The sequence below is a fragment of the Aureibacillus halotolerans genome, assembly GCF_004363045.1.
Taxonomy (GTDB): domain Bacteria; phylum Bacillota; class Bacilli; order Bacillales; family DSM-28697; genus Aureibacillus; species Aureibacillus halotolerans.
Window position 1 is genome coordinate 1 of record NZ_SNYJ01000019.1, and the last position, 57,671, is coordinate 57,671.

Here is a 57,671-nt window from a genome sequence, read left to right on the forward strand (position 1 = left end):
GAATCTCGTATTTTTTGTTCATTTGCTAGCCCTCCCATATTTTTCTTATAGAATGAGCGTAGAACTAAAATTAAATTAGGTCAAGGTACTAGTTACTTCATTTATTTATTGAATTCATTAACTGGAAGAAGTATTCAGGTTGATGAGTCTTGTTTAGGTTATACCATGAATGTAATGCATCTGGTGTAAATACATCTATTTTTTTTAGTACTTCCATTGCAAATTCCAGAGGAGCTATTCCTGATGCAGTAACTAAATTCGCATCAGAAACCGCAGATCCCAACTCATAGAATTTTTCTCCTTTGTAGTTAGGACATACCGCTTTAGTATATTCTAAGTTATTACTTGTATGCTTTCTAGTATCTAAGTATCCCATACTCGCGAGGCCCTCAATTGCACCACAAATTGCAGCAACAATGGTGCCAAGCTTTAAAGCCTGGCCAATCCTTTCCAAGAGAGGTTGATGAATCTTTTCACTCCAAGTCGTCCCTCCTGGTAAAATGAAAAGATCTTTATTCTCAAGAGTACATTCATCAAGAGAAATATCTGGTTTTATGCTTAGTCCTCCCATAGTAGTAATCGTTTCTTTATTAGCTCCTACTGTAATGACTTTTAAAGGGGCTACATCTTTTTTGAAATATCTTCCTGAGTTTAGTTCGGCGATTAAATATCCATATTCCCAGTCCGACATTGTATTAAATACATATAGAAAAACTTTTTTTGTTTGCATCCAATAACACTCCAATCACAATTGATAGAGCGATTATAATATGACTTCCCTGACAGTTACCGTCAGGGAAGTTAGTATACTTGATGAACTTTTATCATTTTCAATTGCTGTTACTGCAACAGGGAACGAGACAAACATTAAATAAGATCATGGATTTACATAAAAAAAGAATCTCGGCAGCGAATAAGTTGCCGAGATTCTTCATTAGTATAACGTTTTTTGTGAATCCTGAGTAAAAGGCGTTGCTTCTTCTAATTTTCCATCTCTGAGTTTACTAGCCCAAGCAGGATCAGCTAAGAGTGCTCGTCCCACCGCAACTAAATCAAACTCGCCGTTTTTAAATTTTTGAACAATCTTCTCAATATTCTCGGTGACAGTTATTTCATTCTCAGCACCATTTTCCTCTCTAAACGCATGGTTTAGACCCAATGAACCAACTGTTATTGTGGGTTTACCCGTTACCTTCTTTGTCCATGCTGCTAAGTTAAGCGTGTCGGATTCCTTCGGAAATTCTGGTTCCCAGAAACGTCTCGTAGATGCATGAAATACATCGACACCCGCCTCTACCAACGGTTCTAGTAACTGCTTCAGCTCCTCAGAGTTCCGCACCAGCTTCGCTCCGAAATCGGTTCCTTTCCATTGTGAAAAACGGAAAACAATCATAAATTCCGGTCCAACAGTGTCGCGGCAAGCTTTCACAACTTCTTGTGCAAAGGTTGTTCTCTCTACTAAATCTCCACCATAACGATCGGTTCGTTTATTGGTTCGCTCCCAGAAAAACTGATCAATTAAGTACCCGTGCGCTCCGTGGATCTCAATTCCATCAAAGCCAACCTCTTTTGCATCCTTAGCGGCTTCGGCATAGGCTTGAATAAGTTGCTGTATTTCTTTATTTGTTAAAGGTTCTGTTATCTTATTCCCATAGGCATCTAAACCTGAAGGACTTACAGGTAATGCACTCTCGTTTGGTCCTTCCCCAATCTTCCTTGCTCCTCCAACATGCCATATCTGAGGAATGATCACGCCACCTGCTTGATGAACCTCATCCACAACTCGCTTCCAACCAGCAAGTGATCGTTCACCATGAAATTCAGGAATATCTTTATGACTTACAGCAGAAGGATGATTAATAGCTGTGCCTTCTGTAATAATTAAACCGACTCCGTTTTCTGCTCTACGACGATAATAAGCGGCCACATTAGCATCAGGTACACCATCTGGCGAAAACGCCCTAGTCATTGGTGCCATTGCAATCCTGCTAGGTAGTAATTTATGACCAAGCTTAATTGGCTTAAATAATTCATCTTGAACCTGTTGATTAATCAAAGTGTATTCCTCCCGTAAAACGAAATGCATTCTGGTTTGATCCAGTGATCACAATATACTCTTAAGTGAAATAAAGTGTCCAATTGTTTGCTTGTGAATGAAAGAGATTATGATGGATGAAATATAAAAGAGTTGAAGGGCATTCTCTGGTCCGCCCGTTCTACTTTCCTCAATTCATAGTCTATTGTTCTCAATTTTCGCTCAAATAAAGGGTTTGGCCTTGTTACGCCGTAAACTATTGTATAGTGAAAATCCGTGAATCGCCTGATTTTACATAGGCATAGGAAGGAGAATGATGTGCTGATGGAACCTCGTTTGAATATTTCACTGAGGGAGCAATCTTTTTATATGAACTATGCACAAAGACGAACGTCAGATGAACCGATGAAAGCCTATCACTTACACCAAGAATATGAGATTTTTTATCTACTTGCAGGAGGATGTACGTACGATTGTCGCGAGGAAGTTTTTTCGGTAGAAGAGAACCAATTGGTGTTTATCCCGAAGAACATGGTGCATAAAACGAGTAAGCAAACGGGGCAAGCCTATGAGCGTTTAGTGATTAACTTCCAAGAAGATCTGGTCACTGGTCAGGAGAAAGACCTGTTATCCAGTCTCTTTCAGGATCATCCATTACGAATGAGCGTGCCGATCGAACGCCAAGTGCAGTTTCATTCTATTTTTCAACAGCTTTTTGACGAATACCAAAACAAGGATTGGTGTCATGATATTTACACACGAGCCTTGCTCGTACAGTTGCTTGTTGAGAGTGAACGGTTGTTACACACCCAAACAGAGCGAAGTGTGATCAAAACCGCAGAGAACAAGAAAAGACAGCTGGAGCTGGTCTCTCGTATGATTCAATTCATTAATGCAAACTTTGCCCAAGCACTTTCGCTTTCTTCGCTGGCATTGCGTTTTCACATGAACGAGCAGTCGTTGAGTCGGTTGTTTAAGCAGGTGACGGGCTGCGGTGTGGTGGAATATGTGAACGCTGTACGGATTAATGAAGCGAAGCGTCTGCTCATTGAAACGAATTTAAAAATTAATCGCATTGCGCTGCAAATTGGCTTTACAAACCATGTACATCTTTGGCGTATGTTCAACAGAATCACTGGGAGGTCACCACATGCGTTTCGAATTGAACACAGAACTTCATAGGACAATAATGTAAGCGTTATCATATAAGGGTGTCGAAATAGGTAATCATTCTGTTGATATAATGAGAACCAATGACACGTATACCAATTCTCGTAACAGGAATAAGGGGGGATCGGCTTGAAGGATATTCAGTTGAAGCATAGGTACGGATGGCGAACAAGTGTGGCTGTAGCGATCGCACTTGGCATAAGTGGACTTGCTACAGAGGTGTCTGCGGCGGAGGATCAAAATGCGGGGTTTTCACAGGTATTTGAAGCTGAGGACGCATCATCTGTGGGGACGATTGTAGACAATAAACACCTCGGCTTTACGGGCGAGGGTTTTGTTGATTATAATCCCAACGCACCAGGTGGCTATATTGAGTGGACGGTAAACGTGCCTGCTGAGAAAGAGTATTATCTTGTGTTTCGTTATGCTCATGCAGGCGAGGCAGATCGACCGGCAGAAGTTCATGTAAATGATACGTTGGTCACTGAGCTCCCCTTCCCAACAACGGAAGAATGGGCTGAGTGGGACAAGCAGTCCGTAAAAGTACCACTGAAACAGGGGGACAATGTGGTGCGTTTGACGGCTACTGGTGCAAGTGGTGGCGGCAATATTGATCATTTGCTCGTCACAGAACAATTGGAAAAAGAAGAGGTGCAAGCGCTAGAACTTTTGCCACTGAATGACGTCGTTGATGGCGTGCTACAGAAGCAATTGCGACAAAATGGGCTCCTTGCGGATGAACAAAGCAATGCAGGGGACGAGGTCACGTTGCATGAATTCCTTGCGCTTGTCCAACAAATGTTTGGCGTTGACAACGAACTTCTTATCTCGAGTGGCGGCCTTGAGGTGGATGATGAAAATCCATGGGGAAACATCGTCGAGGAGCTTGCTAAAGAACAACATATTGTGCCCGACTATCTGTGGGAAGAGCTCAATGGCGACGATGTTTTGAACAAACAGCAGATGGCAGTGATTTTAGGCGATGTGTTGGATTTAATTCCAGAAAATAAAGAAGATAAATCTTCTTTCGGAAAGCTTGCCTCTCAAGGCATCATGAATCCTCAAAGTGATGCATACCTTGGGCTTGAAAATGGCATGTCATGGGAGGAGACAAAGGATCGGGTCAGAGAGATTGCTGCCAAAAGCGGAAACATCGCTCCCAATGTGCAAATTTTACGTGCCGAAAAGGTGGCTGAGCATGTATTAGCTGTGACGTTGAACGGGTCTTTTGAAGATGTGAACGTCGAGGATCTCCAAGTATTTAATGGGCAAGATGAAGAGCCTATTGACCTCAAAAAAGCTGCTTTAGGGACAGACCGTTTTGGTCGCTCAGTCTTGTTTTATACACTTCCGGTTGACGAACGCGAAGGCTTTTCTGGAGATCTGGAGTCAGCTGTGGAGCGGGCAGACAATATCCTAAGCTGGCAGATGGACCATGGGGGCTGGTCAAAAAGCACAGACTATAGCAGGCCGTGGGACGGGAAAGAAGACAAATCTGAATGGGTGACGAACGACGGGGTCGCCCTCGGCATGATTGATAATGATGCGACTGTGCAGGAGCTATATGAACTGGCAGAAGTGTATGCGCAAACAGGGGACCCACGCTACAAAGAAGGAATATTGAAGGGGCTTGAATTTTTGTTCGACTTGCAATATGAAACAGGTGGCTTTGCCCAAGTGTACCCACGGCGAGGAAACTATTCGGACATGGTCACTTTCAATGACAATGCAATGGTGCGCGTTCTCGAGTTGTTTGATGACATAACTGAAGAACGGTACCCGTTCAATAATGGTGTCGTCAATGAGCAACAAAGAGAGGCAGTTGCCACGTCAATTGATTTGGCGGTAGATTATATTTTGAACGCCCAAATAGAAGTCAATGGGGTGCTCGCTGCATGGTGTGCGCAGCACGATCCATTCACTTTTGAAGCCGTCGGTGCTAGGTCCTATGAGCTTCCATCCATCTCCGGGTCAGAATCGGTTGGCGTCATTCGTTTTCTTATGTCGAGAGAGCCGACTGATGACATTCAACATGCCATTCAAAGTGCTATAACATGGTTTGAGGAAAACAAGGTTGAAAATACGCGTTATGTCAGTGGTGGCGACGAACACGGGGTGTATTTTGTGGACGATCCCGACGCGTCGACGTGGTATCGGTTTTATGAAATTGGCACAAATCGACCGATTTTCTCTGGCCGTGACGGTGTCATGAAGCACGACATTTATGACATTGAAGCAGAACGAAGAAATGGCTATTCATGGGGTGGAAGTTACGCGACGACACTTTTGGAAGAATTCTATAAAGGAAAAACGACCACCGGCTGGTATGTAGCTGTTGTGGAAACAACGTCTCGGGATGACATGGAGCGAACGTTTGTGGAAGGCGTTGAGAGGCAGATCGTGGATTCGTCGGAGGCATTTCATGTAACGGATGCACAGCTTGTTGTCGATGGTTCTGGAAAAGGAGACTATAGTACGGTTCAAGCTGCAATTGATGCGGTTTCAGATGAGCGCTTCGGAGCGGTTGAGATTCTGATCAAGGAAGGTGTCTATCGTGAAGTAATTGAAGTTCCTGCAGACAAATCCTTCATCACGTTAAGAGGGGAAGGTCCAGATAAGACGCACATTGTCTTTGACAATTATGCGGGTAGAGACAATGGAGTTGGGGGAACGTTGGGCACCTCGGCAAGTGCAACCATGTTTGTACGTGCAGATCACGTGAAGTTGGAGGATATGACGATTGAAAATGACTTTGATGAGACGACGGCAACAGAAGGTCATCAGGCCGTTGCCTTAAACGCTACAGGAGATCAACTGGTGTTTAGAAATGTACATTTTCTCGGAAATCAAGATACACTGCTCGCCAATAAAGGGAGGCAGTATTATGTGGACTGCTACATTGAAGGTGATGTAGATTTCATTTTTGGTGGAGCGCAAGCGGTGTTTGACAATTGTACGATTCACGCCTTGGATCGTGGCTCAACCGACAATAATGGTTACATTACAGCCGCAAGCACACAGGGTGACGAGCCTTTTGGCTTTTTGATTATCAACAGTGAGCTTACGAGTGACGCACCAGATGGGACGGTATATTTAGGCCGTCCATGGCGACCGAGCAGCAATCCGTCGGCAGTGCCGAGCGCCGTGTTTAAAAACAATCTGCTAGGCGCACATATTAAAGAAGAAGGATGGACGGAAATGGGGGGCGTGCAGCCAGAGGACGCCAGGCTTTATGAGTACAACAATACGGGCCCAGGAGCGGTGGTAAATGACAGTCGGCCACAGCTCAGTGAAGAAGAGGCTACTAAATATACGATAGAAAATGTGTTGGATGGGTGGATTCCAGGTGTAGAGTAGTGTAACGAAAAAAATGATTAGACTGGGAAAGAATTTTAATACAAAGCGTTTAGGCTAAGTCATGAAGTCCATAAAAAAAACCGAACGTTTACGAAATGTTACTTTGAATTTCGTAAACGTTCGGTTTTTTTCAATATCATTCGACGTGCGATCGAGGGGGCTAAGGCTAAGCAATCTTGTGTGATGTAGCCCTTATGCCCTTTAGGGTTTAAAGAAAACACGATCGCTTCGTCAAAATACTTCGCTTTCCGCGGGCACGGCTTCAGCTTCCTCGGAAAGCAAGCTTTCCTGCGGGATCTTCAGCTCGCGCTGTTCCCGCAGGAGTCTGCGTATTTTGACTACGCTGATGTAAGTTTCTACGTAAATTTTTTTATTTTGTCCCGGTCTCATATTACTGAGAAAATGGAAAAGCGAGTTGAACCGTGTTGCTTTAGCAAACAAGACGAGTAAGTGCATCGTTTCATGCAAAATTATATCACCTAGTTCAGTATTGATGCAGCGGTGGACTTGTGTTTAGATAACTTGCGCAGTGCAAAAATTACCTTCAACACTGGCTTTACCTGAGTGGAAGCAAGGTGAGATAAATCAATTGACCTCTCCAAAACAACGCCTGATGTATCCAGTAAATAGGAGAGGTGCCGGTGCTCACAATCCTTTATTTCTAAAAGGTCGTCTTCAGTAATGAAGCTGACTACTACCCCTAAATCACTAAAAGAGTCTTTTTTTAAATGTGATCACATCATAAAAAATGAGTGCATCATTAAAAGCAGCCACTAGCGAGACTCCAGCGGGAAAAGCGAGCTAAGCGAGACCCCACAGAGCGCGTTAGCGATCGAGGAGGCTCGCAGTTCGCCCGCGGAAAGCGAGCGTATGGCAGCTTGTATAAAAAGCAACCCAAACAATAAATTGCAGGGTATACCCATTTATATCTAAGCGTGTCTGCCAAATGTTATGTGTGAACGTTGAGTTATTAACTATAGGCATTTATTAGCTATATGATTCTAAGGATTACGAGTACTTCTCTTTCAAAACTTATTTACTTACCCAAAAGTAGTCATTAGCGAGACTCCTGCGTGAAAGCGAGCATACGGATGAGGTATAAAGAAAAAAACCAAACCTTAATATGTTCACATGTTCTTGGATTGTTCATTAAAAGTATAGGAAGACCACTATGATCTTCATTTTTCCCTGTGCTACACTTAACTGGAGGCAAGAACAATGCGCCAAACAAGGAGTATCAACCATGGCGACATCGTCGTGAGGCAGTCCTGCTTCTAAGAGCGCAAAACTGATAAGTCACTACATATATGGAGGCGTAATAAATGAAAAATAGCAAGAAACTCGTCGCTTTCACGATTGGTCTTTTCGTTATCGTGATTGGCGTGGTGCTTTTTTTGAACAACGATAGTGAACAGGTCAATCGTTTGGCAAAACATCCATCCATTGAAGGACAGCCAACTATAGGTGAAACAACAGCTCCAGTGTCCATTGTTGAGTTTGGAGATTATAAATGCCCATCCTGTAAGCAATGGGGAGAAGTCGTTTACCCTAAATTAGTAGAGGACTACATTTCGACTGGAAAGGCAACGTTTTCGTATATTAATGTTCTTTTCCATGGCGAGGAGTCCGTTCGAGCTGCATTGGCATCTGAATCGGTTTATGCACAGGATCCTGAAAATTTCTGGGCGTTCCATAAAGCAGTGTTTGCTGAGCAACCACCTTCTCAGGACCACGACAACGATTGGGTCACTGTCGAGAAACTGAAGGAGATTGCAGCAGAATCTGCCCCAAACGTTGATTTGGAGCAGCTGGCAGCTGATATAACGACCGGGGAAACGCAAGTGGCAGAGCAGGTGAGTATTGATTCTCAGCTTGTAGAGGAATTCGAAGTCCCGTTTACACCAACCATTATTATTGATGGCGTGATGCTTGAGGATCCATTTGATTATGACAAGATTACCTCATTAATTGAAGAAGGGATCAGCACAAGTGAATAAGGCGAAGAAGAGTTCCTTTATTCAAACATATGCTTTGTATGCTGCGTGGATTGTTTCCGTGGTTGCTACACTGGGCAGCCTTTATTTCAGCGAGATTAAAAGCTTTGTCCCATGCGAACTTTGCTGGCTGCAGCGGATTTTTATGTATCCTCTAGCAATCATCTTAGGCATTGCTGCTTTTTATAATGAAGTTCTTTTAAAAAAGTATGTGCTTCCTTTATCTGTTGTTGGGGGACTCATTGCGTTCTATCATTATCTCGTACAGAAGGTTCCAGGCTTTGCGGAAATAAAACCATGCGTGCAAGGGGTGCCGTGTAGTGCTCAATACATTAATTGGTTCGGTTTTGTCACCATCCCTTTTTTAGCATTCATTGCATTTACGCTTATTACGATGTGTATGGTGCTTTTACATCTTCATAGTCGCAAGTAGCTTGGCATTTTCTACAAGAGGTCCGTCATGATAAATTCCAATAGCTTCATTTCATTACAGAACATAATCGACACGAGAAGCCACTGTGCTTCCTGTGTCGATTTTTTAATGCGCTAAGCTCCCATCCTGTTCACGCCATGTTTGCAAAATTAAATCAATCATCGCCTGATGAAGTGGGGAGAGACGCCGCTTGGCATGATAGATGAGAAACATGGACCTCCTGCGTTCCGAAGCAATCTCACGAAAGAGCAGCTGTCCCTTTTTGACCTCTTCCTCGACAGACATTTTTGACACGACGGCAATTCCGATATTCGACAGTACCCCTTTTTTAATCGCCTCTGCGCTTTGGATTTCGACCTCAAAACGACAGATGATACCGGCCTTTTGGCACCACTGATGAAACGTTTTTGTTGATTGCGAGTCTTTTTCTCTTAGCAGGAAGCGTTCATTGACAAGCACACTCGGGTCGTGAAAGGGATAGTCCGCCAACGGATGGGAGGCATTGAGCACAATGCCGATCGGATCTTCTCTGATTGGAATGGCAGCGAGATCTTCGAGATCCTGCTCGTGAGCAACGATCAGCCCAAAATCAAGCTCGTACTGTTGCACAAGCTGACGAATCGTCCTGGCATTGTGCACTTGAATGGTGCAGTCCATTTCGGGAAACTGGGCAAACATTTTCGGCAACGTTTCTGGAATCATATAACTCGCCACGGTATTGCTCGCCCCGATCGTAAGCGCTCCTTGTCTGAGATGTTGCACATCTTGAATGGTCTGCTCGGTTTGCTTTTGCACCTGAAGGATTCGCTCCGCATAGGGCAGTAACAATTTCCCTGTGGAGGAAAGGATTGTCCGTCTCCCATGATACTCGACTAAAGGAAATCCACATTTTTCTTCCATCTTCTTTAAATGAAAGGTGATGGTTGGCTGGCTCAGTCCCAACCTCTTGGCAACCTTCGTCATTTGCCCTTCCTGGTGTATGGATTGAAGGATTTCATAGTGTTGAATCGACAGCAATGGTTGTCCCTCCTATAGATAAACTCTATCCGTTTCTATTATTCTATATAGACTATTTTAATATTGCCTTTAGGACAGGTTAATTTTTCGTTAATGTTTCGTGGATACAATAAGGATGTAAACAATATTTCGGGGGGTTAGGGAATGAAACATTTCATGCGTTTGATGTTTGGTGGGGTATTGCTACTTTTAACGGCTTGTGGAACTGCTAGTGAGGCAAGTTCAGATGGAGAGTTGAATACGATTCGTTTTGTTGATACAGGAGCCGAAGGCATGGAGGAGCTCTCGCGTGAGTTCGGTCCGTTTAAAGATGCGCTTTCAGAGGCTGTGGATAAAGATATTGAATTTTTCTCAATTTCTAATCGAACGGCGGCAGCGACCGCGATGGAATTCGGGCAGGTGGACATGGTCCTTACAGGCCCTGGTGAATACGTGACGATGAAAAATGCAATTGATGTCAAAGGCGTTATCGGCATTACACGACCAGGCTATCGAAGTGTCATTGCGGTGCCTGCAAGCAGTCCCATTAAGACGATTGAAGATATAAAAGGCAAAACGATTGCGATGAAGGATGTTGGGTCCACTTCAGGACATATTGCACCAATGGGCATGTTGATGGATGCCGGCATTGATCCTCTGGAGGATGTGGAGACATTAATGCTTGGAGAAACCTTTGTTGAAGCCTTCAAGTCAGGCGAAACGGACGCTGTGGCATTCTCGTTGTCACGCTACAATGATTTGGTTGCAGAATGGGGAGAAGAAAACGTCCGTGTGTTAGCAGAAAGTGAGGATCTCCCGAATGATTTGTTCGTCGCTAGTCAAGATCTTTCTGCAGAACAGGTGGAGGAGCTTCGCGAGAAAATGATGGAGCACCAGGATGCACTATTAGAAAGCATGCTAATTACTGGAGAGCATGATCATTACGGGGAGAGTGAGTTTGTCCTTGTAGATGACGAAGATTATGAGGGACTGCGCAAAATCTATGAAAAATTAGGCATTGAGATTGATGAGTAAGACGATTGACATGCTACAAATAAGAGACGTCTCCAAGATATTTCCAAGCGGAACAACGGCACTGACGTCAGTTACTGCAGATATTGCCCAGGGAGAAGCCGTCATTCTCCTTGGACATAATGGTTCTGGAAAGTCCACGCTTCTACGTTCGATTGGTAGGCTTGAAACGGTGACGTCGGGAGATATCTTCATAGAGGGACAGTCTGTACAACGCGCAAATGCAAAGGATCTTCGGAAGATACGAAAGCGGATGGGTTTTGTGTTTCAAAAGTTTAATTTGATCCCTACACTGTCAGTGTTTCAAAACGTGTTATTCGGTGCACTGGGACAGCATCCGTTTATTGTGTCAACCTTTCATCCCTTTGCCAATTCAAGCTTACGTGCACAAGCGATGAATTGTTTGGATCGAGTAGGGCTAGGGCATTTGGCGGCATCTCGGGCAGATCAATTGTCTGGTGGTCAGCAGCAAAGAGTTGCGATTGCTCGCATGTTGATGCAAGATCCGTTCATTGTCCTGGCTGACGAACCAATTGCTTCACTCGATCCAAAAGCAGGCATTGAGGTGATGGAGTTGCTAGTTGATGTGGCAAGGGAGAAGAACATTACCTTAATTTGTACACTTCATCAGCTTGATTTAGCACTCTCCTATGGTACACGTTTTATTGGCTTAAAGCAGGGAGAATTGGTGCTTGATGAAATAAAAAACAAACAGTCTGTTCATTCCTTCAAATGGCTGTATGAGGAAAAGAAAAAGGTGGTTGTCTCTCATGTCTAGTCGTCTGTCAAATTCAATACCACCAAGGTTTCGGATGCCGCCTGTGTGGAGTTGGATCGTCATTGTTGGTGCTGTGGGCTTCTTTCTCTCAGGGTTGATCAATGCCAACATTTCTATTGAACGGATTTTATCAGGCACCGTCAATATTGGCACATTTTTAAGCAGAGCATTTCCACCGGATATTAGTCGTTTGGACAGTGTCATCTGGGCGATGCTTGAAACCTTTGAAATTGCTCTTGTCGGTACAGTGTTCGGTGTGCTTCTTAGCCTGCCGATCGCATTATTAATTTCGAACAACACGACGCCGCATCCGCTTATCAGTCGTGTCTTGCGCTTCATCGTTTCTGTGATGCGAACGGTTCCTGATCTCGTCTGGGCATTGTTGTTCGTCATTTCCGTTGGGCTAGGCTCCTTTGCAGGGATTTTAACCATTATGGTCGACACGATCGCCTTTTGTGCACGCTTCTTCTCGGAGCGAATTGAGGAGATTGATAAAGGACCAATGGAGGCGATTAAGTCGACGGGAAGCAATCGTCTTGGTGTCTATGCGGCGTCAGTTTTGCCGATTGGGTTTCCATCGTTTGTGGCAACCAGTCTATTTTCGGTGGAAAAAGCAATTCGATCGGCTGTCGTGCTTGGCCTTGTTGGCGCTGGCGGTATCGGTATCGAGCTTTCGACATCAATGTCACTTATGAAATACGATGAAGCGTTCATGATTATTATCATCATCTTTGTGGTCGTTGTGGCTTTCGAACAGCTGTCTGCGGCCATCAGAAAACGGTTGATTTAGGAGGAACAGGATTGATTTTTCTAGTACGTCACGGTGAAACAGAATGGAATGTAGCAAAACGTTTGCAAGGACAGATGGATCTCCCACTCAATGAAAACGGGGTTGCCCAGGCAAAGCAATTAGGAGCGTATTTTCAAGATAAACAAATCCGTTTTGATCACGTCTATTCGAGTGACTTGAAGCGTGCTTATCAAACAGCAACCGCGGTCACTGAGACGTTGTCTATTGATGCCATTATTCCATATGTCGCTCTTCGCGAACGTTATTATGGAGAGCTAGAAGGCAAACTGATTGACGAGATCATGACCTTTTTGCCTCAGTACAGCATCAACTTTGGCGAGCCCATGTCGCATGGCATGGAGTCGCTTGAAGACATGCAGGATCGTATGGAGAAGACGTTGACAAAGATAGCGATAGAAACAGATGGATCTCCAACCTTGGTGGTTTCACATGGAGGGGCAATTAATGCCTTTTTGCACCGAATTACAAATGGAGAGAGAGGGACAGGAAAAGGCAAGCTCGCCAACGCCTCTTTCACTAAGCTTGATTGGAAAGACAACACCTTTTCCATTGTCGCATACAATGAGCATCTCCATGAAGCGCCTACAGTGTACCAGGAATAGGAGTTAAACGCTGGTCTCGTGCAGGAGCAAGATCAAGAGAGAAAAGCGAGCCCTCACCGGTTCAAAGCGAGCCGAAAAGTTCAAAGAGTGAGCCCCAATTGCAAGAAAGCGAGCCCCAATCAAGTGGAAGCGAGCCTAAGTAGAAAAAGCGAGCCCTCACCGGTTCAAAGCGAGCCGAAAAATCTAAAGAGCGAGCCCAAAGTACAAGAAAGCGAGCCTAAATGAAGTGTGAGCGAGCCCAATTAGAAAAAGTAGCCATGGGATTGAAAGTGATCCTATCCGGAAGTGAATTCAAATTAAAATGAGCTCTAAATAAAACAAAGGGTTGTCCCGTGGCATTCGGGACAGCCCTTTGTTTGCTTATACTCCATACATGTCCCCGATTTGGCCAACACGATAGTATGGGTAATCCATTTTTTCTTGAATGACTCTCGTCACATCTGGCCCGGCCAGGGATTCAATGACATAGAGCCCCAGATCAATAGACGCAGAGACACCCCCGGAAGCGCTATTGACAAAATGAAAGCCCACTAAAAACCTCTCGCACATTTTAATTATAATAGCCTATTTTGGAATTTTATTCTGTTTTATAACAGAGGGATTAGTAGAAAGAACTAGCGAAAACGCCTTCTGCCTTATGATATCGCCACAGAATAAAAGGAATCGCTCCTACCGAGGCAGAAGGTATATAATAAGGTGAGAACGTAATTTAAATCTACATATATAACTAATCTATGAACCTATCGGAGGGATGATTCATGTACAATCATGAGAAATTTATAGACAACTATGCCGACATTTGTGTGCGGAAGGGCGTCAACATTCAGCCTGGACAGGCACTTGTCGTCAATGCGCCGGTTGAGAGCGTTGATTTTGTACGTTTGGTGGCTAAAAAAGCCTATGAAGCAGGGGCGAAGGATGTCCACATTCGTTGGACGGATGATGAACTGACATTTTTGAAGATGAAGCATGCACCAATGGAGGTTCTTCAAACGTTTGAACAATGGCGCTCTGACGAAGTCGTTACAAAGGCAAAGGACGGCGCTGCTTTCTTATCTATCTATGCCACCAATCCAGAACTACTGAAGGATATTGACGCTGATCGCGTTGCTGCCAATAACAAAACAACGGCAGAGGGGCTGATGGAATTTCGTAAATATGTGATGAGCGATCAAGTTGCTTGGTCGGTGGTCTCAGTGCCAACCCGTGAATGGGCGAAAAAGGTCTTTCCGAATGAAGCGGGCGAATGGGGAGCTGTAGACAAGCTTTGGAAAAGCATTTTATTCACAACGCGCGCAGACCAGGACAATCCTGTACAAGCTTGGGAAGATCATACAGCGACGCTTTATAAGGCACGAAATTACTTAAACAAAAAACAATATGCCAAGCTAGTGTACTCTGCGCCAGGGACTGACCTGACGATTGAGTTAGTCAAAAACCATGTCTGGATGGGCGGTGGTCGTGAGTCTGCTTCTGGCACATCATTTATCCCAAACATTCCTACAGAAGAAGTGTTCACAATGCCGAAGCGCGATGGTGTAAATGGAACAGTTCACAGCACAAAACCGTTTAATTATGGTGGCAATTTGGTCGAGGATTTTTCATTGACGTTCAAGGATGGCCAGGTTGTGGATTACAAGGCAGCGACTGGCGAGGACACATTAAAGCTTCTGCTTGATATGGATGAAGGCGCACGCTTTCTAGGTGAAGTTGCCCTAGTGCCTTATTCGTCCCCGATTTCACAATCCGATGTGATCTTTTTCAATACGTTATACGACGAAAATGCCTCTTGCCATCTGGCTTTAGGTGAAGCCTATCCGTCCAACATTGAAAATGGAACTGCCCTTTCTGATGAAGATAAGAAAGCTGCCGGGGTGAATCATAGCATCGTCCACGAGGATTTTATGATTGGTTCAGCAGAGCTCAACATTGATGGCATCTTAGAGGATGGGACTTCAGAGCCCGTATTCCGTAATGGCGACTGGGCGATTCGTTTTGACGATCAGTAAGGTTGTACAGTGAGAAACGGATCTGAACGCCAATAGTGAGGCTCCAGCAGCAAAGAAAACACGACGAGGTCTTTTCGAGTTGAAGATGCGCTAGGGTGCACGGGAATGACGATCGCTGCGTCAACAAACTTCGCTTTCTGTGGGGCACGGCTTCAGCTTCCTCGAAAAAGCAGGCTTTTTCGAGGGGATCTTCAGCTCGCGCTGATCCCACTAGAGTCTACGTATGTTGCCTACGCTGATGTTTGTTTCTGCGTACATTGTTTTAATGTGGCTTGGTCTCGTATAGAGGGTAAAAAGCCGTGTGGCAACCACATAAGGCAAGTAGTTGCATTGTTTCAAGGTAGCTCGCCTGGTGCCTTTTATACGAATTTCGTTTGGTAACAGTTAAAAATGAAACTTCAGCTGATCTTTCTCATTTCATTCGTTCTGTATAATAAACCAAAAACGGCTACTAGTGAGACACCAGCGGCAAAGAAAACACGATGAGGTCCTTTCGAATCGATGTTGCACTTGTACCCGTAGGGTGAAAGCGTATAGCCGTTTGCCTATAGAAAATGGTTTCCAGCAGTTAACTTGTGCGAAAACAAGAACCAAAACTCATCCTGAATAAAATAAGATCTACGTTACCAGTTGGGGCACTAGTTTGAGGAGAGATTTACGTATGGAAATTGAAGTAACGTCAAATTGTGCAGAATGTTTTGGTCTTTGTTGTGTCGCTTTGCCGTTTGCAAAATCTGCAGACTTTGGATTTGATAAGCAAAGCGGAGCACCATGTCCGAACCTTCAGGAGGATTTTTCCTGTGGCATTCATCGAAAGCTAAGGAGCGAAGGTTTTTCCGGCTGTACGGTTTATGAGTGCTTTGGTGCAGGACAGCATGTTGCACAGGGAACATATGAGGGAAAGGACTGGCGACGTTTTCCTGAGTTGGCGGAGGAAATGTTTGCTGTTTTCCCTGTCATGCAGGAGCTTCATGAAATGCTTTATTATCTAGCAGAGGCGAGCTTGAAAAGTGAAATAGCGTCTATGCACGCTTTGATTAATCGCATGTATAAGGAAACGGAAGCATTAACCGATGAAAGTCCGCAGGTGCTGCTTTCTTTGAACGTGGATGCACACCGCGCAAGAGTCAATGAAGTGCTCGTCAAAACGAGTGAGATGTTTCGGGCAAACGCGCCTCGCAAACGTCGACAAAAAGGAAGCAGTGACTACGTAGGTGCGCGGTTACGTAAAGCTGACTTCAAGGGTGCCGATGCTCGCGGTGCATTGTTTATTGCAGCCGATCTTCGCGAAGCCGATTTTTCCTATGCCGACGTCATTGGTGCCGATTTTCGTGATGCGGATGTGCGTGGAACGAACCTTCGCAAAACCCTTTTTCTCACGCAGGCTCAAGTCAATGCAGCAAAGGGAAACAAACATACGCTAATGCCTTCAAACCTAAATTATCCAATACACTGGACATAAGGGAGGATCAACATGAAAAAAGCTCTCGTCATAATTAACCCATCTTCGGGCAAGGAGAAAGCATTGGGCTTAGAAGAAGATGTTGTTTCGGCATTACAGGAAACCCATGAGGAAGTGGCAGTGCGGTATACAGAAAAAGAGGGCGACGCGACAACGTTTGCCAAAGAAGCTTGCGAGGAGAAGCTCGACACCGTGATCGCCTTAGGTGGCGACGGAACGGTGAACGAAGCAATCAATGGTCTCGCTGAGCAGAGCCATTCGCCGACATTTGGCTTTCTGCCTTTAGGCACGGTCAATGATTTCGCCCGTGCGTTGAAGTTGCCAATGGTTCCTAAGAAGGCTATCGAAGTCTTGAAGGCTAATCACACAAAACGCGTCGATATTGGAAAAATTGACGGCCGTTACTTTATGAACGTCCTTGCTGTTGGAGCAATTGCAGAACTGGTGTATGAAGTGACGCCAGAGCAAAAATCTAAATTTGGGCCATTCGCCTATTTTATTGAAGGAGCGAAGGCACTAAAGGAAAAAACGCCATTTAATTTATCGATTACCTACGATGACAACACTTGGAATGGAGAAGCCTACGTTATGCTCGTGGCGCTAACCAACTCGGTCGCGGGATTTGAAACGTTTGCCGAGCAGGCGAAGGTGAACGATGGGTATTTTCATGTGTTTGTTTTAAAGGACTTATCGATTCAATCTATGATGAAGCTAGTGCCTGATTTATTGCGTGGGGAGTTGGAAGGCAATGATCAAATTGACTACTTCCGGGCCGCCTCACTTAAGGTAGAGTCTAGCATGGATCTTGTCGTGAATATTGATGGCGACGAAGGTGTTCCACTGCCTTTTACGGCCGATGTCCTTCATAATGCACTGCATATTCTTGTTTCTTCCGAAGAATAAATGGTCTTGGCTTGGCACCTTACATTGTTTTGTTGGAGGAGAAGCCTGTCGAATTTATAAGAGATTATGTCATGTACGCTGCTGTTTTCGGGATGTTTAGCGTGAGTTGGTTTGGTTGGGCGCAGGAGAATCCTAAAAAAAGCTGGCGGGTGCCTCTAGGCATTGCGTCAGGTCTCGGTTTCATCGTTTGTGGCATTGGCATCTATTTGAGCATTGGCCATTGGGGTGAAGCGACGGCGTTATCAGACCCTGAGGCCTTTACAAACTACGTGACCTTTGTTTGGATTGAGTTTGTTTTAGCCGCAGTAGGCGCCATCGTTTTGTTGGTGAAAAAGCACAAGGAGTACATGGCACCGTGGATTGCTTTTGTCGTAGGCGTTCATTTTATTTGGCTCAAGGCAGTGTTTCAGGACCCGAGTCTTTATGTGCTTGCGGGGCTGCTCATCATCGTGTCCATTGTAGCTATACCCATTTCAAAAAGGATGCAGGTTGCGAGTAGTGCGATTACAGGCATCGGTGCCGGGACGTCGTTGTTTGCTTTTGCTATCCTAGGTCTCCTACGGTTTTTTAATGTGTCTTAAATATGATCACTCAAATGAAAATCCAGCTCTTTTATAGACGCTGGATTTTTCGTGTGTCTGCTAAGCGATTGAATATCTGGCTCAAGTGAGTAGGCTTATTGAAAATGATGAATCTGTACCTTCCCCCAGATGCTTTGCCAATTCTTCTTTACGACCCGCTCCTCATACATTTTGGCCCCATTATCAGTTTCTTCAAAAGAAGGTGTTGGTTTTACTACCATATGTAACACATCTTCAAGTCCCCAAGGCGCTGTTAAAACAACGTTATTATGATTGTCCAATGTAAGCCCTAGTGCAGACGCCGTTTCAGGGAACTTTGAAATCGCATCGACTGAAGAAGAGTACGGCTCGTTGTGATTGACAAGGTGCATTCTTGCTTCGTTTTTAACGGACCAGGGAATTTGAGGATCCATTTCTTTAAGCTTTTGTTCGAGCTGCTTTTCTATGTTTTCATCGAGATTGCTTTGATCAAAGTAAATCACATCAACATCAGCCATTGGTGTCCGTTCAGTAAAACCATGAAGTGTATCCCAAATCTTTGAACGAACAAAACCCGCAACGATCCACCATTCAGGCAGATTTAGTGATTTGGCGCTCAATAAGATGTTCATCATCCATTCATCGTTTTTCACAAGGTGGATGATATTTTGCTCATTATCCAGTCTCAAAACGATCACCCCTCCCGAACGTGTATTCTAATTATAGTGGATTGCCATAGAAATGAAAGGTATTTCATGGATAAAATAATGTAATTCATTTCCTTATGCTTAGAACTTGCTTCTCTAATCATTATTTTCTGGAGTCAACCAAGCGACGTTTAGCTTGGAATGTCTTTGGATACCTCAATTCACTTACTTTTGCTCCTCCATAATAATAGGAAAAATGAACATTGCTTTTTGAATGGAATTAGGATAATTGATACACTTAATTACAGTAGTAAATCTCTTTCTCCTCCTCATTGATAGGGTTTTTGAGCTCCGTCGTGTCTTGGTCCGAGATGTTTTAGCACTGAGTCTTAGGCACCATTTGTAAAAAAAATGAACCAAACATCACATGCTCTTCGTAATACTTAAAAATGACGGGGGTGAATTGTTGAGTATTTTAAAACGTTTCCAAACCATTATGAACAGCAACATTCATGCGTTAATAGACCGATCAGATGATCCAGATAAGATCATTAAAGAGGCGCTAAACAGCTTACGTCAAGACCTTGGAAGTGTTAAATCAGAGACTTCGGCAATAGAGGCGCAGACAAGGCGTGCGCAAAGAGCGTTGAACGAATGCGAAACATCCATTGAAGCGATGCAACGCTATGCCATCAAAGCTGTCGACGAAGGCAACGATGTTCAGGCGCGTCAATTTCTACAAAAGAAAGAGACCTTTGTCTTGGAATTGGATGATTTGCATAAGGTTTACCGGGATGTATTCCAGCGTGCAGAGCAAATGAAACAGATAGAGGAAAAGTTAGCCTCTGACTTGGAAGCTTTAAAATCACGAAAAGCGATGCTAGAGACACCGAACGCAATAGACGAGGAGCTCGAGCGTGCCCTTCTGGAGGTCGAAGCGCTTGCTGAGCTAAGAAACAGTACAGACGTAAGACCGAGCGCTACCAACAATATTGATACAGAATTAGAAAAACTTAAAAAGCAGCGTGCGGAGCATCGTCAATCATAAAGAAATCGGTACAGTAACTGGCGAGGTCGTGCAAGTGAATAGGAGAGGTGAAACTTTTTGGTTATCCATTATAAATGTCCTAGCTGTGGGTCAGACATGGCCTTTGACAGTGGGTCAGGAATGCTTTCCTGTCAAAGTTGTGGGCGGGAAGACAATATCGCAACGTTTTCTGATGAGTATAAGCAAATGTCCTTTTCAGAGGATGAGGCAAAAGAGTACCAATGTGAAAACTGTGGGGCTGTCGTAATTACAGAAGCCGATACGACAGCAACATCGTGCAGTTTCTGTGGAGCAGGCGTTGTCCTTGGCGACCGCTTATCGGGCGCATTGGCACCTAAACAGGTCATTCCGTTTAAGATTAGTAAGGAAGAGGCGCGCGAAGCCTTTAAAAAATGGTGTAAGAACGGATTGCTGACGCCAAAAGGGTTCATGGACGGCAATCGTATTAAAGAAATGACAGGCATGTATGTGCCCTTTTGGCTTTATGATATTAATAGTAAAGCCCAAGTAAACGCAACAGGCAAAAAGGTACGAAAATACACTCGAGGGGATTATATTTACACAGAAACGAAGCATTATGATATTTACCGAGATGTGAATCTTACGTATGCCAATGTTCCTGCGGATGCTTCTGAAAAAATGAGTGATACACTCATGGATAAATTAGAGCCATACCATTATGCAGAGCTAAAGGAATTTAAAACGCCGTACCTCGCAGGCTACCTAGCTGAGAAGTACAATTACGACGACAAGCAGCTGTTCCCACGGATAAAAGAGCGAGTTAGTGACTTCGTGGATGACTATGTGCAATCCACTATCTCGGGGTATTCCTCCGTAAGCTACAGTGGCAAATCAATTTCCTCACGGCAGGAAAAAGCCGACTACGTGCTGTTTCCTGTCTGGATGGTGTATTACGATTTTGACAAACAGCAGCACACGTTTGCGATGAACGGGCAAACAGGCAAGGTCGTAGGCAAGCCGCCTTTAAGCATGCAAAAAATCGCTGCCTGGTTTGGCGGTATTGCGGGCGGAACCTTTGTGCTGATGAAAATCGTTGCGGTCTTGATGGGCGGTGGCTTATGGTAAAGCGCATCTCTTTATCCCATTTTCTCATTGTCTTTCTTATTGGCTTGACGCTTTTACCGTTTGTGCCGCAGCACGGTTTTGCTGCGGAAGAAAAAACCTACATTTATGACAACGCCGGTCTTTTGACGGACGAGGAAAAAGCGAAGCTCGCTGCTTTAGCTGCAGAGAACAGCGAAAAACAGGACACGGATTTTATCGTGCTGACAACGGATGATTCCGAGGTCAATGATATCAAAACGTACATTCAGGATTTTTATGACGAAACGATGCCCGGGAGCAATGCAGCCATCCTTGGGGTGGACATGAACAAAAGAGATTTCTATGTTGCAGGCTTCTACAAAGCAGAGGAGCTTCTAAGCAACGAGCGCGCTGACCTTGTTGTGGAGAAAATCACTCCATATTTGAGCGACAGAGAGTATGCAAAAGCGTTCGAAACCTTTATTGTCACAGCCGAAGATTATATGACGTACCGTGCTGGTGTAAACCCAGACAACATCCTCTTTAAATGGTGGTTTCAAATTGTAGTAGCTCTTGTTGTCGCTGGCGGGATTGTCGGAGTCATGGTATATAATTCCGGAGGGAAAGTGACTGTCCATCAAGGAACTTATTTAGATCAGAATCGCTCAAGCGTGTTGGCGAAAAAGGACACTTATGTACGAACGAGCGTAACTAAAACACGCAAGCCGCAGAACAACAAATCAAGTGGAGGCGGTGGGACCACGAGTGGTGGTCATTCGCACAGCGGAAGCAGAGGTAGCTTTTAAATATCGATTGAATTCGCAACGGAAAATGGGAGGATGGTTTGATGTCATTTTTTAGAAGCCAGTTAGCCAATGTAGTGGAGTGGGAAGAGTTTCGCGATGATATGATTTTTTGGAAATGGAGCAACAATGAAATTAAAAAAGGCAGTCGGCTGATTATTCGACCTGGTCAGGATGCCATTTTCTTAAACAACGGAAAAATTGAGGGCGTGTTTGAAGATGATGGCGAGTACGATATTGAGTCACAGATTGTCCCGTTTCTGTCAACGTTAAAAGGGTTTCGATTTGGATTCAATAGCGGCATGCGGGTCGAAGTGCTTTTCGTTAATACAAAGGAATTTACCGTTCGTTGGGGGACACGAAGCGCCATTAATATTCCGACGCCTCAGCTTCCAGGAGGCATGCCAATCCGTGCGAACGGGACATTTAATTTTAAAGTAACGGATTACGTAGCGCTCATCGATAAAATCGCTGGTGTGAAGGAGCGTTATTTAGTAGAAGACGTCAAGATTCGCATTACAGCCGTGCTTGATCAGCTACTGATGAAATGGATCACACGAGAAGGCAAGGATATGTTTAATCTCCAGGCGAATGCATTTGATATTTCCAAAGGCATTCAAGAAGACCTTGATATGAAGATTCTTGATAACGGCTTAAAGATCACAGGCTTCAATATTGGGAGCTTCAATTATCCGAAGGAAATTCAAGATATGGTGACGAAAACAGCCTCTCACGGCATGATCAGCGACGTAGGGAAATACCAGCAGGTCGAAATGACCGATGGCATCGCCAAAGGAAAAATTCAAAGTGGAGGCGTCATGTCTGACATGACCGGCATGATGATGGGCATGAATGTGGCAAATAAGATGATGGAAAATATGAACCAAAGCGAAGTGAAACAACAGAACCAAAGCCAAGCACAAAACCAAAATCAAGGGCAGGCACAAAATCAAAGCCCGCCGCCTGCACAAAACGCGAACGGAAATAGCGCGATACCAAACTTTTGTCCCAATTGTGGAAACAAAACGACGGGAACGAATTTCTGTCCGAATTGCGGAAATAAGCTTGTGTAAGGCCGTAGCCAAGTGATTACTGCTGATTCATCATAACGTTGATGAGTCGGCAGTTTTTTTCACCTTTGTTTGCCTTAATCTTAAAGCACTTTAAGATATCTTGAGCAAACATTGACCCAACCTTAAACAATTGATCTTTATACTTATTCTTAGGAAAACAAGTATAAGGGAGGCAATGTTTTTGAACAGACAACACATTGGAATGATAGGGTTGGCATGGCTTTTGGTCGTTGCTACTTTTCTAACACCTGATTTCGTGAATGCGAAAAACTGGACTGGGAACGTATCGACGGCTGAAATTATAGTGGATGGTTCTCCACTTACCTACAAGGATGGCACGAAGGTTCATCCAGTTAATGTTGATGGCAGGTTGTATCTGCCATTACGAACAATGGCGAGTTCGCTAGCGATGAACGTGATTTGGGATCAAAAGAACAATACGGTTAACTTGTCGCAAGGAGGAGTGAAAACAGCAGTTGTTAATACGATGCCAAGCCAAGACACCTGGGCAGGCGTGTCGAGCTCAGCGAAAATAACGGTGAATGGCCAACACATTCCACTTATAGACGGAGAAGGCAACTCAGTAGAGCCGATCGCCTTTGACAACAGTCTGTATGTCCCAATACGTGCGGTAACAACATCGTTTGGCGCAAACATTGAGTGGGACTCAGAGCGTCAAAGTGTCAAGGTCCATTCTGTAACTCCGCCAGTGGCAAATTCTCCTGGACCAGCAGGTATTGATGGTCAAGATGGTGAAGATGGTAATGATGGGGAAGATGGCCGAGATGGTCAGGATGGTGACGATGGAAGTGACGGTAAAGACGGCAAGGATGGCAGAGATGGAGAAGATGGCGAACGTGGGCCAAAGGGGGAGCAAGGAGAGCGTGGGCCGAAGGGAGAACAAGGTGAACGTGGCCCCGAAGGCCCAATAGGTCCTCAAGGCCCAGCAGGTCCTCCAGGATCAGGGGATGGAAGTGGTGAACCAGGTCCTCAAGGCCCCGAAGGCCCTCGTGGTCCCGAAGGTCCCCAAGGCCCACAGGGAGAGCAAGGTCCGGCTGGTCCAGCAGGTCCCGAAGGTCCACAGGGAGAGCAAGGCCCAGCAGGTCCCCCGGGAACAGGCGAAGGAATCCCTGGACCTCAGGGACCTAAGGGAGATCCCGGTCCTCAGGGCATCCAAGGTGAACCAGGTCCCCAAGGTCCTCCAGGTACAAGTGAAGGCATTCCAGGACCAAAAGGGGATCCAGGCCCTATAGGTCCGGTCGGCCCCATTGGTCCCCAAGGCATTCAAGGTGAGATCGGTCCCCAAGGTCCAGCCGGCCCAGCAGGTATTCAAGGAGATCCAGGTCCCCAAGGTCCAATTGGTCCAGCGGGGCCAAGCACAGAAATATCCAGCTATGCGTTTGCAACAAACTCAGGGGGAACAATCACGAGTTCTTTGGGGGGCAAACGGGTACCTCTTCCTTCTGGCGTCGTTGCCAAAAACATTACTGCCTCCGAAGGTTTGTTTACTGTATCAGAAGAAGGCGTGTATGAAATCTCTTATCAAATCTATTTGCAATTTTCATCACAAGCGGGAACGCAGATTAATGTAAATGGGAGTGGGTATCCCCCAAGCACCATTCCCGCATTAACGAACAGAGATAATTACTCCGCAACTGTACTAGTAAAGCTTAATGCGGGTGACAGCGTGTCGTTACAATTGTTTGGTGTCTTGGACACTGCAAGGCTCCAATCTCATCATGGCGCTTCGTTGTTAATTAAAAAAATAGATTGATGGTTCAGACGTTCACCTTTTCAAGGGTGGGCGTTTTTGTGTAGTCATAAACAACGTTGTTTTATTCCCGTCAACCCTTTTCCAACGAAATCCTCTTGAATAGCGAACGTGCATTCGTATATACTAAGAAAAAATGTTCTTTTATAGGAGGAATGGAAGATGGAGGCTGGAGACAGAGTGGAGATTATTTATATGGCCGAGAATGGAGCGCTCACAAAACGGATGATTAAAGTGCTATCGCAAACGGATACGCATATAAAGGCACTTTGTTATGCAAAGCGTTCTCAGCGCACATTTAAAAAAGCATCTATTTTGGGGTGTTATAAACGGTATGTACAATGATTTGGAACGCAAGCTACGTATTGTTGTCCGCAATTTGCATCTCTACACAGACGTCTTCCATTCACGTGAGCTCGAGCGCAAAACAGGTCGTCCCCTTCAGCAGCTGATTCCACTCCTCGAAAAGCTCGCCGATGAAAGACGCATTGAACTCATCAAAGATGGCACACAGCTCCTGATAAAAAAGGTCAAGGAAAACCCTCATAAAGAACCTGATCGTTGGTGGTAAAGACCAAATGGAACGGGTTGGTTGACATGGAAAAATTGGTCACTATACTTAAAATGAAAACATATGTTGTATCGCTTAATGAAGCTACCACATGAAACTTGAGAGCCAAAACAAATAGGGCTTAAAAACCAATAAAATGAGGTCATTTTATGCAGCTAACCATAAAGGCAACTGGGTCAGATGTCAGTGCATTGTCTTATCTTTTAGCCAAAAACCCCGCCAACCTTTATGAACGCAAGGTGAAGGAGCACTTCGTACGATTCTTTTTCGGAACTTTCAGTGATACATTTGTTGAGGCGACGATTTTTGTCACTCCGGATCCATTGGCACTTGTCACTCATAAAAATTCTTATGACATTACACATTATATAAATGATCGTGAATTTGTGGCGAGCAGTATTTTTTGTTCTCTATGCAAAAGTGCTTTGGCCACTGCACTGAATGGGTTGCCGAATACAGCGTACGCCAATTACGTTGATATGACATTCCCGTTGACGTTTACCGTTGGACCGATCGCCTCGGGCTTATCCGATGAACATGTAGAGTTGTTATTCAAGCCCCTTGGTTATGACGTTACGTTTCAGTATCAGTCTTCAGAGAGTGACGTTGAAAAGGGTTCTGCCAGAATGCTCACCATTCAAGGACTAACGACCTTGCAAGCAGGTTTGCGTCAGTTGTTTGTTTTATTGCCAGTCCTAGATGACTATAAGCATTACTATATTGACGAGAAAGAAATGGAGAAGCTGGAGCGTTATGGAGAAGGGTGGTTAGACGAGCATCCTGAGAAGGCATTGATTTATCGACGGGCGTTGCGTTTTAAAGAGTTGTATGCGCCTCTTCAAAACGATGAGGAAACGCAAGAAAAGACTCCTAAAAGGTCGTTAAATCACCAACGGTACGAAGCAATTGCAAGCACAATAGCAACCTTTCCAAATCGTGCACGTGTAATTGACCTTGGTGCTGGAGAAGGTAAACTTCTAGAGCGACTGCGTCTTATACCAGGTATTGAAGAACTTCTTGCCGTTGAGCCATCACAGGCCATGCTGTTGCGCGCTATGAAAGCTATCGAAGTGTCTACTGAAGACGGAATCAAGCCTACGCTTCTTCAGGGCTCGTTGTTTTATTATGATCATCGATTATTGGATAGCGACGTCATCGTTCTCTGTGAAGTCATTGAACACATTGATGAGGAACGCTTGCCTGCTTGCATGGCGATGATTTTGGATGAATATCGTCCAGGTGCTCTGATCATTACAACACCTAACAAGGAATACAACCAACTCTATGACATGCCAGAGGAACGACGACACCACGATCACCGTTTTGAGTGGACAAGAGATCAGTTTACCGATTGGTGCTATAAGATAAACGAAGGTCAATCCTATGATTTAACGTTTTCTGGCATTGGTGACGACAATGAAATCTATGGGCAACCGACCCAAATGTGTGTATTTACAAGAAAGGAGGCGCGTTTATGAAAATAACGCTTCCTCACGCAGGTATCGTGGTGCTTGTCGGAGCATCCAACAGCGGGAAAACGACAATGTTGGAGCGGCTCGTTCATGAAAAGAAGGTTCTTCCATCTGAAATCGTCAGCTCCGATTCGTTTCGAGAAGCAGTCGGGGACACCGATTTTATACAATGGAAACAACGACCAAAACACGAGTCTGATGTTCTTTATGAACGGTACGAGACCCTTTCAAAAGAGGCATTTTCGGTGATGCATCAGCTCGTCGAAGCACGCTGTCGCATGAATAAGTTGACGATTATTGATGCGACTCATCTCCAGCCAGAATACCGCCGTGTCTACGTGAACATGGCGAAAGCCACCCATGTGCCCGTTGTTGCTGTATTGTTGGATGTGCCCCTCGATCTATTGCTCGAACGTGACGCTACCCGTTTACACTCTCGAGGAAAAAAACGTGTCGAGCAGCAAAACCAGCAATTTAGAAAAGAAAGACGAGACATTGATAAAGAAGAGTTTGACAATGTATATGTGGTCCATTCACCTGAAAGTCTTGAGCTTTTTCGTGCCTCACATCCGCTTCAAATTGATGTCGGTTCAGGGATTGATGTCATAGGTGATGTGCACGGCTGTTATGAGGAGCTTATTGCCTTGCTAGACAAACTGGGTTACAGAGAAAATGAGGACGGGTTGTACATTCATCCAGAGGGGCGTCGCTTTCTGTCGCTTGGAGATATTATGAGCCGCGGGCCCCAGTCGTTGGAGACGATGCGCTTTTTTCTGATACATATCAAAAAAGGTCTAGCCTATATGACCGACAGCAACCATGGCTGGAAGATTGCACGATGGTTTGACGGACGTCGAGTAAAGCTGACGCATGGTGATGAATTGATGGAGAAAGAGTGGAACGCCTATGCATCTACGGCACCGAAACAAGAAGTGGATCAACTAAAACAAGAGTTGAAAACAATGTTGCTTCAGGCGCCATCTCATTATTTGCTAGAGCAGAACAATGTCGTGACCGCCGTTGTAACGCATGCAGGGATGAAGGATAAATGGATAGGCAAGCAGTCTGCTGCCATTTCGGACATGTGTCGGTATGGCGAAACGGAGGGAACTGACGACACTGGACGACCGATTCGCAAGGATTGGACTGTTACCCATAAGACAAGTGAGCTTATCATCTGGGGACACGATCCACGACCGCAACCATTATTGGTTCAGCAGACGATGAACATCGACCAAGGCGTCGTGTTTGGTGGTCAGCTAACAGCGCTTCGGTATCCTGAACGAGTCATCGTTTCTGTGGATGCCAAAAAAGATTACGCAGAAATGAAGGACAGCCCACTCGTTCGTTGGGAGCAAAAACGTCTTAAGCCCCCAGGCATTTCAAACTACTTGCAGGGATACCGTGTGGACACGGAAGAGCTAGGAACGGTGAGGCTAGCCTCAACCTTGGTGAAGAGTGCGATTGAAACATTTTCAACGGCTGCTCTCCCACTAGAGCAAATCCCGTATTTGCCCCCAACGATGAGCCCACCGCCGAAGCCTTCCAGCAGACCGGATTATCTCGAGCATCCAGAGGGGGCAATTGCCTATTTCCGAGCTCATGGTGTAGATAGGTTGATTGCACAGAAAAAGCATATGGGAAGCCGTGCTGTGATTTTGTTATTTGCAAATGACGATGCAGCAAAGCGAACGATTGGGACAGCTATTCGAGGGGTCATCTACACGAGAACAGGGCGTCGCTTCTTTGATCCGTTGATGGAAGAAAAAGTGCTGCACACAATGCAATCAGAGTTGCTTGAAAACGGGTATTTTCGCGATTATGAAACGGACTACGTGCTGCTGGATACAGAAATAATGCCATGGAACTTAAAAGCAGCGGATTTGATTCAGCGTCAATACGGTCATGTGGCGAAAACAGCTCTACTTGATCGGGAACAGCTGCTGCAAAAACTTGAAATGTCGACGCAAGAATACGAAAAATTGGATGAATGGATTGCAGAATACAAACATAAATACGCCAATGCAGAGGCCTTTGCTCGTGTCTTCCAAAGGTACTGTTGGCCAGTTACGGGATTGAAAGATATACAAATTGCCCCGTTTCACGTGCTTGCGCACAGCGATCAAACCTTTGAAAAGCACCCACATTCATGGCATATGGAAATGAATAAGACGCTGGCTGAGCGTTCCACACTGTTTGTGGAAACCGACTATAGAGAGATCACTGATGAGGCATCAGAGGTGGCTTGCACAACATGGTGGGAAGAGTTAACAGAGGCCGGGCATGAAGGGATTGTCATTAAACCACAGTCTTTTGTTCCACGATACAAAGGAAAGCTCATTCAACCTGCACTAAAGGTTCGTGGCCGTTCTTACTTGTCAATGATCTATGGGATGGACTATCTTGATACGGAAAACCTCGTTCGGCTAAAAGGAAGAAAGACAGGCAAAAAGCAAAAAATGGCCTTAAAGGAATTTGCACTAGGTTTAGAAGGAGTGCGTCGTTTCGTTGATAGGCAAACACTTGAACGTGTGCATGAGTGTGTCCTCGCTACACTTGCGATGGAGTCAGATCCTGCGGACCCGAGGCTTTAACGGATTGAATTGTTCTTAGAGGAACTTCATCTCCAGTGGCAGAAGTAACTACAAGGGAATGAGAAGCTCGTATAGAGGAGAATGCCGATGAAGGACAAGCTTAGGGTATCGTACCGTCAGTCCGATGAAAATGGGTCATACAAAAGCTTTGTGTCTCATTCGCATGATACGTTTGAAATCTATTTTTTCCATAGTGGTGATTGCAAGTACCATATCGGGGATCGGATTCATCAGTTGCTACCAAATGATCTTATTCTCATGAATGGGTTGACGTTGCACGGTGCGACTCCATCCCCGCATGTTCCTTATATAAGAAGTGTGCTGCAGTTTTCACAGCCATGGATCATGCCCATTCTTGAAGCTCATCAGGTGCCTGAGTTGCTCTCGCCATTTAATCACTTAAACAATTTTTTGTTCCGTGAGATTCCAAATGGAGTGTTGCAAGAGATTGATCAGCTATTTAGCGACATTACGACGCTGTATACGTCTCCGCCCAATGTTGTGAGTCAACCAGATGAAGAAGGGATAAGGGAACGGTTGTATGAAGGGCGATTGTCGACCCTTCTTGTGCAGCTTCTTTTTACAATTCATTCGCTTAGTCACGCAAAGTTGGAGATGCTCCCCCCTCAAGAATCTGAACGGCACAAGCATGTGGATGCAGCTGCTGCTTGGGTGCAAAACTATTTCCAACGACCAATTTCATTAAACGACATGGCGAGCAGCCTCAACATAAGCAAATACCATATGTGTCGCACCTTTAAAGAAGTCACAGGCATGACCATTATGAAGTATTTGATGTCGGTGCGAGTCAATCGAGCAAAATACTTGTTGGAGATGGACCCGAGCAAATCAATTCTCGACGTGACGTTAGAATCCGGATTTGAGAATGCCTCCCACTTTAGTCGAGCATTTCGCCAGCATGCCAACATGACACCATCGCAATACCGTAAACGCTGGCAGCGACAAGATATGATGAAAAGCTAACAAGGACGTAGGAAAGGCTGGTTCATTGAGGCGGGGATGCCTAATGAATCAGCCTTATTTTAACGCCTTAGGGCTTTACGTTCCACAAGATTCATCCCAATGCCCATAAAAAGGACAGCCATCAGCAAGAGCTTAGCGAGAGGGAGAAAAAGATCAGTCAATGACTGGTCATAAACGGCGAGCCCTAGCATTGCCTCCATAGCGTGTGTTAAAGGGAGAAATTCTGCCAGAAGCAACAAACCATCATTTGTCATTGCCCCTGGCGGCATATACACGCCGCTAATTAGTGGCATTAAAGGAACCAGTACTGGGAAAATCATATCGAATTGTTCGGGAGTCCTTGTCATGCCAGCGATCAGCAACGTCATTGAGACAACGGTGAAGAGGAACAAAGCCGAAATGGCCAAAAGGCCGATTAGGTGTTCATTCAGCTCAAAGGAGAACACGTAATGAAAGAGTAAAAAAATGAGTAGGACATGAACGATCCCAATGGTCCAAGCATAGAGGAGGTGTCCTGTGTATATGCCCGATTTGTGCACAGGTGAGACAATGAGACGGTCCCAAATGCCAGCCACTTTTTCTTTCGCGATGGCATTTAATTTGAAGCCTACTGTGAACATGACGAAAAGCAACGTAAACCCAAAGAGGAGCTGTAATTGCATATTGTGTGGGACGAACTCTGTTCCTTCAAGGCCTCTAATATCAACGGAGAGAGGGGGATCAGCCATTTGTGAGGCTACGTTTTGACGATACACTTTCGGATTTGTCATCTTCTCAGCAGTCTCTCTCAGCTGCATCTCATCGGTGAACACTTGCTGGACATAGTGCTCGATGAACTGAAGACCAGGAAGCTGGACAGCAGATATGAGACGATAGTCGTCCTTGAGAAGCTTCAGTACAATATCAGACCGACCCTTTTCCAGTTTTTCGATAGCTGTGCGTTCATCGGTTCTTTGAAAGACAAACGTCTCCGATTGATTTAGCAACGTCATCCATCGCTCTGTCTCTTCCTCAGAAAGCTCCTCACCTAAAAAGACATCGACCGTAGAAGGTTGCTGTGCAGTTGTTCCGAAAAGAAGAGCCGCAGCGATACTTAGGGCTAAAAAGAGTAAGGATAGGATAGGGGCACGTTTTTCCTTTACCCATTGTGTCATGAAAACAGCAAGCATTAGAGTCTCCCCCTTTGTGGGAACAGCCCAATGGCCGCAAATAAAAGCCCTAGTGACATTGGGAGGAGCAGAACAATTGTCATCACTAAATCCCTCGTCTCTCCTTGTTGAATCCATTGAATTAACGTCGCAAGGACAAGACCGTTTGGTGTCCACTCGCCTAGCTCTTGAAGGGAATATGGAATAAAATAAAGCGGCACAAGATTTCCTCCTATCGTTCCAAACGCAAAAATAAGAATATACCCCAGGATGTTGCTCACCGATGAATTGTTCATACGGTAGGCAAGTGCTGTAAGCAAGCCAGCAAATGCAGCAACAACAATAGAAAACGTCGTTGTCACCGCCAGCATTCCAAGCCAAAACGTGAAGGATACGCCTTGAAACAGCTGAAAGGCAAACTGACATATGACAAGAAGCAGGTGGAGCTGTAGCCAGGCGAGAACGAAAGCCGCACCGATTTTGCCAAGTAAGAAGGAGAGCGGATGCCTGTCGGACAAAAGAATGCGTTCAAAGGTCCGTTCGCGCTTTTCTACTCCTGCCTTTGTGGCGATCGTAGAAGCAACAAACATACAAAACAAAATCCCCATGGACAAGGTGAAATACTGAAACGATGTGATTGGCTGTCGTCCTTCAAGTGAAACCTCACCTCCAATAGAAGCAGGCTGTTGACTGACGTCCATCTCATCATCGGCGGCTAGAAAAAGGGCACTCTGGTAATTAAATGCTTGAACAAACCCTTGAATCATTTCGCGAAGAATAGTGACAGAAATGGAGTCATTGTTTGCGGAAATCTGAACGTTTCCTCCTTGCCCTTCGTACGTATAGAGATGGCGATAGACGTTCAAATCAAAGTCTTCAGGAATCGTAATGAATGCTTCGAGATCCCCAGCTGCAACACTTGCTTCAGCTTGTTTATGAGTAAGAGTCTGTAAGGATACAAGCGATTGGATCTCTTCTTTTTCGAAAAAATCCAATAAAAGCGAGGAAGGGAGCTCGGTGCGTTCGATGGTCTCGTCTTCTTTCAATTGCCCATTTTCATAGAGCAGTGCTTCAATTTCCTGCAGATTCATGTCATTCGTTTCCTCTATGACAAGACCTGCCGTTATCGTTTCCAAAGCTAGAGGACCTTCCGAATTATTTTGAAGCGTTAAGCCAAGCACAACGACAAGCAATATGGGGGCAATCAAGGCGATTAGCATTTCTTTACGATCACGCCAAAAAATGAGGAGATCTTTTAGAAGAAATAGTTTCATGAAGATGCCCCCTAATCCCTTAGCATACGGCCGGTCAAATGTAAAAAGACATCTTCTAAACTGGGCGCTTCAATATGCAGGCTTATCATCTGTACCTCATGTTGTTCAAGCGTTTGAACAACAGAAGACAGAATGGAGGCTTGTCGGCTGGATGTGATGAGAAGACCATGGTCTGTATATTCTGCGCGCTGAACCCCTTCAAGAGCTTTCATTTGTTCCAGCAATTTGGTTGGCTTTTTATCAAGCGCAAGTGTCCATTTTTCTTCCCCAGAAATCATTCGCAGCAGCTCGTCTTTTGTTCCAGAGGCAACAATGTCTCCGTGGTCCATGACGTATACACGACTGCAAAGCTGAGCGACTTCCTCCATGTAATGGCTCGTGTAAAGAATCGCCATAGAATGCTCTTGATTTAATTGCTGAACCGTTGTCAGGATATGATTGCGTGACTGTGCATCAATGCCAACTGTCGGTTCATCCATAATAAGAATTTTGGGCTCGTGCAACAGAGCGGCAGCGATATTGACACGCCGCTTCATTCCTCCTGAAAATTGCTGAATCCTTTCATCCTTTCGCTCATACAACCCGACCATCTCAAGCGTTTCGTTGACTTTTTCATCGAGGCGCTTGCCTTTCAAGCCATATGCACGACCAAAAAAACGTAGATTTTCCTTCGGGGTGAGCTCTAGGTAAAGGGCAATTTCTTGCGGCACAACCCCAAGAATTTGGCGAAGGCGTCTAGGGTGGTTGAGCACATTAGTCCCATTAAGAAGAATGCTTCCTGACGTTGGTTTTGACAGCGTAGAAAGCATAGAAATGGTCGTCGATTTTCCGGCGCCGTTTGGACCTAATAAACCGACAGATTCACCTTCATTGATATGAAGGTTGAGATTGTCGACAATGGTTTTTCCTTTGATTCGTTTCGTGAGGTTAGAGGCTTCAAGCATTGTTCGCACGCTCCTTTCGAATGGTGAATATTTTTAGTTCGTACACAGAAGAGAATGCTAGCTTTGGTGAAAAGTCGGTGGTTCAGGACTTTTCGGGCAGGTCAATCCCAATCAATTGATTCACCGCCTGCATCATTCACCGTCTCCTTCAACTGTATCGAAAAAAACGTGCGCCTCCCAATGTCTGCAGTCATTTGTTTCGTTCTACACCATGACCTTAGACAGGGGTCACTTATCCTTTATAAGAGACCGTACCGGATGGCGTAAATGGCAAGCTGCGTTCGGTCACGAAGCTCCAGCTTGTCCAGCACTTGACTGATGTGATTTTTGACCGTTCCAACAGAAAGGGCAAGACACTCCGCAATTTCACGGTTGCTCAACCCATGACCAATGTGCGTAAGAATCTCCCGTTCGCGCGGGGTGAGGTTGTCGCTTGGTTTTGGTTGATCGCTAGAGGATAGCAGCCTAGGCAGCACTTTAGCAGCAACCTCATCCTGAAGCGACATGCCACCAGTAAGGCAGCTTCGAATGGCACGGATGAGCAACTCAGGCTCGCCGTCCTTTAACATGTATCCTTTGGCCCCAAGCTGTAGGGCTTCAATGGCATAGCGGTCGTTGTTGAACGTCGTTAGTATTAAAATATAGCGTTCAGGCCAACGTTTTGTGATATATCTTGTTGCCTCAAGGCCGTCCATGACAGGCATGCGAATGTCCATCACAATGACATCGAAGACATGCGTTTCACATTGAGTAATGGCTTCACGGCCATTGGTCGCTTGGGCACGTACACGGATATCGGGAGCTGTTTCAATCATCATTTTGAGGCCTTCTCTAACCATCGCTTGGTCTTCAACGAGCAATACATTAATCATTTAGTCACGCTCCTTTGTTAACGGGAATGATCCTTCGAGGATAAAGTGCTTATGCTCATGTCGTGTGTGGATATAGCCGCCAAGCAGCCGAAAACGTTCTTCCATTGCAGAAAGACCAAAGCCTTTGTGTATGTCCTTCGAGGATGCTTCATTTTCAACTCGAAAGAAGAAGGAGCTCCCGCCAAGCAGCTGTAGTTGAATGGACACACTTGACTGTTTGCCATGCTTTAAGGCATTAGTCATCGCTTCTTGGATGGCTCGGTAAACACCAACGGATTGTTCGGGGCTTAATGGAGCTGAGAGCACCCCTTCACCAACCGAAAACGCTACTTTTAGGACATTTTCGGCTTCGAGCTGTCGTATTAAATGTTGAATGGCTTCAATTCCGTGAGCTTCTTCCTTGTCCAGGTGCTGAACGGCACGGCGTGTTTCATTTAAACTTTCCTGCGCCATTTTTTTAAGACTGCCTACTGTCGCTTGATCTTGTCCTTCTAAACGCATTCGAAAGACTTCTAACTGGAAAATCAGAGCGGTTAGTTGGTGCCCGACTGAATCATGCATTTGCTCGGCAATTCGTGTTCGTTCCTGTTGCCGTGCGAGCGTCTCCGAAACGGTGTGACCGCGTTTCAGCGATTTGTATTCCGAAAGCAATGTGTCATATCGAATCGTGGAAAATTGCAAAGCGTGTTTCGCAGAATAATAGGTCATAGTCGCAGGGAGAACGATGACGGCCAATAGCAAGGTAGCAACGATAGGCCAAACATCGCCAGCGAATAAAGGTGGCATTATGGCAGCCAATAATGCACAGCTTCCGACAAAGATGACGTGATGTGAGGGGAGGTGGGCCAATGCATAAGCAAAAACAAGCAAGAAAAGCAGAATGGAGAATGAAATTGAAGTTGAGATGGGGTCGGCAAGGTCTTGCCAAAATAAAAGCATAATAAGGACAGACTGAAAAATGCATCCTACGGTGAGGAAGCGTGGTGCATTGGAGAGGAGGGGAGCAATAAAAAAAAGAGCATAGAAACAAGCGATCATCACCATGCGATTAGCTGTCACGCTTTCTAGTCCTTGCTGCCATAGGGCTGCAAGCAATATGATCGACAGCAACATAAGCCACATCCAAAATTTCATCAAAGTCAACACGTCCCAGAAAACAGAATTCTATCAATGTCATCATATCAAACGGATCAGAGGCGGGAAAGCTGCATTACGTTTATATCGGCATCCATGCGGGAAACATAACATCAACTCTAAACTAAAGGACGTGTTGATGGATGAAGGTACTCGTTGTTGGTGCAAACGGGAAAATTGGGAAGCAGGTCGTGCAGCAGTTGCAGGCAAGCCCACAACATGAAGCACTTGCAATGATACGAAAGGCAGAGCAAGAGTCGTTTTTTCAATCGCTTGGTGCTGAGACAACGCTCGTTGATCTTGAGGGACCAGTGGATGCAATTGCTGACGCAGCAGACGGTGTTGGTGCTGTCGTGTTTACTGCCGGTTCAGGTGGTCACACTGGGGCAGACAAAACGTTATTAATAGATTTAGACGGGGCGATCAAAACGATTGAAGCAGCAAAGCAAGCAGGTGTGAAACGTTTTATTATTGTTAGTGCAATCGGTGTTCATAATCGTGCAACATGGAGTGACAAAATTGCCCATTATAGTGCCGCGAAACACTATGCCGATGAATGGCTGATGAAGAGCGGGCTAGATTATACAATTATTCGTCCAGGTGGACTCACAGATGAGCAGGGTATTGGAAAAGTGAAGGCGGCGAAAGATCTCGAACGGGGCATGATTGCTCGAGAGGATGTCGCTGCCACCATTCTCGCCTCACTAAACGAACCCACCACAATTGGAAAGGATTTTGACCTCGTTGGAGGCGAAACGCCCATTGCTGATGCACTGAAGGAACTGAAATAGCTAGGGAATGAGCGCAAGGAGCTGAATGATGGCCCTTGCGTTTGATGTCGTTTCTGTTGTTCCAGTGATGACTTTGTGGCAGCGGCATATACTGTGAGGAGAGGAAAGGGGGGAGTCAAATCGTTTATCAAGACGATATGCGCGTGAAGCGAAAAACGATCACAGTGACAGGCCATGCTGAAGCATCAGCGCCACCGGATACTGTTCAATTGACCATTGGTGTAACGACAGAGGGGAAATCCGTCTCCGTCGTACAGAAAGAAAACGCCCGTGCCATTGATAACATCATGACTGCATTAAAACGTGAAGGCGTTTCTGAACAGCTTATTCAAACCGCCACCTATCAAATTTCGCCGCAATATGATTATGTCGATGGCAAGCAGGTTTTCCGAGGGTATCGGGTGACCCATTTGCTTGATGTCACCGTGCGTGATGTGAGCAATGTCGGGAATATTATTGACGCAGCGGTGGCCGCTGGCGCAAACGAAATAAGCTCTGTTCAATTTACGGTCGAGGACGCAGACCTCCTTCAGCAGCAAGCGTTACGCGGCGCCACCTTGAATGCCATAGAGAAGGCCGATAGTATAGCGGATGCCTTGAAGGTAGAGTTGAATGAGACGCCAATTTCCGTCGTAGAATTAACTCAGAATATAGGGCAACCGAAAATGGTCATGTTTCAAGCGGCAGAAAGCACACAGCTGCAGCCTGGCACGTTTACTCTGTACGCCCAAGTAGAGGCGGTATTTGAGTACTCGCAAGCGCAGGAGTAACATCACAAAGCTACAAGCAACTACATTGTGATTTATTTCACAAAAACAGTTGCTTTTTTATATTTGCTTGAGTATACTATGAGTGTAGTGAATGTGAATAACTTCACAATAACATGTGATTCATTTCACAAACTTAAAAGGAGGAGCTTCCTATGAACATTGCAGTGATTGGATGTACACATGCGGGAACAGCTGCTATTACAAATATCGCCAATACGTATCCAGACGCGACCATCAACGTCTATGAAAAAAATGATAATGTGTCCTTTCTCTCTTGTGGCATTGCCTTATATGTTGGAGGCGTCGTGCCTGACCCTAAAGGCTTGTTTTACGCATCACCTGCCCAGTTTCAAAAGCTTGGTGTCAACATGCGGATGCAGCACGAGGTCCTTGATGTGGATGTAAACGCGCATAGCTTACGTGCGAAAAACCTCGTCAATGGAAAGGTCATTCACGATCACTTTGATAAATTGATTATCGCAACAGGTTCTTGGCCAATCGTCCCAACATTGCCAGGGTCTGAGCTACACAATATACAGCTTTGCAAAAACTTTCAGCAAGCCAATGACATTATTGCCAAAGGAGAAAAGGCCGAGCACGTTACAGTTATTGGGGCAGGGTACATTGGCGTTGAGCTTGCCGAGGCATTTGCTCAGAACGGAAAACGTGTCACGCTGATGGATAGTGAGCCGCGCATATTGAGCAAGTACCTTGATCAGGAATTCACTCAGCCTGTAGAAGATACATTGAAAGCAGAAGGTGTTGAGTTAGCCCTTGGGCAAATGGTGACAGCTTTTGAAGGAGACAGCGGGTCTGTTCAACGGGTCGTGACGACGAAAGGGACGTATGAAGCAGATATGGTCATCTCTTGCATTGGCTTTCGCCCGAACACAGAGCTCTTCAAGGGACAGCTTGACATGCAAGCCAACGGAGCGCTAATTGTTGATGAGTACATGCAAACAAGTGCCAAGGACGTGTTTGCAGCAGGGGATTGCTGTGTGCTCCGTTTCAACCCTACCGGACAGCAAAGTTATATCCCGCTCGCTACGAACGCAGTCAGAACAGGAACGCTCGTTGCGATGAATTTAGTATCACCAACGGTTCCTCATCCAGGGACGCAAGGGACGTCTGGGCTAAAGCTGTTCCAACACCATTTAGCGTCAACAGGGATGACAGAAACACAGGCAGATCGTGCAGACTGGGCAGTGGAGACGGTTGCCATACAAGACGCGTATCGTCCAGAATTTATGCCAACTGCAGAAGAGGTTCTTTTCAAAATTGTGTATGACCAACACACACGACGTGTCCTCGGTGCGCAAATCTTATCTGATGTGGATTTAACACAGGCAGTGAATACGTTGTCTGTCTGTATCCAAAACAACATGACCGTCGATCAACTCGCCTTCCAGGACTTTTTCTTCCAGCCTCATTTCAACAAGCCTTGGCATTTTATTAACAGAGCCGGAATGAAGGCAATGGAAAAACAAGGAAATGAGCAGAAGGAAAAACGAATCTCATAGCAAACAGAGCCGGCAGATAACCATCTGTCGGTTTTTGGATGGATTGATGAGTAGCGTGGCTAGTGTGAACAATAAAAATGCTCGATTCCATGAAGGTCTATTAAATATCATGAAAAGATAGCTGAGGAGTGAGGGAACAGGAAAAGTCATAATAAAAAAAAGCAGAATCAACAGCGTTATAAATTTTACTCTCAAGGTAATGGTCAGCTTCTTCCACTTGTTTTTGTGTATTATTTAGCAATAACCCACTATTTAGCCAGCAACTCTTATACTTTAACTAACCATCAATCTCAAAATACAAAACAACAGCTCATAGAAGATGCGCTCATTTTATCTCTAAGTCCTGTTATGCAAGAGGCAGTTGATCACTATTTCGGCACGACCACACAGTATTGGCGTCCGAAACTTTTGCATATCGGCAAAGATCCCGCAACCATCTTCACTGTTCATATGCAAGTAGAGACCTTTGTGGGTCCCCACAATCCTCCTTATCATTTGGTCAATTTGACACTCACAAATGATGTTGAAGGCTGGAAGGTTAGACAAATGAATGTTAAGAAAGAAATGTCTTAATCGTGTTTCTAAAGTGAAGGGACCGAGAGAGAATAAAAACACTTCACACAAAAGCCGAACTTAATAGGATAATGAAATAAACATTGGCCATCAGCGTAAGCAAAATACGTCCCGACGAAGTCTTTCTGAGTTGATGTTGCGCTTTTGCCGATGCGTTGCATGAACATCACTAAAAATCCAAACAAATTCAGTTGAATTGTTCGGATTTTTAGACTGATTAATTAGTTATGTCTTAGCCTCTTCGTCGTAAGAATGAAATATTAATTGCAACAAGTGTTGATTGTATCTACTTCAGAGTCTTCCTTCGTAAAAAAGAATTCCCACTCATGACCGTCTGGGTCAGTGATCCAAAATTTATCCTGCTTTGCATAGCAACAAGTTGTATCCTTTTCATCTCTTGAGAAGAATCCTTGCTTTTCTAACCTCTCTTTATGGTTTTGCAATTCCTCAGTACTGGACAATTGAAAGCCAAAGTGATTGACATGATTTCCTTCGACTGCACTCACAGGTCTTAATGTAAAATTTAGCCCTGGATTTTCTAATAAAAACTTGGCATAATCGGATTTTACTTTAGCTGGTTCAGCACCAAACAATTTTGTATAAAAGGTAATAGAGCCTTCCAAATCCGTAACATTTAAACCAACGTGGATATTCATAATGTAAATCCTCCTTAGGGTATATTCTATATATCAAGTTTTATTGATTTGATAACCAAAAAAACTCGGTATTAACAGGTAGGTCGAAACAAACAGCACAACTCAGGAGAGATTAAATGATTTACTTCATTGGGGTTTAGTTCATAATACCCCCAAGTTCCTCTCGTCTCTTTGGTAATTAGATTCGCATCAAGTAATATCTTGAGGTGATAGGAAAGTTTGGATTGAGGCATCCCCATTAAGTCTACAAGATCACAAACACAGGTTGAACCGTTCTGACAGAGCAAATTCATAATACGGAGGCGTTTTTGATCCGCAAGTGCTTTAAATTTTTTCTCGTATGTCTCAAACGCTTTGTCTAATGATTGATCGACTAATGGAATCTCGTTCATTTTTCTTGCCTCCTTATAGATCAACTATTCTTGATTTACTGTCATTATACACCAATTTTTTTAGAATGCAAGCGTTTTAATCAAGAAAACTTGATTTTATGTAATGCAAAGAGAATCTGCCAATTGCGGCATCCTCTTTTCTCCATCGTAACGAGTGCTTTATTCCATTTCTTCAGCAAACCTTTTGATACGTGCTTCAATTTGATTGCGAACACGTTGAAAAACGGCCTATTTCTCTTCATCTGTTCCTTCAGCTTTTGCTGGATCATCGAAGCCCCAATGGAACCTCTTAACATGCGATGGGGTCATTGGACACTTATCTTTTGCATCCCCACAAAGTGTAACCGCATACTCGGCTTTATCTAATAGCTCTGAATCAATGATGTTCGATGCATGTTGTGAAATATCGACACCTGTTTCGGCCATCGCTTTAATGGCTTTTGGGTTAACACCGTGGGCTTGGATGCCTGCAGAAAATACAGCAAACTTATCGCCAAGGTATTTGTGACCAAACCCCTCGGCCATCTGACTACGACAAGAGTTTCCGGTACACAAAAAATAAAGGACTGGTTTCGACATGTTTTATTCTCTCCTATTGAGCAGTTTAGTGGTCTTTATGAAATAATCAACAACCAGATGTACAATCCGGTAAGGGTAATAAACAATATTGGGATGGTTAATACGATACCCACCTTGAAGTAATAGCCCCATGAAATCTTGACGCCTTTTAGCGACAAAACGTGAAGCCATAAAAGAGTTGCCAAGGACCCGATCGGTGTGATTTTTGGCCCAAGATCAGATCCAATCACATTTGCGTAAATCAAACCTTCCTTGATGATGCCTGTCGTATTTGTCTCGGATATCGCAAGAGCATCAATCATAACGGTCGGCATATTATTCATAACTGAGGAAAGAATGGCCGCGATAAAGCCCATCGAGATTGTAGCAACAAACAAGCCTTGGTCTGCTGTCGCTTGAAGAACACTTGCCAAAACACTAGTTAAACCAACGTTTTGTAAACCGTATACTACGACATACATTCCGATGGAGAAGAATACAATGGCCCACGGTGCTCCTTTAATTACTTGTTTTGTTTGAACAGCTGGACTCCTCTGAGCCATTGCCAAAAAGAAAATCGCAATGATACCAGCAATAATGGATACTTGAATACCGAGTAATTCACTTCCAAAATACCCGAAGAGCAGTAGGGCAAGAACTACCCACGAGAGACGGAATATGCCATGGTCTTTAATTGCTTCTCTCGGCTCCTTTAATTGACTGAAATCGTAGGAACGAGGAATGTTTTTTCGGAAATATAAATAAAGCACAAGGATACTGGCTGCTATTGAAAATAAATTCGGTACAACCATTCGGGTGGCATACTCAACAAACCCAATTCCGAAGAAGTCCGCCGAAACGATGTTGACCAAATTACTAACGATGAATGGCAAAGACGCGGTGTCCGCAATAAAGCCACTGGCCATTATAAATGGGAAAACCATTTTTTCTTCAAAGTTCAAGTTTCGAACCATGGCCAAAACAATAGGTGTTAAAATAAGTGCAGCACCATCATTGGCGAAAAGTGCAGAAACAAGGGCGCCAAGTAGGATCATGTAAATAAACATCCTAACCCCATTTCCTTTCGCAGCACGTGCCATATGAAGTGAAGCCCATTCAAAGAAACCAATTTCGTCAAGAATCAATGAGATTAAAATGATAGCAATAAACGTTAACGTTGCATTCCAAACAATGCCGGTAACTGTAGCGACATCACCTAAGTCAACGACCCCAACGATCAACGCCAAAATCGCTCCACCACACGCAGTCCATCCGATGCCTAATCCCTTAGGCTGCCAAATCACTAATATCAATGTAATGATAAAAATGAATGATGCTAAAATTATAGAAGTCACCTCAACACCCTCCACCTAGTCACAAGTAATCTGTTTCCCGTTTGCTTCCAGAGCTTCAAGAGTTACTTTTTGATCGGGAATATTTGCAAGTAACGTCTCGATTAATGGATACGTGTCACTTTCTTTATTCAACGAATAGAAAATCCATTGACCTTTTCGCTTTTCTTTCACGAGACCGGCATCACGAAGCTTACGCAGGTGTTGGCTGATCGAAGGCTGGCTCATATCAAAAATTTCAACAAACTCACAGACACAACACTCCCGATAAGACAGTAAACTCGTTATTGTTAACCGCGTTTTATCTCCTAAAAGCTTTAGGACAGTAGCCGTTTTTTCAACGTCTAATATCGTTTTCTCCAATGAAACCACCTCATAAAAAAGTATATTAATCATTATATAAGCATATGCTTATATAATCAATTGAAAATTTCTATTGGAATACTAATGACGACCGCATCTTATTTCAAGTAATGGAATTTGGCTTACATCAACCATAATATATCCTGTTGTCTAAACTCTCATGTTTCTTTTATTGATCTTTTTCATTAGCTCTTTTAATGTATTTCAACTCTACGATAAAAAACCCAAAATGCAATAAAAAACAGAATACCAACTAACCAAACGGCACTAGAAAAATAAAAAGTAAAGTCTATGTCAAAACTTTCATAGATTAAGCCAGACACAATTGGTCCAATGATCATTCCAAGACTAGAAGCTGATCCCAAATAACCCATTGTTCCTCCCATACCGATTTTTCTTCCTATCTGAGTAGATAGTGCCGATGAAGATGCCAAGGTTAAGGCTGAAGTAACACCCAATAAGATTAATAAAGCCGCTATTATCCAAAGAGTAGTTCCTATTAAGGGGAATATTAATAAAATTACAAATGTAAATAATCCAGAAAAAAGGATTAATCTAAACTTGTTATGTTTATCTGCAAAATTCCCTAGTGGCACTTGCGTTATACCTATTACAATGCTGTTTAGTGCGATTAAAAATCCTACAGCCACTAAACTTAACCCTTCACTCCGCGCATAGATAGTAAAAAAAGAAATTAAAAAGATGTCAAGCATTGCAAAAATAAGATTTATTGCAGCTAACGATAATAACCCTGGATGTTTCCATAGAGATAAGATTTTCTTGGATTGTTTTTCTTTATTGAGTTTCATCGCTATTGAATGCTCATCTAAATCAACATTTGGGAGTAAAAGAACCAGTACTAGCGATAGTATTGCTAATATAAAAAGGCTAAGAAAGGCATTACTGATCCCAATCTGTTCACCGAGTACGCCTCCAGCCAAAGGACCAATTCCACCTGCAATAAAAAGAAAGGTGTTATATACTCCCATATACTTACCTTCTTGCCCTACAGGAGTTATATTTCCGATATATGACATAGCCATAGGTAACATCATCGCTGACGCCAAACCATGTAATAATCTTGCAGCTAATAGTATTTCACTGCTATCTGCTAACCAATAAAGAATAGCTATAAAAGGATAAAGCAAAAGACTAATAACAATTAAAAATCTCGGTCCTTTTTTGTCTGCTATTATTCCGATAGGAGTACCAGTAACTAACCTAACAATGTAAAACCCACTAAACAATAAACCAATCCAAAAACCACTTAAACCTAAATTTTCCGCATACGGAGCTAGTAAAGGAGCTACAATGCCTGTACCTATAACTAAAATGAATACTGCAAAACACAACATGATGCCTGATTTTTTCAATGAAAATCTCTCCTATGCAGTATTGTAAATGAGTAATGATACTAATGCCCTTTCCACAAATTTAGTTTGGTAACAGTTGAAAATGAAACTTCAAAAGATCTTTCTCATTTCTTTCGTCCTTTTGATAAACCAAAAAAGGCTACTAATGAGACTCCAGCGGCAAAGAAAACACGATGAGGTACTTTCGAATCGATGATGCACTTGTACCCTCTAGGGGGAAAGCGAACGTATAGCCGTTTGTCTAGAGAGAATGTTTTCAAAATGATCATTTGCAAGTGAACAAGCACCACAATTCATTCTATTAAAAATCTACGTTATCTGAAAGGGCACTAATTTTAGATGGGATGTATATATACCGAGTTAAGGTACAATTGAATCTGATTTTTAAGTAGTCCAGGCGGGGACATTTGAAGGGTCAGACAATCAATTTTCCCAATTAGCATTTTTACATTTTACAACTATATAACATATATGTGGATTTTTATATAGTGCTTTTCGAGACGATGTGTTGTACTAGTTCTCTAATTTTCTTTGCCCACAAGTAATGAAAGGCGAGCATACCCTTAACAGAACACTGAATTTAAATTCTGTTTGAAAATATCAGACGTTTGACATAAAATATTGTATAGTTACATAGACTGCAACCGAGGTATTGTGTGGGTAATTATTTCGGGTTACGAAGAAAATAAAAAATGAACACGCTTTCTTTTTGGCGAGGGGGACGACATTTGAAAGGGTCACAACTGCTGCAACAGTACATTCGTTCACGTTGGGTAGGGTATTTATGCGCTGTTACTTTAATTTTGGCAGGGAACATCGTATTTGCGACATACCCGAGGATCATTGGTGAATTCGCAGACGACATGACGTCTGCTGATGCTACACAAGCGATGATTATTGATGTTGCCCTTGTATTGCTAGCCGTAGCCATCGGGTATGGGATTTTGTTAGGTGTCGGGCAATATACGACAATGCGCCTTGGCAGAGCCTTTGAATATCGAGCGCGGAAGACGTTGTTTGCGCATTACACGACGTTGAGCGAAGCCTATTTCTCTAAACACGGTGTTGGACGGCAGCTCAGCTTTGTGATGAACGATATTACCGCTGTTCGTGAATTGATCTCACGAGGGATTAACCAGTCCGTGAATTCCGTTGTTCTCTTGATTGCTGTTGTTGTAATGGTCATCATAAGTGGCATTCCCATTCAAGTATTGGTTGTTTCTATGATACCGGTGGCCACGATTCCTTTGATCGTACGTTATTTCGGTCCGAAGGTAAGAAGACGTTCAAGAGAGGTACAGGACAGCCTTGCCAATATGACCGATGCGGCAGAGGAACATTTCGGTGGTGTTCGCGTAGCCAAAACCTTTGCTGTGGAGGACATCATGTCGGCACGTTTCGGAAAAACAGTCGACCGGATCTTTAAGCAGCAGCTTCATCTTGTGAAGATTGGTTCGCTTTTTGGGGCTCTTCTTCCGTTTACAGGCGCATTGTCTTTGGCCATTGCGCTATTGTACGGGGGGACCCTTGTGATTCAAGATGCTCTGACGTTAGGTCAATTTATTTCCTTAACGCTTTATTTGCAAATGCTCGTCAATCCCCTCCAGCAAATTGGTGCGGTGCTGAATTTAATTCAACGATCGGGCGCATCTCTGGATCGCATTAATAGTCTATTAGATACCCAGCCTGACATTCAGCAGATTGACAAACCAAAGGCGCTCAATGGGTCGTCCATTTCAATTTCCATTCGAAAATTATCGTTTACATACCCTGGGTCCAGCGAACCTGCGTTAAAAGACATTTCCTTGCACATTGACGCTGGAGAAACGATCGGCATCGTTGGGGCGATTGGGAGCGGGAAGACAACATTGGCTAGGCTGTTGTTACGTATGTATGATCCTCCTCCAAGGACAATGTATTTCAATGGCATTGATATTCGGGAGCTGAGCTTTCAAAGTCTACGTACGAGCATTGCCTATGTCCCACAGGATGGTTTTTTGTTTAGTACGACCATTGGCGAAAACATCGCCTTTGCAAATCGTTCTTTTCAACAGGACCTCGTCACAAAGGCAGCTGGGCAAGCAGACATTTCAGCGAGCATAGAGTCGTTCCCAGACCAATACGATACGCGATTAGGCGAGCGAGGATTGACGTTATCGGGTGGTCAGCGTCAACGAACGAGTCTAGCTAGAGGATTTATCCAGGACGCCCCGGTACTCATATTGGATGACAGTGTGAGCGCTGTCGATACGGTGACGGAAGGAACCATTTTAGGCAACCTGGAGTCACTTCGAAAAAACAAAATGACGCTCATCATTGCGCATCGAATTAGCGCCATAAAACGCGCAGATCGGATCTTTGTGTTGGAGGAAGGGCGAATTGCGGAAACCGGCACGCATGATGAGCTTGTCAAACTAGGCGGGTTGTACGCTTCGATGAATACGATGCAGGAGGAGAATGCGGTTGAGTAAGCAAACAACGAATGCAGCCGGTCAGAAAACAGGAGATCGTCAGCAACAGAAGAAAGCCTTTTTTGAAATGCTTCGCTACGCTAAGCCGCATCGCAAATCGCTTGGATGGGTTGTTCTGTTTTCCTTTTTTGCGATTTCCGCTGAGCTTCTCCAGCCGTACATTGTCAAAATCGTTATTGACTCAGGTGTCCTCACTGGCGAAAGAGGGATTGAGTTGCTTTGGCTGCTCGGCGGGGGGTTTATGGTTCTTGCCGGGTTGAGCTTGTTGTTCACGTACTTACAAGCAACGAGGCTGCAATTTATCGGTCAAAGCATTGTCGCGAAGCTTCGAAAGGATTTGTTCCAACACATCTATACGCAGTCGATGTCTTTTTTTGATAAGCATTCCAGAGGAAGTCTTGTCACCAATGAATCCAGTGATACAGAAACGATTTCACAATTTTTCACACAGGTGTTGGTCAGCCTGATTCGTGATGGCTTAATGCTCATCTTGATCATTTTGCTCATGTTTTCGTTGGATGTTCAGCTTGCGTTGTACTGCATGATTGTCTTGCCAGTTATTGCGCTGATTGCTGCTCTCTTTCGCCGCTATATTCGAAATGCCTATCGCAATTCGCGAACGCAGCTGTCAAGACTGATCGCATTTACAGCAGAAAATCTTGCAGGTATGGGCTTAATTCAAGCATTCCATCAGGAAAAGGAACAGATTAATCGTTTTCAGAAGCAAAACAAATTGTTTCTAAAAGCGAATATCCGTGAGATTACAGGCAACGTCCTGTTTAATCGTTCCTTTGATATGCTTGGAAACCTGTCTGTTGCTTTTCTTGTTTGGATTGGCGGCACGGCTGTTCTTTCTCAGCAAATTGAGTTTGGTGTGCTTTATGCCTTCATAAGCTATATGCGTCAATTTTTCCAGCCGATCAACCAATTGACGCAGCAGTGGAATACCTTGCAATCGACGCTTGTTTCAATGGAACGGCTCTGGCTTATTTTTCACCAAAAGCCTGAGGTGAGGGAAGCGAAACAAGCTTCTGACAAAAAGCTTCGTCAGCTTCACAAAGATGGACGCATCCAGTTTGAAGGGGTCTCGTTTTCATACGATCAAAAATCGCTTGTTTTAAAAGACATCCATCTCGATATTCGTCCTGGGGAAATGGTAGGAATTGTGGGCACTACAGGCTCGGGCAAGAGTACGCTAATGAACCTTCTCGTACGCTTTTACGACCCTGTTAAAGGGACGATTTTGCTTGACGGCCAGCCTCTCAAACAAATCCCTCTGCAAACACTGCACCAGTATATTGGTCTCGTGCAGCAAGAGCCCTTTTTGTATGGGGGGACGCTGATTGACAATGTCCGTTTGTTTCAGCAGGATATCTCAAAAGAACGAGTCATAGCAGCCTGTGAAGCTGTTGGGGCAGGCCCGATGGTTCAGCGGCTCTCCCAAGGGTACGATTCGCACTTGTCACAGAATGGCAGTGGGCTGGCGGCAGGCGAACGACAATTGATTTCCTTTGCACGCATTTTGTTATTTGAGCCGAAGGTGCTAATTCTAGACGAGGCTACGGCAAACATGGATTCTCACTCTGAATGGCTCATTCAGCAAGCCTTAGAAAAGGTGTCGGTGAATCGAACTACACTTGTCATTGCTCACCGGCTTTCAACGATTCGAGAGGCAGATCGCATTTTAGTAATGAAGGACGGCGAGATTGCTGAAGAAGGGAATCACCAAGAATTATTGGCGAAAAACGGGCACTATGCAACATTGCACCATCATTCATTTAAAGAACGTGCACGACCCACATCCTAACGGCGAAAAAGTAAAATTCTCTTGGAGTCAGGGATAGAACTATTATCTAGGGCGTGTCTGAGAACTCTGAAGGGAGCAGATGTTGCCGAATTTTCGTTCCAAGCAAGGCGCTTTTTCGCAGGCGTACCGGCCGTACGTCAAGAAAAAGGAACGCAGCAGGGGACGAAAAGGCGGTGACAGATGCCTCTTAGCGAGTTTTAAGACACGCCCTAAGTGTATTGGTAGGTAAATTCATAATTTGAGAAGCCAATAAAAAAATCCGAACGACTACGAAATGTCAGTTAGAATTTCATAGTACGTTTCGGATTTTTCAGTATCAAGACAAGAACAGAACTCCTCAAGCCGACATTGCATCTGTGCCCTTCAGTGTGGGTAAAGAAATCACGACGAGACGACTTTCAAGTCGATGTTGCCCTTATGCCTTATAGGGTGAAAGCGAGTGTATGTATGCATGTTTAATGTGTGAACCTTAAACGTCTTAGCTTGTATCTCCCCCACGGCACTTGATTTATTGTTGATTAAAAACACTCAACATAGGTTCATGACCCTTGTCTTAGCTGCAGCCAATAAACCAAAAGCAGCCACTAGCGAGACTCCTACGGGAACAGCGAGCTAAGCGAGACCCCACAGTGCGCAACGCGCCGAGGAGGCTCGCAGTTCGCCCGTGGAAAGCGAGTGTATGGCAGCTTGTATACTAAAGTAGCTTAAAAACTATTTTGCAGTTTATTGCTCTTTAAAACGAAAAACGCGTAAACTGGTGACAATGAAAAGATGGAATGGAGTGTGAACGGACAGTGCTAAAGCTTTCCATGGAAGACAAAAGAAAGTTACGTAAGGTCGCACATGCGCTTGCTTCCGCCGATCGCGTCGACCTGCTTGAGCTGTTGAGCACACAGTCATTCAATGTAATCGAATGTGCTGAAAAACTTAGTCTCCCAGTGTCTACAACGGCGGCTCACGTAAGAATATTAGAAGAAGCTGAGTTACTACATACAGAATCTAGACCGGGGAAGCGCGGATCAATGAAGGTATGCACACGCCAATTTAATGAGATTCATATTGCCCTCCATTCAATGGTCGAACTGAACAATTCCTCTCAAACATACGAATTAGAAGTGCCGATAGGGCAATTTGTCGATTGTGATGTGTTTCCCACGTGTGGAATGGCTGATGTACATGGGAATCTATTAGTCCCAGATGATGAGCCTGTACATTTTTATCACCCGAAGAGAACAGAGGCAGAACTCATTTGGATTAGAAAAGGTTATTTGGAATATGTGTTTCCTTTGCAAATTCCAGAGGATGCCCGGCTTGTGGATATCCAATTCTCCTTGGAATTATGTTCAGAGGCTCCGCATTTTGACCCGGAATGGCCGTCCGATATTACCGTCTGGATGAACGGTGTAGACATCGGGAGCTGGCGATCACCTGGTGATTTTGGTGGACGACCTGGTCACTTAAGTCAGCAAAGAGATATCGGCGCATCGACGCAATATGGCTTGTTAAAAACGTGGAAGGTAGACGCAAAAGGAAGCACGGTCGATGATGTAGCGATTTCACAGGTCAACCTCGCCGACTTGTCCATTACGTCACAATCCTTCGTTCGTTTTCGCATCGGTGTAAAGGACAATGCGCAGCATATCGGGGGGCTCAATCTGTTCGGTAAGCAGTTTGGCGACCATCCCCAGGCCATTCGCATGCATGTCGTCTATGAATGGCCGGAAAACAAGAATACACGACCTTTTATTACATGAAATCCGTAGGTTTAAAAGCACTTATTTAGCGGTTTTTTCATTGACTTATCATCTATGAAAACGCTATTATCAAATTTAATACGGGAAGTTAGGAATAAATGAAAAGGTGGGGAAAGCAATGACATTTGAAAGAACCGAGTACCCGAGACCGCAATTTAGGAGAAACCGCTGGCAGTGTTTGAATGGGCAATGGGATTTTGCTTTTGATGATGACCATCAAGGCGAAAAAGCGAACTGGCCGCAAGCGCCTGCACTTGACCAAAAGATCCAAGTCCCGTTTGCCTATGAGAGTAAAGCTAGTGGTATTGGTGATGAAACGCACCATGACACCGTTTGGTATGCGAGACGTTTTACAATTCCTAGTGAGTCGAAGGATCAAGAGACGCTACTTCACTTTCAAGCAAGTGATTATGTGACCCATGTGTGGGTGAATGGACACTACACAGGCAATCACAAGGGTGGTTACACTGCGTTTTCATTTTCAATCACACCTTATCTTAAAGACGCTGGGGAAAATCAGCTCGTTGTAAAGGTCGTGGACAGCAAAAACACTGAACAGCCTCGTGGGAAGCAGCGCTGGGTGGATGAGAATTTTGGTTGCTGGTACGTACAAACGACGGGAATTTGGCAAACGGTGTGGCTCGAATTTGTCAGCAAGCAGCATCTTAAGACTGTGAAAATGACACCAGACATTGACACCTCAACCTTGGGCCTGGAATATGAGCTCGCTGGAGAAGGCAACACTGCATTGTCGTTGCAAACGACGATCACATATAAAAATGACCTCATTAACCAATTTTCGTTTACGCCAACACGTACAAAAACGAAGCTTACAGCGGATGTTACAAGTGACTTAACCGAGTGGAAGGTGAGGCACTGGACGCCGGAGCATCCTCATTTGTATGACATCACCTTCACATTGTACGACGGTGAAACGGTCATTGATGAAGTAACCTCATATTTTGGGATGCGAAAAATTTCGACTGACAAAGGACAAATCCTACTGAACAATTCGCCACTTTACCAACGGCTTTTGTTGGATCAGGGATATTGGCCTGACACTCATTTAACTCCACCGTCGGATGAAGCGATGAAGGATGATATTGAGAAAACATTGGCGATGGGCTTTAATGGTGTTCGTAAGCACCAAAAAGTCGAGGATGCACGTTTCCTCTATTGGTGTGACCAGATGGGGTTGCTCGTTTGGTCTGAAGTGGGGGCAGCCTACGAATTTTCCGATGAAGCGGTGACGTCGTTTACAGAAGAATGGTTGGAAATTGTTCGCCAGCAATACAATCATCCGTCTATTATTACGTGGGTACCGTTTAACGAGTCATGGGGTGTGGCACAAATTTACAGTGATCAAAAACAACAGAAGTTTACAGAGGGAATCTATGCATTAACAAAGGCCATTGATCCAATGCGTCCGGTCGTTGTGAATGATGGCTGGGAGCATACGATTTCAGATATTCTCACCTTGCATGATTACGAGGAGCTGGGCACTGCGTTCACCGAGCGTTACGAGCAGATGGACCGGATTACTGATAACAAAGTGTCGCACAATCACGGGAAGTTTCCATTTGCACAGGGCTATGAATACAAGGGGCAGCCGATATTAATTAGTGAATACGGCGGCATTGCCTTTGAAACAGAAAAGGGTTGGGGGTACGGCAATCAAGTCGCCGATAAAGAAGCCTTCCTTTCTCGCTACCATGCGATTACCGAAGCGATTCGAAAACACCCTGAAATTGTCGGGTACTGCTACACGCAAATTACAGATGTGCAACAGGAAGTGAATGGGCTGTTAACCGAACAACGTGAGCCTAAGGTGCCAATTGAAGACATCAAAAAAATCAATCGCCTGTAAATAGCTCTACAGAAAAAAGCAGACGCGTCTCAATTGATGAGACGCGCTGCTTTTTGTCGTTGTGGAAAAACATACACTTGATTAGCGAACGTATATTCTGATATTATGAATGCAAACACTTGTTCCTGAGGAGGAGAGGGCGTGTATCGATCATTACCGAAAGAGTCTTCGCAGCCAGAGACATGTGCGGAGTGTCTGTTGCCTTATCTTGTAGCTGCATCGCCGCTCCTGTCTCAAGAAACGATTCAATCCCATTATTGGCTCATTCTGCAAGCGATTCATGCGGATGAAGCGTTGCAGATCACGTATTATCTTCATGGTGTCTATTTGACGAAATCGGGGATGCCAAAACGCATTGATGGAGCCACAGGCCGTCTGTTGATTGGGAAAGAATGGGTCACTGTTGCTCATATTATTCGTATGACAAGACGGTAACCTGTTTAGACCTATTCACAACGATGAGCGTCTGTACATACCGCATCTTGACTCAGTTTTTCCTTCTCGGTCACATCGCGCAACGCATTCGCAAATACTTCGGGAGGCTGCGCGCCTGACACGGCATAGGTATCATTGATGACGAAAAAAGGCACACCCGTCATGCCAATTGCTTTGGCATCCTCTTGGTCCTTGTTCACCTCAGCTTTAAACGAATGTCCTGCTAGCATGTCCCTCACGGCGTTTTTGTCGAGGCCGGCCTGTTCGCCAATCGACGCCAGCACAGAAAGATCGCCCACATGCTTGCCTTCCACGAAATAGGCGCACAGTAATGCTTCAATCACATCGTTCATCTTGCCTTGTTGCTTTGCGAAATGACTCAACCGATGGGCGTCCATCGTATTTGTGAGCACCACATTGTCCAAATCAAAGCGAAGCCCTGCTTGCTTTGCCGTTTGCGTCACGTTTTGATTCATTTCCTTCGCTTGCGCCAGCGGCATGCCATATTTTTTGACGAGCATGTCGTGTACGCTGTCCTTTGTCGTCACAGGGGCTGATGGATCAAGCTGAAAGCTTCGGAAATTCACCTCTATGTCTTGTTCACCCTCCAGCATCTGCACGCCACGTTCAAAATTCCGTTTTCCGATATAGCAAAATGGACAAGCAACGTCCGACCAAATATCAACTTTTACCATTTTCATTTTCCTCTCTTGGGAGACAATTTCATACTTTTAAACTGTTAAGGGGTTGCCCATTCATATCCTTAAGCATAGCAAATGTCCACTTTTCTCAACTATAGCTTAGTAAACGACATGAGCATAGCACAAACTAGTGCCCCATCAGGTAACGTAGATCTTATTTTATTCAGGATGAGTTATGGTTCTTGTTTTCGCACAAGTTAACAGTTGGAAAACATTTTCTCTAGGCAAACGGCTATACGTTCGCTTTCACCCTGAAGGGCACAAGTGCATCATCGACTCGAAAAGACCTCGTCATGACTTCTTAGTCGTGGAGTCTCGCTAGTCGTCGCTTTTGGTTATGATAAAGGGCGAATGAAATGAGAAAGATCTTTTTTGGTTTCATTTTCAAAAGTTACCAAACGACATTCGTGTAAAAGGCACCATGTGATCTAACTCGAAACATTGCACTTCCTTGCCTTATTTGGTCGCAACACGGCTTTTTACCCCCTATACGAGACCGCGCCACAATAAAACAATGTACGCAGAAACAAACATCAGCGTAGGCAACAGACGTAGACTCTAGTGGGATCAGCGCGAGCTGAAGATCCCCTCGGAAAGCCTGCTTTCCGAGGAAGCTGAAGCCGTGCCCCACAGAAAGCGAAGTTTGTTGACCGAGCCGTCGTCATTCCCGCGCACCCTAGCGCATCTTCAACTTGAAAAGACCTCGTCGTGTTTTCTTTGCTGCTGGAGTCTCACTAGTGACCGCTTTTGGTTATTGTAAAGAACGAATGAAATGAGACCGACCTTTTATAGGTTCACTTCATTCCTTCATCAAACGACATTCGTGTAAAAGGCACCAAGTGATCTCTTGAAACATTGCACGTACTTGCCTGATTTGGTTGCCACACGGCTTTTACCCTCTATACGAGACCGAGCCCACAATAAAACAATGTGCGCAGAAACAAACATCAGCGTAGTCAACATGCGTAGACTCTAGTGGGATCAGCGCGAGCTGAAGATCCCCTCGGAAAGCCTGCTTTCCGAAGAAGCTGAAGCCGTGCCCCACAGAAAGCGAAGTTTGTTGACGGAGCGATCCATAAAGACCTCGTCATGTTTTCTTTACTGCTAGATTCTCACTAGTTGCAGCTTTTGGTGATTGGAAAGAACGAATGAAATGAGATGGACCTTGTTGGTTCAATTCCGACCATAACCAACGAAGGTAGTGGAAAGGGCACTAGAGAGAACATCTTTCTAGACGTATCATGAAATGTATTGTGTATTTATAACATCTGTTATACACTATATATAACAGATATAAAAAAGAAGGTGAAATGATTGTTCCTCAACATTGATTTAAACTCAGACGTTGCCATCTACACGCAAATGAAGCAGCAAATCATCGAAGGCATTGCTCGAAAAGAATTGGCCCCAGGAGCTCCTCTGCCGTCTGTTCGAAGCTTAGCCTCTGATTTAGGCATTAATCTGCATACAGTGAACAAAGCTTATCAACAGCTGAAGCAAGAAGGGTTTATCCTAATTCATCGCCAAAAAGGGGTAGTCGTTCATCCGGAGGGGGTCACTCCTGCCGATTCAGTTTACAAGGAGCTCCTTCACGAGCAGTTGCGTCCACTTATGGCAGAGGCGATCTGTAGGCAGATGACTGAGGATGATATTCAACAGCTTGTTCGACTCACATACAATACAATACATTCAGCAGGGGAGGAGTGAAGGTGATGGAATTTTTTATGCTTATCGTCCTGTTGCCTTTATGTGCATCTGTCATTATGATGCCGTATTTGACAAGAAAAACGATTAGCTTTGGCATTTCCATTCCTGAAGAGGCTTTTCAGGAAGAGGAGATCACGGGGGTAAGGAAACGGTACATCAAATGGACGGGCCTGACATCTATTCTCCTCATACTAGGGATGATGCTACTAGTAAAGGACGTTACCGACGCTGACACAGGTCGCATTATCGCTCTTTCGATGCTTCCACTCCTGTTTTTTATAGTCGCTTTTTGGGTGTATCTTAAAGCACATCACAAAATGAAGGCTTTAAAAGAATCGAAAGCATGGCATGCACAGCAGCGGCAATATGCAACGGCTCATTTGACGTCTGCTGCTGAAAGAAAAGCGGTGTACAGTAATGCTTGGTTTGTTATTCCAGCGTTGGTTGCCATGCTGTCCTTTGTACTTACGTTTTTAAACTACAACCAGATGCCGAATCCATTGCCGATGAAATATGACTTTGCCGGCAATGTGACAGTGTGGGAAGAAAAAACGTATAAAATCGTTTATTTGTTGCCGATCATTCAAGTGTATATGATCGCACTTTTTGTCTTCATCAACAGCATGATCGATCGTGCGAAACAGCAGATTGATCCAGCTCACCGTAAGCGTTCATTAAAACAACAACAGTCGTTCCGCGCCTATTGGTCACTTTTTCTTTTAATCACATGCGTTCTCATTGTTGGACTGTTTTTCTTTTTGCAGCTGACGTACCTTATAGAGGTCCCGAGCACTTTGATCACGATTGTTCCTATAGGGATAAGTACCGTCATCATCATCGGAGCAATCGTACTATCTCTTATCACGGGGCAGGGTGGAAGCAGGCTTCGAGTTCCTGACTCAGACCAGGGGATCGGTGTACAGCGAGACGATGACCGCTATTGGAAGCTTGGGTTATTTTATATCAACCGTCATGATCCCGCGCTTTTTTTGGAGAAACGTATGGGCGTTGGCTGGACAGTGAACCTTGGCCGTCCGACAGTATGGATTGTTTTGGCGATCATACTGGGGAGCTCGCTAGCCCTTAGTCTCTGGACAATGTGGTAAGAATAACGAAGCTGTTTGTTCGTTTTTGATGTATGATCATAAGACAATATCATTTATAGAAGGGGTTATCCCATGACAACATTACAGACATTCATTCCGATTATTGACAACATGATGCAAAAAAATGTGCTAGCCACCGGCAAGGAGCATGTGGTGGTTTTGGCCGATTTGGACAAGGAGGACATTGGCAGGCTAATGTTTGATGCACTTTGCCAGCTTGGGTATGCTTGTGACTTTGCCGTGATGCAAACAAGAGAACGTTCTGGTGAGGAGCCCCCAGCAACGATTGCGGCGTTAATGAAAGCAAGCGATATTTGTTTTTGTGTGTGCGAGCATTCACTAACGCACACAGAAGCAAGAAAAGCAGCGAGTACAGCAGGCACCAAAGTCGTGACGATGCCAGGAATTACGATGGACATGTTCACAGAAGGTGCGATGAAAGCCGATTATACGAAGGTGAAAAAACTGACAGCCCATTTTACAGAGCAATTGCACAGACATGAACGAATTACGATAAAAACGGGTCCGGACAAAGATCATCTGCTGACCCTCAACATTGCCGATCGTCAAGGAATTCCATCCGCTGGCGTTTTTGAAGGCAGAGGACATTCTGGAAACCTGCCTTCTGGCGAGAGTTTTATCGCTCCGCAAATGGAAGACTCAACAGGCAGTATTTATATTGATGGATCGATCGCTGGCATCGGGAAGGTCGCGGCTCCTGTCGTTTTAACGGTAGAGGAAGGACGCCTCGTCGATGCTTCGGGGGAAGATGGAGCGCGCTTGCTGGAGCTACTAGGAAAAGAAGATGGAAGGTGCATCGCCGAGTTTGGTATCGGAACCAACACGCATGCACGCGTCACCGGTAACATTCTTGAGGATGAAAAGGCGTATGGGACGATTCACGTCGCCTTTGGTTCGAACAAAACCTTTGGCGGAACGATCGATGCCGGTGTCCATCTAGATTGTGTGACACTTACGCCTACTGTGCACTTTGGCGATACACTTGTCGTAGATCAAGGACAGGTGCTTGATACGGTAAACTAAACGTTAGGGAGTGGAGTGTATGAAAGGGTCGGTTGATACGGCGTACCACACATGGGCAAACGCAACATTGTTTGCCCATGTGCAGACACTGCCAGAAGGTATTGCAGAGAAGGAGATTGAAGGCACTTTTTCGTCGATCTTAGAGGTCGTTAAACATATGTATTTAATGGACATGACGTGGTTAAAAACGATCGATGGCGAAGAATTCATAACTGTGAAAGCCTCCGTCGATACTGAAAAGGAAGCGTTAAGGAGCGTATCTTTTCAAGACCTCGTCACTTTGTATGAGAGCTTTCTAAATAAAAGTCTCAAAAAACTTAGCCTTGAGGAAAAGAAAAGCATTGAGCTCACTCATCCCGCCTACGGAACGAAACCTTGGCCTGTTGAAACAATTTTAGGTCATGTGATTAACCACGGGACGTATCATCGCGGCAATATCTCCGCTATGCTCCATCAGCTAGGTTACGCTGGGGTTCCTCTCGATTATATTTATTATTTGTATCGTTAAACGACAGTATGAAAAAGGGTTGTCTCAAAGGTCATGATCATGACTTTCGGACAACCCTGTTTTATTTTCACCTAATATCGTCAGGAATGAATTGAAAATGGGGGTAATCCTTAAATTGCGGCCAATCGCCGCCCCATTCAAAGCCGAGACCCTTTGCAATGGCGACAACCTCCATCCAGTCCGAGGTTCCATTTTGGTTGCCGTCGCGTTCCAAATCCCAAACGACATTGCCATCTGGTATTTTTAGCGCGAAGTCGATCGCTAATCCATAATTGTGTAAGGATTCTCCGCCTTTTGCATGCGTCACTATATTTCCGGGGGCTGTACGTCCTTTGGCATAGATCCGGTCTTGCTCTTCAACTGAACGGTAACCATCCGTAATTAAGATAGGAATACCAATAG

At 44.6% G+C, this 57,671-nt stretch carries 53 protein-coding genes and 1 pseudogene (1 of these 54 running past the window's edge); 35 read left to right on the forward strand and 19 right to left on the reverse strand.

Going from position 1 to position 57,671, the window contains the following annotated elements:
• Positions 1-97: 97 nt before the first annotated feature.
• Both EV213_RS16880 and EV213_RS16885 read right to left on the reverse strand, forming a co-directional pair.
• Positions 98-730, reverse strand: coding sequence for a type 1 glutamine amidotransferase family protein (locus EV213_RS16880; protein ID WP_133581741.1), 633 nt, complete (start codon positions 728-730; stop codon positions 98-100).
• 204 nt (positions 731-934) lie between these two features.
• On the reverse strand, positions 935-2,086 hold the full coding sequence (locus EV213_RS16885; RefSeq protein ID WP_133581742.1) for an NADH:flavin oxidoreductase: 1,152 nt from the start codon (positions 2,084-2,086) through the stop codon (positions 935-937).
• Positions 2,087-2,359: 273 nt separating this feature from the next.
• On the opposite strand from EV213_RS16885, the gene EV213_RS16890 reads away from it, so the two are divergent.
• Together EV213_RS16890 and pelA are read left to right on the forward strand one after the other, a co-directional pair.
• Positions 2,360-3,217 (forward strand): helix-turn-helix domain-containing protein, encoded by an 858-nt coding sequence (locus tag EV213_RS16890; protein ID WP_133581743.1) that lies wholly within the window; start codon positions 2,360-2,362, stop codon positions 3,215-3,217.
• Between the two features lie 117 nt (positions 3,218-3,334).
• Positions 3,335-6,562 carry a pectate lyase gene (gene pelA, locus EV213_RS16895; RefSeq protein WP_133581744.1) on the forward strand — a complete coding sequence of 1,076 codons (3,228 nt, stop codon included), beginning with the start codon at positions 3,335-3,337 and terminating at the stop codon, positions 6,560-6,562.
• A 231-nt stretch (positions 6,563-6,793) separates the two neighbouring features.
• Here the strand turns inward: pelA and EV213_RS16900 are convergent, their stop codons facing one another.
• Positions 6,794-7,030, reverse strand: a complete 237-nt coding sequence (locus EV213_RS16900; RefSeq protein ID WP_133581745.1) for a hypothetical protein — start codon at positions 7,028-7,030, stop codon at positions 6,794-6,796.
• 854 nt (positions 7,031-7,884) lie between these two features.
• On the opposite strand from EV213_RS16900, the gene EV213_RS16905 reads away from it, so the two are divergent.
• Together EV213_RS16905 and EV213_RS16910 are read left to right on the forward strand one after the other, a co-directional pair.
• Positions 7,885-8,559, forward strand: a complete 675-nt coding sequence (locus EV213_RS16905) for a DsbA family protein (protein ID WP_133581746.1) — start codon at positions 7,885-7,887, stop codon at positions 8,557-8,559.
• Positions 8,552-8,989 carry a disulfide oxidoreductase gene (locus EV213_RS16910; RefSeq protein WP_133581747.1) on the forward strand — a complete coding sequence of 146 codons (438 nt, stop codon included), beginning with the start codon at positions 8,552-8,554 and terminating at the stop codon, positions 8,987-8,989. The genes EV213_RS16905 and EV213_RS16910 overlap by 8 nt, the downstream gene beginning before the upstream one ends.
• A gap of 105 nt (positions 8,990-9,094) precedes the next feature.
• On the opposite strand, the gene EV213_RS16915 is transcribed toward EV213_RS16910, so the two are convergent.
• Positions 9,095-10,006, reverse strand: a complete 912-nt coding sequence (locus EV213_RS16915) for a LysR family transcriptional regulator (protein WP_133581748.1) — start codon at positions 10,004-10,006, stop codon at positions 9,095-9,097.
• Positions 10,007-10,150: 144 nt separating this feature from the next.
• Here EV213_RS16915 and EV213_RS16920 point away from each other — a divergent pair, with 144 nt between their 5' ends.
• The 4 genes from EV213_RS16920 to EV213_RS16935 are packed head-to-tail and all read left to right on the forward strand — an operon-like array spanning position 10,151 to position 13,208.
• A complete protein-coding gene (locus EV213_RS16920; protein ID WP_133581749.1) occupies positions 10,151-11,020 on the forward strand; it encodes a phosphate/phosphite/phosphonate ABC transporter substrate-binding protein in 870 nt (289 codons plus the stop codon).
• Positions 11,013-11,795, forward strand: a complete 783-nt coding sequence (gene phnC / locus EV213_RS16925; protein WP_243740229.1) for a phosphonate ABC transporter ATP-binding protein — start codon at positions 11,013-11,015, stop codon at positions 11,793-11,795. The genes EV213_RS16920 and phnC overlap by 8 nt, the downstream gene beginning before the upstream one ends.
• Positions 11,788-12,585: a phosphonate ABC transporter, permease protein PhnE gene (gene phnE / locus EV213_RS16930; protein WP_133581750.1), complete on the forward strand. Its 798-nt coding sequence runs from the start codon at positions 11,788-11,790 to the stop codon at positions 12,583-12,585. The genes phnC and phnE overlap by 8 nt, the downstream gene beginning before the upstream one ends.
• A gap of 11 nt (positions 12,586-12,596) precedes the next feature.
• A complete protein-coding gene (locus EV213_RS16935; protein WP_133581751.1) occupies positions 12,597-13,208 on the forward strand; it encodes a histidine phosphatase family protein in 612 nt (203 codons plus the stop codon).
• Positions 13,209-13,568: 360 nt separating this feature from the next.
• On the opposite strand, the gene EV213_RS16940 is transcribed toward EV213_RS16935, so the two are convergent.
• On the reverse strand, positions 13,569-13,739 hold the full coding sequence (locus tag EV213_RS16940) for a hypothetical protein (protein WP_208112776.1): 171 nt from the start codon (positions 13,737-13,739) through the stop codon (positions 13,569-13,571).
• A gap of 227 nt (positions 13,740-13,966) precedes the next feature.
• Between EV213_RS16940 and EV213_RS16945 the strand changes: the two genes are divergently transcribed.
• The 4 genes from EV213_RS16945 (at position 13,967) to EV213_RS16960 (ending at position 18,163) form a co-directional block, all read left to right on the forward strand.
• Positions 13,967-15,217, forward strand: coding sequence for an aminopeptidase (locus EV213_RS16945; RefSeq protein ID WP_133581752.1), 1,251 nt, complete (start codon positions 13,967-13,969; stop codon positions 15,215-15,217).
• 661 nt (positions 15,218-15,878) lie between these two features.
• Complete coding sequence (locus EV213_RS16950; RefSeq protein ID WP_133581753.1) at positions 15,879-16,679, forward strand: pentapeptide repeat-containing protein; 801 nt, start codon at positions 15,879-15,881, stop codon at positions 16,677-16,679.
• Between the two features lie 12 nt (positions 16,680-16,691).
• Positions 16,692-17,582: a diacylglycerol/lipid kinase family protein gene (locus tag EV213_RS16955; protein WP_133581754.1), complete on the forward strand. Its 891-nt coding sequence runs from the start codon at positions 16,692-16,694 to the stop codon at positions 17,580-17,582.
• Positions 17,583-17,653: 71 nt separating this feature from the next.
• Positions 17,654-18,163 carry a hypothetical protein gene (locus EV213_RS16960; RefSeq protein WP_133581755.1) on the forward strand — a complete coding sequence of 170 codons (510 nt, stop codon included), beginning with the start codon at positions 17,654-17,656 and terminating at the stop codon, positions 18,161-18,163.
• Positions 18,164-18,258: 95 nt separating this feature from the next.
• Here EV213_RS16960 and EV213_RS16965 read toward each other — a convergent pair whose 3' ends face one another.
• Positions 18,259-18,831, reverse strand: coding sequence for a nucleotidyltransferase family protein (locus tag EV213_RS16965; protein WP_133581756.1), 573 nt, complete (start codon positions 18,829-18,831; stop codon positions 18,259-18,261).
• Between the two features lie 424 nt (positions 18,832-19,255).
• On the opposite strand from EV213_RS16965, the gene EV213_RS16970 reads away from it, so the two are divergent.
• The 10 genes from EV213_RS16970 (at position 19,256) to EV213_RS17015 (ending at position 30,149) form a co-directional block, all read left to right on the forward strand.
• Complete coding sequence (locus EV213_RS16970) at positions 19,256-19,837, forward strand: PspA/IM30 family protein (RefSeq protein WP_166639375.1); 582 nt, start codon at positions 19,256-19,258, stop codon at positions 19,835-19,837.
• A gap of 57 nt (positions 19,838-19,894) precedes the next feature.
• Positions 19,895-20,923, forward strand: a complete 1,029-nt coding sequence (locus EV213_RS16975) for a TFIIB-type zinc ribbon-containing protein (protein WP_133581758.1) — start codon at positions 19,895-19,897, stop codon at positions 20,921-20,923.
• Complete coding sequence (locus EV213_RS16980) at positions 20,917-21,687, forward strand: TPM domain-containing protein (protein WP_133581759.1); 771 nt, start codon at positions 20,917-20,919, stop codon at positions 21,685-21,687. Before EV213_RS16975 ends, EV213_RS16980 begins: the two co-directional genes overlap by 7 nt.
• A gap of 41 nt (positions 21,688-21,728) precedes the next feature.
• Positions 21,729-22,757: an SPFH domain-containing protein gene (locus EV213_RS16985; protein ID WP_133581760.1), complete on the forward strand. Its 1,029-nt coding sequence runs from the start codon at positions 21,729-21,731 to the stop codon at positions 22,755-22,757.
• Positions 22,758-22,938: 181 nt separating this feature from the next.
• Positions 22,939-24,531, forward strand: coding sequence for a BclA C-terminal domain-containing protein (locus tag EV213_RS21245; RefSeq protein WP_166639376.1), 1,593 nt, complete (start codon positions 22,939-22,941; stop codon positions 24,529-24,531).
• 159 nt (positions 24,532-24,690) lie between these two features.
• On the forward strand, positions 24,691-24,873 hold the full coding sequence (locus EV213_RS16995; RefSeq protein ID WP_133581762.1) for a WYL domain-containing protein: 183 nt from the start codon (positions 24,691-24,693) through the stop codon (positions 24,871-24,873).
• Entirely contained in the window at positions 24,863-25,099 is a 237-nt protein-coding gene (locus EV213_RS17000; protein WP_133581763.1) for a hypothetical protein, read from the forward strand. Before EV213_RS16995 ends, EV213_RS17000 begins: the two co-directional genes overlap by 11 nt.
• A gap of 149 nt (positions 25,100-25,248) precedes the next feature.
• Positions 25,249-26,577 (forward strand): 3' terminal RNA ribose 2'-O-methyltransferase Hen1, encoded by a 1,329-nt coding sequence (locus tag EV213_RS17005; RefSeq protein ID WP_133581764.1) that lies wholly within the window; start codon positions 25,249-25,251, stop codon positions 26,575-26,577.
• Positions 26,574-29,165 (forward strand): polynucleotide kinase-phosphatase, encoded by a 2,592-nt coding sequence (locus tag EV213_RS17010; RefSeq protein ID WP_133581765.1) that lies wholly within the window; start codon positions 26,574-26,576, stop codon positions 29,163-29,165. The genes EV213_RS17005 and EV213_RS17010 overlap by 4 nt, the downstream gene beginning before the upstream one ends.
• Before the next feature lie 87 nt (positions 29,166-29,252).
• Complete coding sequence (locus tag EV213_RS17015; RefSeq protein ID WP_166639377.1) at positions 29,253-30,149, forward strand: AraC family transcriptional regulator; 897 nt, start codon at positions 29,253-29,255, stop codon at positions 30,147-30,149.
• Between the two features lie 59 nt (positions 30,150-30,208).
• Here the strand turns inward: EV213_RS17015 and EV213_RS17020 are convergent, their stop codons facing one another.
• The 5 genes from EV213_RS17020 to EV213_RS17040 all read right to left on the reverse strand — a co-directional run bounded on the left by EV213_RS17020 (position 30,209) and on the right by EV213_RS17040 (position 35,521).
• Entirely contained in the window at positions 30,209-31,318 is a 1,110-nt protein-coding gene (locus EV213_RS17020; protein WP_166639378.1) for an ABC transporter permease, read from the reverse strand.
• Entirely contained in the window at positions 31,318-32,571 is a 1,254-nt protein-coding gene (locus tag EV213_RS17025; protein ID WP_133581768.1) for an ABC transporter permease, read from the reverse strand. The genes EV213_RS17020 and EV213_RS17025 overlap by 1 nt, the downstream gene beginning before the upstream one ends.
• An 11-nt stretch (positions 32,572-32,582) precedes the next feature.
• On the reverse strand, positions 32,583-33,515 hold the full coding sequence (locus EV213_RS17030) for an ABC transporter ATP-binding protein (protein ID WP_133581769.1): 933 nt from the start codon (positions 33,513-33,515) through the stop codon (positions 32,583-32,585).
• Positions 33,516-33,754: 239 nt separating this feature from the next.
• Positions 33,755-34,387 (reverse strand): response regulator, encoded by a 633-nt coding sequence (locus EV213_RS17035; protein ID WP_133581770.1) that lies wholly within the window; start codon positions 34,385-34,387, stop codon positions 33,755-33,757.
• Entirely contained in the window at positions 34,388-35,521 is a 1,134-nt protein-coding gene (locus EV213_RS17040) for a sensor histidine kinase (RefSeq protein WP_243740240.1), read from the reverse strand.
• A gap of 143 nt (positions 35,522-35,664) precedes the next feature.
• Here EV213_RS17040 and EV213_RS17045 point away from each other — a divergent pair, with 143 nt between their 5' ends.
• The 4 genes from EV213_RS17045 (at position 35,665) to EV213_RS21360 (ending at position 39,175) form a co-directional block, all read left to right on the forward strand.
• Positions 35,665-36,312 carry an SDR family oxidoreductase gene (locus tag EV213_RS17045; RefSeq protein WP_133581772.1) on the forward strand — a complete coding sequence of 216 codons (648 nt, stop codon included), beginning with the start codon at positions 35,665-35,667 and terminating at the stop codon, positions 36,310-36,312.
• 143 nt (positions 36,313-36,455) lie between these two features.
• A complete protein-coding gene (locus EV213_RS17050) occupies positions 36,456-37,082 on the forward strand; it encodes an SIMPL domain-containing protein (protein ID WP_166639379.1) in 627 nt (208 codons plus the stop codon).
• 152 nt (positions 37,083-37,234) lie between these two features.
• Entirely contained in the window at positions 37,235-38,602 is a 1,368-nt protein-coding gene (locus EV213_RS17055; RefSeq protein WP_133581774.1) for an FAD-dependent oxidoreductase, read from the forward strand.
• A gap of 225 nt (positions 38,603-38,827) precedes the next feature.
• On the forward strand, positions 38,828-39,175 hold the full coding sequence (locus EV213_RS21360; RefSeq protein WP_424923072.1) for a DUF3888 domain-containing protein: 348 nt from the start codon (positions 38,828-38,830) through the stop codon (positions 39,173-39,175).
• Between the two features lie 260 nt (positions 39,176-39,435).
• On the opposite strand, the gene EV213_RS17065 is transcribed toward EV213_RS21360, so the two are convergent.
• The 6 genes and pseudogenes from EV213_RS17065 to EV213_RS17090 form a co-directional block, all read right to left on the reverse strand.
• Complete coding sequence (locus tag EV213_RS17065; RefSeq protein WP_133581776.1) at positions 39,436-39,834, reverse strand: ArsI/CadI family heavy metal resistance metalloenzyme; 399 nt, start codon at positions 39,832-39,834, stop codon at positions 39,436-39,438.
• 68 nt (positions 39,835-39,902) lie between these two features.
• Positions 39,903-40,223, reverse strand: coding sequence for an ArsR/SmtB family transcription factor (locus EV213_RS17070; RefSeq protein WP_133581777.1), 321 nt, complete (start codon positions 40,221-40,223; stop codon positions 39,903-39,905).
• Between the two features lie 159 nt (positions 40,224-40,382).
• Positions 40,383-40,802: pseudogene (gene arsC, locus EV213_RS17075) on the reverse strand (arsenate reductase (thioredoxin)).
• A 35-nt stretch (positions 40,803-40,837) separates the two neighbouring features.
• Positions 40,838-42,136, reverse strand: coding sequence for an arsenic transporter (locus tag EV213_RS17080; RefSeq protein WP_133581779.1), 1,299 nt, complete (start codon positions 42,134-42,136; stop codon positions 40,838-40,840).
• 15 nt (positions 42,137-42,151) lie between these two features.
• On the reverse strand, positions 42,152-42,496 hold the full coding sequence (locus EV213_RS17085) for an ArsR/SmtB family transcription factor (RefSeq protein WP_133581780.1): 345 nt from the start codon (positions 42,494-42,496) through the stop codon (positions 42,152-42,154).
• A 194-nt stretch (positions 42,497-42,690) separates the two neighbouring features.
• Positions 42,691-43,869, reverse strand: coding sequence for an MFS transporter (locus tag EV213_RS17090; RefSeq protein ID WP_243740231.1), 1,179 nt, complete (start codon positions 43,867-43,869; stop codon positions 42,691-42,693).
• Between the two features lie 728 nt (positions 43,870-44,597).
• Between EV213_RS17090 and EV213_RS17095 the strand changes: the two genes are divergently transcribed.
• From EV213_RS17095 to EV213_RS17115, 5 genes are all read left to right on the forward strand, one after another.
• A complete protein-coding gene (locus tag EV213_RS17095) occupies positions 44,598-46,340 on the forward strand; it encodes an ABC transporter ATP-binding protein (protein ID WP_208112777.1) in 1,743 nt (580 codons plus the stop codon).
• The gene (locus EV213_RS17100) at positions 46,327-48,147 is read left to right on the forward strand and encodes an ABC transporter ATP-binding protein (RefSeq protein WP_133581782.1); all 1,821 of its coding nucleotides are present in this window, start codon (positions 46,327-46,329) and stop codon (positions 48,145-48,147) included. Before EV213_RS17095 ends, EV213_RS17100 begins: the two co-directional genes overlap by 14 nt.
• Positions 48,148-48,923: 776 nt before the next feature.
• The gene (locus tag EV213_RS17105) at positions 48,924-49,901 is read left to right on the forward strand and encodes an ArsR/SmtB family transcription factor (protein ID WP_243740232.1); all 978 of its coding nucleotides are present in this window, start codon (positions 48,924-48,926) and stop codon (positions 49,899-49,901) included.
• Positions 49,902-50,019: 118 nt separating this feature from the next.
• Positions 50,020-51,768, forward strand: a complete 1,749-nt coding sequence (locus tag EV213_RS17110) for a glycoside hydrolase family 2 protein (RefSeq protein ID WP_133581783.1) — start codon at positions 50,020-50,022, stop codon at positions 51,766-51,768.
• Positions 51,769-51,909: 141 nt separating this feature from the next.
• On the forward strand, positions 51,910-52,203 hold the full coding sequence (locus EV213_RS17115) for a YolD-like family protein (RefSeq protein WP_133581784.1): 294 nt from the start codon (positions 51,910-51,912) through the stop codon (positions 52,201-52,203).
• An 11-nt stretch (positions 52,204-52,214) separates the two neighbouring features.
• On the opposite strand, the gene EV213_RS17120 is transcribed toward EV213_RS17115, so the two are convergent.
• Positions 52,215-52,904 carry a DsbA family oxidoreductase gene (locus EV213_RS17120; protein ID WP_133581785.1) on the reverse strand — a complete coding sequence of 230 codons (690 nt, stop codon included), beginning with the start codon at positions 52,902-52,904 and terminating at the stop codon, positions 52,215-52,217.
• Positions 52,905-54,218: 1,314 nt separating this feature from the next.
• Between EV213_RS17120 and EV213_RS17125 the strand changes: the two genes are divergently transcribed.
• The 4 genes from EV213_RS17125 (at position 54,219) to EV213_RS17140 (ending at position 57,269) form a co-directional block, all read left to right on the forward strand.
• The gene (locus EV213_RS17125) at positions 54,219-54,611 is read left to right on the forward strand and encodes a GntR family transcriptional regulator (protein ID WP_133581786.1); all 393 of its coding nucleotides are present in this window, start codon (positions 54,219-54,221) and stop codon (positions 54,609-54,611) included.
• A gap of 5 nt (positions 54,612-54,616) precedes the next feature.
• On the forward strand, positions 54,617-55,717 hold the full coding sequence (locus EV213_RS17130) for a DUF1648 domain-containing protein (protein WP_133581787.1): 1,101 nt from the start codon (positions 54,617-54,619) through the stop codon (positions 55,715-55,717).
• A gap of 72 nt (positions 55,718-55,789) precedes the next feature.
• Positions 55,790-56,761 carry an aminopeptidase gene (locus EV213_RS17135; RefSeq protein ID WP_133581788.1) on the forward strand — a complete coding sequence of 324 codons (972 nt, stop codon included), beginning with the start codon at positions 55,790-55,792 and terminating at the stop codon, positions 56,759-56,761.
• Positions 56,762-56,780: 19 nt separating this feature from the next.
• Entirely contained in the window at positions 56,781-57,269 is a 489-nt protein-coding gene (locus tag EV213_RS17140; RefSeq protein ID WP_133581789.1) for a DinB family protein, read from the forward strand.
• A gap of 67 nt (positions 57,270-57,336) precedes the next feature.
• On the opposite strand, the gene EV213_RS17145 is transcribed toward EV213_RS17140, so the two are convergent.
• On the reverse strand, positions 57,337-57,671 hold the 3' portion of the coding sequence (locus tag EV213_RS17145; protein ID WP_243740234.1) for a M15 family metallopeptidase. The gene runs 193 nt beyond the window's last position; 335 of the gene's 528 nt are visible here — the last part of the coding sequence; the start codon falls outside the window, past its right edge — the gene reads right to left on this strand; its stop codon occupies positions 57,337-57,339.

Bases quoted from the DNA above. Each gene is read 5' to 3' on its own strand.
- EV213_RS16880 (WP_133581741.1), bottom strand. From the start codon at position 730: ATGCAAACAAAAAAAGTTTTTCTATATGTATTTAATACAATGTCGGAC.
- EV213_RS16995 (WP_133581762.1), top strand. From the start codon at position 24,691: ATGGAGGCTGGAGACAGAGTGGAGATTATTTATATGGCCGAGAATGGA.
- EV213_RS17035 (WP_133581770.1), bottom strand. From the start codon at position 34,387: ATGATTAATGTATTGCTCGTTGAAGACCAAGCGATGGTTAGAGAAGGC.
- EV213_RS17010 (WP_133581765.1), top strand. From the start codon at position 26,574: ATGAAAATAACGCTTCCTCACGCAGGTATCGTGGTGCTTGTCGGAGCA.
- EV213_RS17040 (WP_243740240.1), bottom strand. From the start codon at position 35,521: ATGAAATTTTGGATGTGGCTTATGTTGCTGTCGATCATATTGCTTGCA.
- EV213_RS17120 (WP_133581785.1), bottom strand. From the start codon at position 52,904: ATGAAAATGGTAAAAGTTGATATTTGGTCGGACGTTGCTTGTCCATTT.
- EV213_RS16960 (WP_133581755.1), top strand. From the start codon at position 17,654: ATGTACGCTGCTGTTTTCGGGATGTTTAGCGTGAGTTGGTTTGGTTGG.
- EV213_RS16890 (WP_133581743.1), top strand. From the start codon at position 2,360: ATGGAACCTCGTTTGAATATTTCACTGAGGGAGCAATCTTTTTATATG.
- EV213_RS17135 (WP_133581788.1), top strand. From the start codon at position 55,790: ATGACAACATTACAGACATTCATTCCGATTATTGACAACATGATGCAA.
- EV213_RS17000 (WP_133581763.1), top strand. From the start codon at position 24,863: ATGTACAATGATTTGGAACGCAAGCTACGTATTGTTGTCCGCAATTTG.
- EV213_RS17015 (WP_166639377.1), top strand. From the start codon at position 29,253: ATGAAGGACAAGCTTAGGGTATCGTACCGTCAGTCCGATGAAAATGGG.
- EV213_RS17025 (WP_133581768.1), bottom strand. From the start codon at position 32,571: ATGAAACTATTTCTTCTAAAAGATCTCCTCATTTTTTGGCGTGATCGT.
- EV213_RS17110 (WP_133581783.1), top strand. From the start codon at position 50,020: ATGACATTTGAAAGAACCGAGTACCCGAGACCGCAATTTAGGAGAAAC.
- EV213_RS17020 (WP_166639378.1), bottom strand. From the start codon at position 31,318: ATGCTTGCTGTTTTCATGACACAATGGGTAAAGGAAAAACGTGCCCCT.
- phnC (WP_243740229.1), top strand. From the start codon at position 11,013: ATGAGTAAGACGATTGACATGCTACAAATAAGAGACGTCTCCAAGATA.
- EV213_RS17070 (WP_133581777.1), bottom strand. From the start codon at position 40,223: ATGAACGAGATTCCATTAGTCGATCAATCATTAGACAAAGCGTTTGAG.
- EV213_RS16950 (WP_133581753.1), top strand. From the start codon at position 15,879: ATGGAAATTGAAGTAACGTCAAATTGTGCAGAATGTTTTGGTCTTTGT.
- phnE (WP_133581750.1), top strand. From the start codon at position 11,788: ATGTCTAGTCGTCTGTCAAATTCAATACCACCAAGGTTTCGGATGCCG.
- EV213_RS16955 (WP_133581754.1), top strand. From the start codon at position 16,692: ATGAAAAAAGCTCTCGTCATAATTAACCCATCTTCGGGCAAGGAGAAA.
- EV213_RS16985 (WP_133581760.1), top strand. From the start codon at position 21,729: ATGTCATTTTTTAGAAGCCAGTTAGCCAATGTAGTGGAGTGGGAAGAG.
- EV213_RS17140 (WP_133581789.1), top strand. From the start codon at position 56,781: ATGAAAGGGTCGGTTGATACGGCGTACCACACATGGGCAAACGCAACA.
- EV213_RS16945 (WP_133581752.1), top strand. From the start codon at position 13,967: ATGTACAATCATGAGAAATTTATAGACAACTATGCCGACATTTGTGTG.
- EV213_RS17105 (WP_243740232.1), top strand. From the start codon at position 48,924: ATGGAGTGTGAACGGACAGTGCTAAAGCTTTCCATGGAAGACAAAAGA.
- EV213_RS17005 (WP_133581764.1), top strand. From the start codon at position 25,249: ATGCAGCTAACCATAAAGGCAACTGGGTCAGATGTCAGTGCATTGTCT.
- EV213_RS17045 (WP_133581772.1), top strand. From the start codon at position 35,665: ATGAAGGTACTCGTTGTTGGTGCAAACGGGAAAATTGGGAAGCAGGTC.
- EV213_RS16920 (WP_133581749.1), top strand. From the start codon at position 10,151: ATGAAACATTTCATGCGTTTGATGTTTGGTGGGGTATTGCTACTTTTA.
- EV213_RS16905 (WP_133581746.1), top strand. From the start codon at position 7,885: ATGAAAAATAGCAAGAAACTCGTCGCTTTCACGATTGGTCTTTTCGTT.
- EV213_RS17130 (WP_133581787.1), top strand. From the start codon at position 54,617: ATGGAATTTTTTATGCTTATCGTCCTGTTGCCTTTATGTGCATCTGTC.
- EV213_RS17055 (WP_133581774.1), top strand. From the start codon at position 37,235: ATGAACATTGCAGTGATTGGATGTACACATGCGGGAACAGCTGCTATT.
- EV213_RS17100 (WP_133581782.1), top strand. From the start codon at position 46,327: ATGCGGTTGAGTAAGCAAACAACGAATGCAGCCGGTCAGAAAACAGGA.
- EV213_RS17030 (WP_133581769.1), bottom strand. From the start codon at position 33,515: ATGCTTGAAGCCTCTAACCTCACGAAACGAATCAAAGGAAAAACCATT.
- EV213_RS16980 (WP_133581759.1), top strand. From the start codon at position 20,917: ATGGTAAAGCGCATCTCTTTATCCCATTTTCTCATTGTCTTTCTTATT.
- EV213_RS16885 (WP_133581742.1), bottom strand. From the start codon at position 2,086: ATGCATTTCGTTTTACGGGAGGAATACACTTTGATTAATCAACAGGTT.